Here is a 55492-nt window from a genome sequence, read left to right as displayed (position 1 = left end):
GCGCGTGATCCTCATCACCAACCTTCACAACCCCACCGGCAACCTTGCCGATGAAGCGACGCTGCGCGCGATCGGCGACCTTGCCGCGCGTGTCGGCGCGCATGTGGTGGTGGACGAAGTCTATCTCGACGCCGCCGTCCCGCCGCAGCGGACCTCCGCGTTGCTCGGCGAGCGGTTCGTCGTCACCTCCAGCCTGACCAAATGCTATGGCCTGAGCGGCATCCGCTGCGGCTGGATCCTGGCCGAACCGGCGCTCGCCGAGCGCATCTGGCGCCTCAACGAGCTGTTCGGCGTTGCCCAGTCCCACGCGGCCGAGCGGTTGGCGCTGGTCGCGTTCGAGCATCTGGGCGAGATCGCCGCGGCCAATGCCGCGTTGCTCCAGCGCAATCGCGCGCTCGCCAATGCCTTCGTCGAAAGCCGCGACGATCTGGATTGCGTACCGATGACCGGCGGCATCACCGCCTTTCCGCGGCTGCTCCACGGCGATGTCGATGCGCTGAACCGGCTGCTTCGCGAGCGGTACGACACCTCGATCGTGCCCGGCCGCTTCTTCGGCGCGGCGGACCGGTTCCGCATGGGCGTCGGCGGCCCGACCGACATCGTCGAGGGCGGTCTCGAACGCCTCGGCGCCGCGCTCGATACCATCAAATGAAGAAGGCGGACGTGTTCGAGTTCTTCCGCCGCCTGGCGGAGGATAATCCGTCGCCGGAGACAGAGCTCGAATCGGTCAACACCTACACGCTGCTGGTCGCGGTCGTCCTCTCGGCCCAGGCCACCGACGCCGGCGTCAACAAGGCGACCCGGCGGCTGTTCGAGAAAGTCACCACGCCCGAGCAGATGGTCGCGCTCGGCGAGGCGGCGCTGAAGGAGCACATCAAGACGATCGGCCTGTTCAACACCAAGGCGAAGAACGTGATCGCCTTGAGCCAGGCGCTGATCGACGATCATGGCGGCCAGGTTCCCGCCGACCGCGAAGCGCTGGAGAAACTGCCGGGCGTCGGCCGCAAGACCGCGAACGTGGTGATGAACACCGCGTTCGGCGCCGAGACCTTCGCGGTCGACACCCACATCTTCCGCGTCTGCAACCGCACGCGCCTGGCGGCCGGCAAGTCGGTGCTCGCGGTCGAACTCGGGCTGGAGAAAGTGGTGCCGCAGCCGTTCCGGCTCGGGGCGCATCACTGGCTGATCCTGCATGGCCGCTACACCTGCAAGGCGCGGCGGCCCGAATGCTGGCGCTGCATCGTCGCGGACCTTTGCCCGTTCCAGCCGAAGACGCCGCCCCCCGCTTGACGGCACCCGGATAGAGGCAGAGCGTTTGTCCCGCACAATGGGAGGACGTCCGATGCGCGCAATCCTTGCCCTTGCCTCCGTCGCAGCCCTTTCGGCCTGCATGATGTCGAGTAACCAGGAAGCCCGAACCGAACGCAACGAGGCGGCGGCAATGCTCTCCGCCGACGGCCAGACCTATGGCGACGGCGCCCGTGTGACCGGCCCCGCGCAAAGTTGCGTGCCGCTCACCGCGATCCGCAACAGCCGCGTGCTCAGCGATCGGGTGATCGATTTCGGCAACGGCAATCGCACCACCTATCGCGTCGTGCTCCCGCAGGACTGCCCGAGTCTGGGCTTCGAGCAGCGCTTCACCTATTCGACCTCGCTCAGCCAATTGTGCGCGACCGACATCATCACGGTGCTGCAGAGCCCGGGCGTCACCCGCGGCGCGAGCTGCGGCCTCGCGCCGTTCCAGCCGATCGAGCTGCCGCCGCGAAGATAGCGAAAGGCTTGGACAGCGCGGATGAGCCTGCTAAGCGCGCGCTCACGCACCCATAGCTCAGCTGGATAGAGCGCTGCCCTCCGAAGGCAGAGGTCAGAGGTTCGAATCCTCTTGGGTGCGCCACTCCCCGATCCTTAATTCCCGTCCCGGTCGGCAGGGTCCAGCAGCCCACGAACCAGCAAGCCGCGCTGGGCGAGTGCGGTGCGGTCCAGCGGCAGGCGGTAGAGCGCGCGCAGGAAATTCTCGTCGAGCGTGGTGAGGTCGCGCGATCCGCCGTTCTCGAACAGGCTCAGGATCGAGTTGCGGGGCGGCGCTTCGGACGGCTGAATCTCGGCCAGCGAGACCATGGCCGCGAAGGCGGCGACGCTGTCGAGCGGCATGCCGGTCGCGCGGTTCACGTCGATAACCACGGTCCCCGCCTTCAGCACCCGCACCATCCGGGTGCTGGCGATGCTGGAGTTGTACTGGAAATGGACCTCGCCGGCCATCATCACGCCGCCGGCCCGGCCAAGCGCGAACGGCGGCGACTCGTTGCCGGTCGTGCCCATGCCGTCGCGCGTCCGCATCTCGGTCGCGTGCCACCATCGCACCGGCGCGTCGCCGTCGAGCAGCGCGGCACGGTCGTCGGCTGCGACCTCGACCAGGCGGCCGGGCGCCTTGGCAGCGAGCGCGCGGACTATGGCGCCGCCATCGCCTGCAAAGCTGATCGCGATGTTGGTCCGGCAGGGCGCCCGCGCGACTGCGATGCCGGCACCGCGCGCCACCTCGCGCACCTTGTCGGCCACGCGCCTGCCGATCTCGGCCGACACGCCCAGCACGCGCGGGCAGACCGGCTCCGCCCAGCGCGCGACTGGCCGTCCGTCATCGGCCACCCCCGTCGCGCGCACGAACGCCTGCGCCTGCTTGCGGACCTGCTCCGGCGTCCTGCCGGTCACGTCGATCGTGTCGGAGGAGGTTTGCGCGTGCGCCGCGGTCGCCAGCAGCGCTGCGATCAATAACGGGGGCCATGCCAGCCGCATATGCGTCTCCCTGTTCCGGCCAGGGGAGTGTCGCATGCCGGCGCGCAGGGTCAAGTTCGGCGAAGCAGACGGCGGCCGGCAGCGACGATCGCTACCACCGTCAGCAAAGCGGCGGGCGAAAAGGCGTTGGCGCCTTCGCTCCACCCGATCAGCAGCAAACCGAATCCCGCAGCCGGCAGCGCGAGCTCCAGCGCGAAGGCGATGCTTTGGCGGCGCGTCAGATCGGGATGGAGCATCGCCGGGCGTGCCATCGCATAGAGCCAGAGCAACGTGTGCACGATGCCCATCGCGACGATCAGGGCGGCATAGATCGGCAGTGTCTGGCGCGGGCCATGCTCCGCCATCAGCCGCGCGACCGCCGGGGAGGCGGCGACAAGGCAGAGCAGCACCAGCGAAAGCGCGATCGCTCCGCCATCCGCCCGGACCAGCCGTGCGAACACGCGGCGATGGACGGCCCAGAAGGCACTGACGATCATGAAGCCGATCAGATAGCCCGCCCAGGCATTGGACGCTTTGGCGAACAGCTCAGCAAAGCCGCCGCGCCAGCCGGCCGGCGGCCGCAGCTCCAGCGCGAGCAGGGTGATCGCGATCGCGAACACACCGTCGGAGAGCATCAGCAGCCGGTCATAGCCGTGGCGCTCGACCCTGCGGTCGAGCGGCTCGTCGGTGCTCAACGATTCAGGCTCGCCGGCCATTCGAAGTCGCGAGCCGGTCCGGCGCCGTCAGCACCTATTCGATCCAGTCCCGCATGTCGGGCGCGTCGATCACCTTGTAGGGGATCCCGCGCCGGCCGAGGAACAGCTTCTCCATTTCCTTGCGGGTGAAGGGGCGCGAGCCGAGGCGGCCGAAGATCGCGATCTGGCCCCCTTGCTCATCGACGGCGCGGTCGCGGTCGAGCCCCTTGGACAAGGCGACGGCGGGGGAGGGCGTTTTCGCCCAGGCGATCAGCTCCGGCATCGGCGCCGGACTGAAGCCGTAGAAATTCGGCTGGCTCGCCGGACTCGTCAGCTGGACCACCTTCAGCCCGTTCCGTCCGTCGGCGACATAGGCGAAGAGCGAGGCATTGGTGGAGCCGACGATCACATCCTCGGCATCGTTCAGCTGCCCGCCGAACGTCTCCTTGCGGTAGATGGACGGCGCCGCCGGCCGCGTCACGTTCGCGATCACCAGGCCGTCCGCCTTGCCGGCGATGTAGAGATAGGTGCGCGCGACATACATCTTGCGCGCGTCGGCAAGCGGGATCGTGCCGGAGGGGACCGGCACCGGCGCCAGCATGTCGGTGACGTCGAACAGCTTCACGCCATCCCTGTTGCTGACCCAGAGGTAGCGGAACTGGATCGCGGACGCGCGCGCGTCCTGCAGCGGCACTTCTGCGGCGAGCCTGGGGTGCAGCGGATCGTCCAGGTCGATCACGGCGAGGCCGCGCGCGGTCGTCACATAGGCGATGTGGCCGGCGAGCGTGACGTGCCGCGCGCCGTTCAGCACGCCGTTCGGATTCCAGGTGACGGCGCGCTTCAGGAAATTGTTGCGGAACTCGCCGTCGGCCATCGTCGTGACGTTGACCAGGATCAGCCCTTCCGTCGCGTCCGTCACCACCGCGTAGCTGTAGATCGGGTGGAACGGCTGTTCCTGGTTGATCTTGCGCATCTCGGGCGTGTTCTTCAGCGGATTGATCGGCTGGTTGGTCGGCAGCGCCACGCAGGTCGCGTCCGCGCTGCTCACATGCGTGTCGTGGCCCAGGCCGGAGAAGGGTGCGTTGATGATCGGCTGGGAGATGCCCTTGTTGCCGATCGACGCGACGTCATAGACGCGGAAGCCGCCCTTGCCTTCGGCGACATACATATACTCGCCGCGCAGCTGCAGGCAGCCGACCCGGTCGACGGTCGACTTGACGACGTTGCGGAACAACTCGGGCGCGTGGGTTTCGCCGGAAAGGCCCTTGTCCAGCCGGTCGCCGCGCACCCAATCCTTCAGCTCGCGGCGGTTCCGCTCGACGTGGAGCCTGTAGAAGTCGGGATAGGCGTAGCGGTGGAGATAGGAGCCGATCACCGCCTGCGGCTCGTCCCATTCGGTCACGCGCACCGCCTCGAAGCCGCCGTCGAGCCCGGTCCAGGCGTTCATGCCGACGAAGTTCACGAAGTTGGTGCCGAGCAGCAGCAGCTGCGACATGGTCGCATTGTTGTCGTCGTTTGCCGACAGGTGGCAATCGGAGCAGGTTTTTGTTTCGGTGGTACGGACCGTGTGCGGGAAGTGCGGTGCGAAAGCCTGGCTCGAAAAGCCGATCGCAGAGATCGGCGGCTGCTGCACATAGATGCGTTCGCGGTTCAGGTTGGTCGAGGACAGGATCAGCGCCGAGGACGAGCGGACCGGCGTGATCTCATGCCCCTTGGTGGTCATGTGGATGCCCAGCTGGAACATCTGGTCGCGCGCGACCTGCGGGTTGTAGGTCGCGAAGTTGCGCGTCTCCTCGCCTTCATATTTGTGGCTGTTGCTCTTCCAATTGGCCTCGATCGGCAGGTGGCAGCCGCCGCACGACGTCGTCCAGGACAAGTGGCAGGTGAAGCATGCCATCTTGTCGTCGCCATGCGCGCGCTCGGCCTTTGGCACGCCGGAGCCGAACACGAATTGGCCGGTATCGGCGCCGCGGATCGACATCAGCTTGGCCCGCGCCGCCTTGGCGTTGAAATGCGGGCTCGAGCGGTCGACCGTGTCCTTGACCAGGCTGACGCGCCATTCGAGCTTCGGATCGATCACGGAGCGCTGGATCAGCACCCGCTCGCCATGCTCGTCGGTCGTCCATTCGAACCGGCGCTGGCCGTCGCTGTTGCGCAGCAGAGCAAGGTTGTTGCCGGCGGGGGGCGCGGCGGGGCCGGAGGTGAGCAGCGTCGGATAGCCGTCAACGGTGCCGTGGCAATCCTTGCAGCCGATCTCGATCGCGTTCGCGACTTCGCCATAGATCAGGCCGTTGCCGTGCGAATCCTGCGAGAAGTGGCAGTCGGCGCACTGCATGCCCTTTTCGGCATGGATGTCCATCATGTGGACGGTCTTGCCGGGATTGGTGCCGGGCTCGACGAATTTGCCTTCGCCCGCCTTGCGCCATTTCTCGGGATCGTCGGGCGAGACCTTGTTGCCGTCTTTGTCGAGCAGATTGCCTTCGCGGTCGCGCTTCAGCACCGCGCGGAAGTTCCAGCCATGGCCGTGATAGTCGGCGAACTGCGTGTCCTTGAGCAGCGGGTTCAGGTCATAGACGTTGCGCAGGAATTCGAGATCGCCCCACAGCCCGCGCGCGGCGGCCGCTTCCGGATTGCGCTCGTTGATCTCGCGCACCGTGTCCGCGGTCGGGTAGTGCTGGCGCTTGAAGATGCGCTGGTAATCCGCGTCCGACATGCCGGCGGGCTTGGGCGTCGTGTTCTCCGGCCCCGGCCACATGAACGGCGCGTCCGCCTCGTAATCCCACATCGTGTAGCCGAGATAGGAGTTCAGGAAGATGTTCGGCTGGTGCATATGGCAGTTCATGCACTGGGCGGTCGGGATCGCGCGCGTGAAGCTGTGGTGGATCGGGTGGCCTTTCTCCTTCCCGGGCCCCGCCGCGCCATAGGCCTTGATGCCGGCATGCGTCGGCTGGAGCTTGTTCGCGATCGTGGGATCGACGGTCGCGGTCTGGCCGTCGCGCCCGTATTTCGCATAGGTCAGGCTGTGCCGCGGCTCGCGGTCATTGGCATAAACGACGTGGCAGCCCGCGCAGCCGGAATTGCGATAGTCGCCCGGCTGATCGTTGGTGCCCATGAACCACATGAACGGGTCGTTGAGGCGCGTCTTGTGGACGTTGAGCGCCGGGATGGCGACGCGCAGGCCGGTGCCCGGGCCGCGGTTCGACTGCTTCAGGTCGGGGCGGCCAGGCTCGTCCAGCCGCTGGATCGATCCGGACGGGTTCGGCAGTCCGATCTCGGCAAAGCCGGAGCTGATCACGCGGCCGCCGCGCTCAAACACGCGGAAGATGTCGGCCGGCGGGATCACGTTCCAGGTCGGCAGCGGGTAGAGGACGGGCAGGGCGCCGCGCGCCTTCTGTGCCTCGGTGACGGTGCCCGGCGGATTGCCAGGCGACATGATCTTCGCCGGTTCGCCGGTGCGGGTATAGGCCTCGCCCAGGATGTAATTCTTGAACGGCAGAACGCCATTATTATAGGCGGCGCCGCCGAGGAACATCGAGCCCGACGCCATGATCGAGCGCTCGCCCGCCTCGATGATCTGCATGTGGCAGGCGCCGCACGCTTCCCGCGCGACGCGATAGTCGGACGGGTTCACGAAGCGGATATATTCCGGGCTCTCCCGGTTCAGCAGCGTGTAGCTGTGCTCCGGATTGGCGGATGACGGCCAGTGCCAGCTCTCCGGATAGCGCGGCAGCACATGGGCCTTGTCGCGGATCGCGACGTAGCGGGGATCGGTCGGCGCCCAGCTCGGATCCACCGCATCGGCGACCGGCGTGCCGCCATGGCAGTCGACGCAGGACAGCGCGACCGCCGGCGTCACGTGCATCGTCGGCGCGTCGGACGCGGTGTGGCAGTTGGTGCAGCCGGCGTTCATTCGCGTCATGTCTTCCGGCGTGCGGTCGCGCGGCGCGGGTGCGAAGACGGGGTAGCTGCGCGCGACCGGCTTTTCCGCCGACGAGGCGCCCAGCTGCGGGCCGATCACGGCCGCTGCCAGCAGGCCCAAAGTTGCAAGGAGGGCGTGGATCGCGCGCATCAGTAGGTCAGGATCGCGTTCAGGAGGACGGAATAGAAGCGGTGGTCGCGCGGCGAGCTGGCGAACAGGTCCTTGAATCCGTCGCCTGGCTGCAGCAGCGCGCCGGACAGGCGGAACACCAGATTCTGGTTCGCCTTGGGCCGCCATGTAGCAGCCGCGGACAGATCATAGCCGATCGCCTTCGGGATGCTGCCCTCGACGCGCAGCGCCTGCAGCGTCGCCGTGTTCGCGAACCACAGGTGGTTGGCGTTGAGCGTCAGGCGCGTCGTCGGCGTGATGTCGAAATCCGCTCCGGCGCCCAGCAGCACCGTGCCGGGGTTGTTGAAGTTGGACTGGCCCTGCTCCTTCGACGAGCGAAGGTCGGCGAGCACGCCGTTGCGGCCGTTGATCGCGACCGCGCGGCCGCCGCCCGCGAACGGGATCGTCTGCCGGATCCAGTAGCTGGTGTCGGCGCCGGCGAAGATCGGGTTCTCGAAGATCGCGTCGAACCCGCCTTCGACATTGTTGTAAGGTTTCCGGTCGCCGCTCGCGTAGAGACCGGACAGGCGCACGCGGATCCAGTCGAAATCGATGCTGGGCTCGGCCGCGAAGAAGAAGGCGCGGATATCGGCCTTGCGCGATGTGAAGAAGCTGTTCCGGTCCTGGCCGAAAGCGCCATAGGCGGAGACGGTCAGGTTCAGCCGCCCGAAATGGCCGTCGCCATTATAGCCGACATAGACGACGTCGTACTCGCGGCCGCGCAGGTCGCCGAGCAGGGCGGGACGGACCGGGAAGCCGTTGTCGTCGACCTCGATCCGGTCCTGCTCCCGGTTCATGTTGTAGATGACGGTCGCCTGGCTGGTGAAGCTCGGCACCGGCATGTCCTGAAGATAGGCGTTCGCGACAAAGATCAGGTCGTTGCGCGGCCGCTGCACGACTGAATTCAGCCCCGAATTGGTGTCCTTCTCCAAGCGCCAGAACACGGCCAGGTTGTACTGGAACCGGTTGTTGTCGCGATTGCCGAACAGGCGGATGCCGAGCTGCTGGTCGTTGAACAGGAAGCCGCGGAAATCGGACTGGAACGGCTGGATGCCGATGCGCAGCGAGTCGAAATCATAGCGGTCGGACGTGTTGCGCAGATGCTTGTCGATGAAGAGTTCCTGGACGCCCAGGAACGAATCGAGCCGATGCGGCGGCTTGGACGGCTTGACCGACAGCACCCGCCGCTCCGGCACGCGCACATAGTTGATGTTATAGGCCAGGCTGACCCGGTACTCGACCTCGGGCGGCTTGAACGCGGTGTAGCCCTTGGTCAGCGAAAAGCCGCCGATGAAGGTCTGCGACAGGACAAGACTGTAGGGGCGGCCGAAGACATTGTTGCTGTCGGGGCGCTGCGTCGTCTGCACGCCGACCGGAATCGGGAAGCTGCGCGGCTCCACGACGGTGTCCGACGCCGCGTTGATGCTGAAGAACCAGTCCTCATGGTCCAGCCCAAGGAATTTGGGAGTCCGGCACTTGGGCAGCCCGGCCTGCTCGCGCCGCTCCTGTTCCTCGGCCGTCGGCAGACACAGCGGGCGATCGCCCTTGTAGGTGCTCTGATGATAGGGATCGAGCACGTCCTGCTTGACCAGGCCCAGCGTCTCGATCAGCCGCCAGCGGTCCGGCACCGGGAACTGGTTGGCGGGAAATGCCTCGGGCGGCGGCGCGCGGACGGCGCCCGGATTGTCGGCGGTCACTTTGTCCGGCAGCACCCGCTGCGTGACGCCGGGGCGGCGACGGCCCTCGATCAGGCCGGTATCGGGCTCTTCCAGCGTTTCAGGCGGCGGCGGTGCCTCGGCCGCCGTATCGGGCATTTTCTCCGGCGGAGGAGGCGGCGCGCTCGTGTCCGTCTGCTGCCCCTGGGCGGCCAGCATCAGGGCAATGGGAAGGAGCGAAGCGCCCGTCATATCCCCTGGCACACATTCTGGGCTGGCGTGTCGAGGAACGGGGCGAACGGGCAGTTGACGTACCGCAGGCGCACCTCGCGCCCGTCTTGCAGCTTCACGACGATGCGGTCCGCCCGCATCTCGGGCGCGGCATGGCCGATCGTGCCGACCCGCTTGCCGCCATTGGCCAGCCCCAGGAAGCTGATCATGTCGTCCTGGTCGATGCCGTCGCCGGAGATGCCGATGCCGCCGACCAGTTGCGTGCCGCGATAGATCGACACGGAGCCGGGGAAGATCTGGATGCCGTTCGACAGCCGGTTATGTTGGGGCGTGACGTCGGGCAGCTTGGTGCAGCGCTGCGGGGTGTCCGCATTGCTGTTCAGCGTCAGATAGGCGAGGTGCTCGTCGACATTCGGCTTGATCAGCGCCGATTGCAGCCCGGTGGAGAAGGGATTGAACTGCGCGATCGGGCGCGACAGCGGTCCGTTCGGCCGGCCGACTTCGCCGTCGGGGAAGTAGGGCCGGGACAGGTTGCCGCCGGCACGGTCGGAGAAAGCGAAACCGCCGGTCAGCGCCGTCGGATCGCCCAGGAAATCGCGCAGGCGCTGCACGAATTGGGCGACTTCCGGCTGCGTCGCGGCCATCAATTGCTGGGCCGCGACCGGATTGGAGAAGAAGGTCGCCGTTCGCGCCTTTTGCAGCGACACGTCGATGCCGAACACCGGCGCATCCGGCGCACGCACGATGCCCAGCACGTTGCCATAGGTGTCGACCATCGAAATGGTGACTTGCGCCCGGCTGTCGAGCGGCCGCCGGATCTGGCCGCGGGCGCGGCTCATGATCTTGAACGCTTCTTCCAGCACGGCCCGCACTTCGGCCGCGGTGAGCGGCTGGCCGACCGCGCCGCCGTCGGTGCCGCCGCGGATCGGGTAGCGGTCATTCCCTGATCCATCGGTCAGGATAAAGGCATCGGGATTGTCGAACTCGGCCGGGGTCGCCTTGCGGATGCCCGACGCTTCGGTGCCGTAGGGCGCGCCCGGGATGATCTGCAGCGTCGCATAGTCGCGCACCGGCGCCAGCGAACCGGCGATGCCGGCGATGGTCGGATAGCCGGGCGCCGAGGCCGGTGCGGTCCGCAGGCCCGACGGCACCGCGTCGCTGTAGCGCAACTGCGTTCCGTCGACGCTGATCTGGTTGGCCCGGATCGCTTCCGGCGCTTCGAAACCGAAAGTGCCGGCGAGGGCGATATATTCCTCGTCGTTGGTCTCGATATCGGTGATGTCGGGATCGAAATCATAGACGCCGTCGGCCATCACGCCGACGCCGCCGACCAGCACCCCGTTCTTGTAGAGCGGGAAGCCGCCTGCATCGGCGCTGAGGCCGAGCGGCGAGCGCTTCGGCCCGATCAGGGCGGCGGGGCCGCCGGTGGCGATGAAGCGCGTGTTGAGGTCGGAACAGGGAAGCGAGCTGAACTGCACGCCGAACAGCGGCCCGCTCTCAAGACCCACCGCGTTCGGCGCGGGCGGGAAATGCTGCTGCACGATCTGGCTGGCGGTGCGGGTCGAAAAGGCGTTGCCGCCGGACGACAGATAGGCGCCGGTGATCGCCTTGGCGATCGCCCCGCCTTCGGCCGGGACGACAAGTCCCTGCAGGTCGATATCCTGCCCGTTCGGCGCGTCCGCGATCTTCAGGTTCTGCGGCGATCCGTTCATGCGGAAAATCGCAAGCACGTTGCCGACCCGGTCGACGACCGCGATGACGGCCGGGCGATTGCGCGCCTTCGCCTCGGCGACGGCCTGGGCGATGATCTGCTGGACATCCGACACTGACAGCGATTCCAGCGCGGGCGGCGTATAGACGGAGCTGGGCGTCGGGCTCGGCGGCGGGGTGGCGGCGGGCGAGGGCGACTTGCCGCCGCCGCCGCACGAGGTGAGCAGCAGCGCGACCGCGGCCAGTGCGGCCGTGGAGCGGTGCGCGGCGACGCCGCAGCTTGAGAACAGAACGCCTTTACGCATCAACGCAGTGTCCGGATGGTCCGTACCGCGCCGCCCAGGGCGCGGCGGAATTCGAGCGGGCGGTAGTCGTTGGGGTCCTTGACCGCGGCATAGGCGCGGTTGATCTCGGCGCGGGTCGCGGCGACGGCGCCGCCGCTCACCCCGCGCTCGTTGATGAGGGCGTTCAGCAGCGTGTCGATCGCCATCACCGCCTGGACGCTGCCTTCATAGTCGGTGAAGCGCGGGCTGATCGCGTCGCTGGCGATCGAATCGACGATCGCGAACGTCTCCGCCCTGCCGAACGAGCGCCGCGCGAAGGCGTCGGCCAGCGCGCCCGCCGTCTCGCGCAGCCGCGCCGCGGCCGCGACCGCGCTCGGCCGGTCCTGGGCGAGCGCGGCGTGGAACGCCCTGGCGTCGGCATCGAAGCGACGGCCCAGCTCCGGTGCCACCACGCGCGCGGCGGCGGAGAGCATGATCATGTTCTCGTCATTATAGGCCGGCATGCCTTGCGGGATCGGTCGCCCGGGATTGGCGATGCTGGTCGGGCGCGCCGACGGCTCGTCGGAGATGCGGCGGTGGCAGGTATGGCAATCGAAGAAATAGAATTCGGGGAAAACGCCTTCGGTGCCGCGCCCCGGGTTCGAATAGAGCGTCAGCGACCGCTCCAGCGCCATTGCCTGCCCGGTCGCCCATAGCCGCACGTCATCGGTGCGGCCCTTGCGGCGGACATAGTCGGCGTCTTCGTTGTGATGCTGCTGCAGGGTCGAGAACAGGTCCAGCTCGAACACGATCCGCGGATGGCCGGCGGCCATGATCCGGTGGTTGACGAATTGGCCGGCATCGGCGCTGCCGAAATGACAGTCGAGGCAGACGCCGGCGCGAACCTTCGCATTCTCCAGCGGGATCATGCCCTGCGCGACATTGCGGGCATGGCTGGCGCCGACCGTGTAGTGCGTCTGGATCCAGTTCTGCGCGCCGCCATGGCAAGCCTCGCAGCCGACGCCATCGCTTTTCTGGAACAGCGGGCCGCGCCGGGCTGCCGGGTCGACGTGGCAGCCGAGGCACATCGCGGCATTGGCCGGATCGCCGATGCCGAGCCGCGCGGCGATCGCCTGGCCGCGCGGGCCGGAGATCAGCCGGAGCGAGCGCGAATGCGTCCCGCCGGCGGAGGATTCTTCCTGCCACAGCTTGATTTCGTCCTGCCGAACGACCTTGCCGTCGCCTTCCTGGCGCCCGTGGCAGGTCGATCCGGCGCAGCTGGCGACGCCCAGATGCGTCGCCGAGTCGCCGGCCGCGGCCTTGGCCGTGGAAGAGGGCGTGCCGAACGCGATCGCGAGGGCGACGAGCGACAGCCCAAGGCACAGGCAGAAGGCCAGGCCGGCCGCTGCACGGGAGCGCAGGCTGGCAATTCCCCCATTCATGCTTCGCGCTGGCTCCCCCATTGACCGGTTTATGGCGTCGCGACCCGCCATTTTTGTTTCCGCCGTGTATGCGAGCAAGCGGCGCCGGTGGCAAGCGGCTCCGAAACGGTCCCGCCGCATATTGTCAGTCGAATCGGCCTTGGCGCATAAGGCGGACTGGCGCAGGAGGGGCTATGGACGTCGACGGCGGATGGGAACTGGCCTGGGCGACCGGCCACCTGCAATATCTGCTGCTGGTCGTGGCGATGCTGCCGGCGCGGCTGACGCGCGTGCGCATCGGCGTATCGGCGGCGGCGGTGATGGGCATTCTCGCCAGCGGCGTGTTCTCGTTCCAGCCGGCTGCGCTGTTCTGGAACGTGCTGCTGCTGCTCGTGAACGCGGTGCTGCTGCTGCAGTTCGTGCGCAGCAATGCCGCGGTGCGCTTCGGTCCCGACGAGGAGCCGATGCTGACGACGCTGCTGAAGGGGCTGCCGCGCGCCCGTGCCCGTCATTTCCTGGATCAAGGCTTCTGGCTGACGGGCCAGGCCGGCGAGGCGCTGATCCGGGAAGGCGAGCCGGTCACGCACCTTTTCTATCTGGCGAGCGGCGACGCCAGGGTGACGAATGGCGGCAAGCAGGTCGGGCGGCTCGGGACCGGCGACCTGATCGGCGAAGTGACTGTGCTTTCGGGCGAGACCGCCAGCGCGACGGTCACGCTCGACACGGCGGCGCGGATGTGGTGCGCGCCCGCCCAGTCGCTGCGCCTCTACCTCGACGCGCACCATGACGTCCGCCACGCGGTCGAGCAGAGCTTCGCCGCGGCGCTCCGCCACAAGCTCCAGGAAATGAACCGCGCCGTGGCGGAAGCGGGCGGGCTGCGTTAGCGCGGCCGCCGCTGGTTCAGGACCTCATAGGCCATCACCGCGGTGGCGATCGCGGCATTCAGGCTGTCCGCCTTGCCGCGCATCGGCATCTTCACCAGTAGGTCGCATTGGTTTTCATAGGGCGCCGGCAGCCCCTGCGCCTCGTTGCCGACCAGGATGAAGGTCGGCGCCTGGTAGCGCGTTGCCTGATAGTCGGTGTCGGTCCTGAGGCTCGTGCCGACCAGCTGCGCGGGCCCCTGCCGGAGCCAGGCGACGAACTCCTCCCAGCGCGCGGCGGCGATCGTCTGGGTGAACAGTGCCCCCATGCTCGCGCGCACCGCCTCGACAGAGAACGGATCGACGCAGTCGTCGACCAGGATCAGCCCGCCACCGCCGACCGCGTCGCTGGTCCTGAGGATCGTGCCGAGATTGCCCGGATCGCGGAGCGCCTGGGCGACGATCCATATTCCGGAGCGCGTGCGGTCGATCGCGGCCAGCGGCGTCAGCCGGTCGCGATAGACGCCGACCAGCGTCTGCGGATTCTCCTTGCCCGACAGCTTGGAGAGAATGTCGGCATTGGTCTCGATCACGTCGCCGCCGGCCGCTTCGGTTTCCGCGATCAGGCCGCGCGCGAGCGGATGACCAGCCCCTTCCGGCGCGAAGAACAGGATTTCGGGAAGCGCTCCGGCCGCACGCGCCTCGGTCAGGATGCGCAGCCCTTCGGCCAGGAACAGGCCTTCGCGCCTGCGGTGCTTCTTATCGCGCAGGCTGCGGACGCGCTTGACCGTTTCGTTCGAGAAGCCGGTGATCTGGCGCACTAGTCTTCGCCGAATTTATTCTCGACCAGCCCGGCCAGCTGCGCGACGGCGTCCTCGGCGCCGTCCCCGCTCGCGCTGATCTCGATCTGGTCGCCCATCGCGGCACCCAGCATCATCAGCCCCATGATCGACGTGCCGGTCACGCTCGCCCCGTCCTTGCGGACCTCCACCCGGGCCGGCAGGCCGCTGGCGAGCGTGACGAATTTGGCGCTGGCGCGGGCGTGGAGGCCCCGTTTGTTGGCGATGAAGACGGTCCGGCTGACCTCGGTCATGCGGCCTCGCCGAGCACTTCCGACGCGACCGAGATGTATTTGCGCCCGGCCTCGCGCGCGGCGGCGACCGCATCCTTGACGCTCATCGTCCGGCGCGCGCCTTCCAGGCGGATCAGCATCGGCAGATTGATGCCCGCGATCACTTCCACCTTGCCGGGTTGCATCAGCGAGATGGCGAGGTTGGAGGGCGTGCCTCCGAACAGGTCCGTCAGCACGATCACGCCACGGCCGGCCTCGACCTTGCGGATCGCCGTCGCGATGTCGCCGCGACGCATCTCCATGTCGTCGTCAGGGCCGATGCAGATCGCCTCGACGGCGGATTGGGGCCCGACGACATGCTCCATCGCGACCACGAATTCTGCGGCGAGCCGTCCGTGGGTCACCAGCACAAGTCCGATCATTGCAATCTCAAAATCCTTCAGCGAGCCCGGGTATGAGCCCGGATCTCTTCGACCGCGTCGCGTGGCGCGGTGGCGAGGTCGCGATGCGTAACCGTGGGCGAAAATCCCGCCTCGCGCAACCGGCGAGCGACCCGTTCGGCGACATGGACGGAGCGGTGTCTCCCTCCGGTACAGCCGAACGCCACAGTCACATAGGCCTTCCCCTCGCTGGCATAGCGGGGCAGGAGAGTGAGCAGCAACTCCTCGATCTGCGCCACTGCCGCCTCATAGGCGGGGTCCTCGGCAATATAGTCGCCCACCGCCGAATCGAGGCCGGTCATCGGCTTCAGCTCGCGGTCCCAGTGCGGGTTGCGCAGGAATCGCATGTCGAACACCAGGTCGGCATTGCGCGGCAGTCCGCGCGCGAAGCCGAACGACGTGACGGTCAGCACCGTCTCCGGCCCGGTCTCCTCGCCGAAGCGGGTCCGCAGGTCGTTCTGCAACTCGGCACGGCTGAGTTGGGTGGTATCGACCAGATAGTCGGCCGCCTGCCGCAAGGGCGCGAGCAATTCGCGCTCCCGCATGATGCCGTCGCTTGCGGGGCGATCGAGCGCAAGCGGATGCGGTCGACGCGTCTCGTCGTAGCGGCGCTCCAGCTCCGCGCCCGAGCAGTCGAGGAATAGCGTCGCCACGTCATAATGCGCGCGCTGGCGGAGCTTCGCGATCCGGCGCGCGACGCCGGCGGCCTCGAACCCGCGCGTGCGGCTGTCGATCCCGATCGCAAGCGGCCGCTTGTCGGCGCCTTCGACCGGAGGCGTGTCGAGCAGCCGGTCGAGCAGCTTCAGCGGCAGGTTGTCGACGACTTCCCAGCCCAGGTCCTCGAGCGTGTTGAGCGCCGTCGACTTGCCCGCGCCCGACATGCCGGTCACCAGCAGGATGCGCTCGGGATCGAGCCGCTCGCTCACGGCTCCAGGCCCCATTGGCGCAGCGCCAGCTCGGCCTTGATCGGCGCGGACGGCTCGAAGGGATCGAGCGCGACCACCGGCACGGCGATTCCGCAAAGCGTCCGGGCGCGCGGCTCGGGCATGCGTTCGGCGGGGGCGCCGAGTTGGATCAGCAGGGACACGGGCATGGCAGTGCGATGCGGCATAGCCATGATTCCCAGGCCGCGCACCTCGATTTGACCGGCGATGGTCGCCGGTGCCGACGCGATCAGCTGTCCGTCTTCGGCGCTCAGCACCACCTGGTCGTCGCTGACCAGCGCCGCGCCGCGATCGATCAACCGGAGGGCGAGGTCCGACTTGCCGGCGCCCGAGTCCCCGGCGATCAGCACCGCGCGGCCGCCGACCGCGACACAGCTGGCGTGGAACAACATGCTCACCGCTCCCCGGCCGCGGGCAGCCGCAGGATGAAGGCGGCACCGGCGGGCCGCTCGTCCCGGGTCTCCACCTCCAGCGTGCCGCCATGCCCGTCGGCGATCGCGCGCGCGATGGCCAGACCTAGGCCCGAATGGCTGGCATCCTCATCGGATCGCACGCTGGTGAACCGGCGGAAGATCGATTCGCGGAGCTCGGCAGGAACCCCCGGCCCCTCGTCCTCTACGCGGACGATCACTTCGGGGCCGGAGCGGGTCGCGGTGATCTGGACCAGCCCGCCCGGCGGCGAGAAGGATATGGCATTGTCGAGCAGGTTCTCGACGATGCGGGCCAGGCGGAATTCGTCGCCGCGCACGACCGCCGTGTCCACCCGCGGCCGCGCGAAGGCGACCTGGACGCCGCGCGGATTGGGACCGCGCATTTCCCGCGCGCGCACGATCGTCTCGATCACCCGTCCCAGGTCGATCCCTTCGAACCGCGCGCGCGACAGTTCGGCGTCGAGGCGGGACGCCTCGGCGATATCGGTGATCAGCCGGTCGAGCCGGCGGACATCGTCCTGGATGATCGCCATCAGCTGCGCACGCTGCTCGGGATCGGATACACGCTGCAGCGCGTCGGCGGCCGACCGGAGCGAGGCGAGCGGGTTCTTCAGCTCGTGCGTCACGTCGGCGGCGAAGGCGTCGGTCGCGTCGATCCGGTGCCTGAGCGCCTGCGTCATGTCGCTCAGCGCCTGGGCGAGCGAGCCGATCTCGTCGCGTCGGCGGGGCAGGCGCGGAACGGTGACTTCGCGGTCGCGGCCCAGGCGGACGCGCACCGCCGCGCGCGCCAGCCGGCGGAGCGGCCGCACGATCGTCCGCGCGAGGAAGAAGGAAAGCGCGACCGACAGGGCCGCCACGACCAGCAGCAGCAGTCCGACCCGGAACCGCTCGGCGCGGACGATCCGGGTGACGTCGCGCGCGTTGGTCGTCATCAGCAGCGCGCCGTTCCCGGCCGGCGCCGCGGCGGTGATCATGAAGGTGCGGTCCGGCGCGAAGCTCTCGGCGCCGACCGGCCTGCCGGCGCGCAGGGCCTCGCGCAGCTCCGGCCATGCGGCGGCGCGATCCGGCTCCGGCTCGACATAATCGTGCGGCGTGCGAGCACGGGCGACGAAATCGATGGCGCGGTCGAGGAAGCGGGCCGCGTGGCGCTGCCAGGCTTCCTCCGCCGGGTCGCGAAGCGTGTAGTTCGCCCCGGAAATGCGCCAGCTGTCGACCCGCAGCGCGCCGTCGGGCCCATAGAGCCGCAGCCGCGTGCCGGTCTTGCGCGCCATCCGCGACAGCATCGCCGGCACCTCGGCCGGCGGCGCAATCGCAAGCGCCTCGTCGACAAGGCTCAGTTCCCGGACCGCGCGGGCGATGCGGAAGTCGATCAGCCGCGCGCGATAGGTTTCCAGGTAGAAGAAGCCGCCGGCCAGCACCGCCAGCGCGAACACGTTGACCGCCAGGATGCGCGTGGTCAGCGAGACGCGGCCCGACCAGCGGATCGGCGGTTCAACCCTCGGCGAATCGGTATCCGGCGCCATACAGCGTCTCGATGCCATCGAATTGCGGGTCGACCTGGCGGAATTTGCGCCGCAGCCGCTTGATGTGGCTGTCGATGGTCCGGTCGTCGACATAGACGTCGTCATGATAGGCGGCGTCCATCAGCTGGTTGCGCGACTTGACCACCCCGGGCCGCTGGGCGAGCGATTCGAGGATCAGGAATTCGGTGACGGTCAGCGTCACGTCCTTGCCCATCCAGGTGACGCGGTGGCGTGCCGGGTCCATTTCCAGATGGCCACGCACCAACGGCTCGCCGACAGTCGCGTCGTTTGCCGCCTGCGGCTTGCTGAGCTCGACCCGGCGCAGGATCGCGCGGATGCGGGCGATCAGCAGCCGCTGCGAAAAGGGCTTCGAGATATAGTCGTCGGCACCCAGCGCGAGGCCGAGCGCTTCGTCCAGCTCGTCGTCCTTCGAGGTCAGGAAGATCACCGGCAGCGCGCTTTTCTCGCGCAGCCGCCGCAGCAGCTCCAACCCGTCCATCCGCGGCATCTTGATGTCGCACACCGCGATGTCGGGGGGATTGTCGAGCAGCGCCTTCAGCGCCGCCTCCCCGTCCGAATAGAGACGCGTGACGAAGCCTTCGGACTGCAGCGCGATCGAAAGCGAGGTCAGGATGTTGCGGTCGTCGTCGACCAGCGCGATCGTGGCGGCCATCCGCGCTAGGTAGAGAATGCCGGGCGAAGCGGCAATGTCATGTCTTTGGCAGCCGCTCCAGATAGGCGGCTGCCGGCGCGTAGCCGTTCTTCGCCAGCTTCCGGAGAATCGAATATCCCTTGCGCGGCGACGGCTTGGCCGCGCGCCCTTCGATGTGCATCAGCGCCCGCCGGTAGGCGGCTTCGGGCAGCCCTGGAACATCAGGGCCCATGCGCATCGGTATCGTTCGTCCCGGCGATTTTCCGACACCCGGCGTATAGATGTAGATGGTCCCGAACTTTGTGGCGGCCGCAGAGACGTACAGGTCCTCCGCCCGCTCGACATCCCTGGCGATACCGTCGCCACTTTCCAGCCGCTTGGCCAGCTCCAGCAGCATCGGCTTGTCCCCGCGCGCGGCCCAGCAGGCGACGTCCTCGGTGCTCAGCCGCTCCTTGATGCGGGCGACGATCAGCGCGACATCGCCGCTCGCATCGGCCACCAGCACTGCGATCTGGCGCGCCCGGGGGTCGGGGCAGGCGGACCGCTTCGCAACGGCGGGGCTCGCGCCCGCCAGCAGCAGGATCAGCGCAAGCAGGCGCCCGGTCACTCGATCGCCTTGACCGGCCGCACCACCAGGGCGCCGTCCTCCTGGCCGACCACGCGCATGCAGGCCCCGGCCGGGGCATCGGGGCCGCGCACGTTCCACTCGCTGTCGCCGACGCGTGCGCGGCCGTGGCCGTTGACGATCGCGCGGGTCAGCTCGACCGTCTCGCCGACCAGCCGCGCCGCGCGGTCGTTGAGCAGCGGGTCGGCGGACGGGATAGGGTTCGCCGAGTACCATCGCCGGCCGCCCAAAGTCGCCGCCACCGCCGTCACCGCAAAGATCGCGAGCTGCGCGGCGAAAGGCGGGTCCGCGGCGAAAGTGATCAAGCCGGTGATCGCGGCGGCCATCGCCACCCAGATCAGGAACACGCCGGGCAGCAGCAGCTCGGCCGTGCCCAGGATCACGGCAAGGATCAGCCAGAACCAATAGGCGTCGAAGTCCAGCGGCATCAGGCTTGCCCCTCGAACGGTCCCTTGCGCGGTCGCTCGATCGCCGGCGCGGCGGTGGGCGGCGGCACCGCCTCGCGGCCAAGCGCCTCGCGCGCGATCTCGCCGATGCCGCCCAACGTGCCGATCAGCTGCGTCGCCTCGACCGGGAACAGGATGGTCTTGGCGTTCGACGAGTCCGCGAACCTCCCGACCGCCTCCACATATTTCTGCGCGACGAAATAGTTGATCGCCTGCGCGCTGCCGGTCTCGATCGCGTCGCTGACCATCTTGGTGGCCTTGGCTTCGGCCTCGGCCGCGCGCTCGCGGCCTTCGGCGTCGCGGAATGCGGCTTCGCGCCGCCCTTCGGCCTGCAGGATCTGCGACTGCTTCTCGCCCTCGGCGCGCAGGATCTCGGACGCGCGCAGCCCTTCGGCCTCGAGAATGGCCGCGCGCTTTTCGCGCTCCGCCTTCATCTGCCGCGCCATCGCGTTCGAGATGTCGGCGGGCGGGCGGATATCCTTGATTTCGACGCGCGTGATCTTGACGCCCCAGGGACTGGTCGCATGATCGACCACGGACAGCAGCCGCGCATTGATCTCGTCGCGCTTCGACAGCAGCTCGTCCAGGTCCATCGATCCCATGACGGTGCGCAGGTTGGTCGTCGTCAGCTGCATGATCGCGGTATAGAGGTCGGAGACTTCGTAGGCCGCCTTGGCCGGGTCGAGCACCTGGAAGAACACGACGCCGTCGACCGCCACCATCGCATTGTCCTTGGTGATGATCTCCTGGCCCGGAATATCGAGCACCTGCTCCATCATGTTCACCCGGCGGCCGACCCGGTAGAAGAACGCCGGGTAGAAATTGAATCCCGGCTTTGCGACGGTCACGAAGCGGCCGAAATGTTCGATCGTATATTCATAGCCCTGGCGGACGACCTTCACGCTGGTTGCGAGGTAGAACAGCACCAGGACGAGAACGAAGAAAGCGGCGGTAACGGCCATATTTTCCTCCCCAAGGCGGCGATGATGCGACGCATTCAGAGCAGGTTCCAGCGGAATCGTGCGTCGCCGCCCTAGCCGAAGGGCCCACGCGCGGTTACATGGCCCGCCAACCTTCGACTCGGGAGCCTTGGCACGCATGGACATCGAACTCGGTCTCACCTTCGACGATGTCCTGCTGAAACCCGCCGAATCCGAAGTTCTGCCCAGCGCCGCCGACACGCGGACCAGGCTGACCCGCGACATTTCGCTGAACATTCCGATCCTGTCCTCCGCGATGGACACGGTGACCGAGGCCGAAATGGCGATCGTGATGGCGCAGCTGGGCGGCATCGGCGTGCTTCACCGCAACCTCTCGGTCGAGGAGCAGGCGGCAGCGGTCCGGCAGGTCAAGCGCTTCGAATCCGGCATGGTCGTCAACCCGATCACGATCGCCCCAGCCGCCACGCTTGCTGAGGCGCAGGCGCTGATGGCGGAGAACCGCATTTCCGGCATTCCGGTGGTTGAGGCATCCGGCAAGCTGGTCGGCATCCTCACCAACCGCGACGTCCGTTTCGCGGAGAACCCGAAGCAGCCGGTTTCCGAGCTGATGACGCGCGACAACCTTGCGACCGTCACTGCCGATTTCAGCCAGGACGAGGCGCGGCGCATTCTCCATCAGCGGCGCATCGAGAAATTGCTGGTCGTCGACGACGCCTATCGCTGCGTTGGCCTGATCACCGTCAAGGATATTGAGAAGGCGGTGCTGCACCCCAACGCGACCAAGGATGCGAGCGGCAGGCTGCGCGTCGCCGGCGCGACCACGGTCGGCGATGCGGGCTTCGAGCGCACCGAGGCGCTGCTCGATGCCGGCTGCGACCTGATCGTGATCGACACGGCGCACGGCCATTCCAAGATGGTGGCCCAATCGGTCTCGCGAGTCCGCAAGCTTTCGAACGCGGTGCAGATCGTCGCCGGCAATGTCGCGACCGCGGAAGCGACGCGGGCGCTGATCGACGCCGGCGCGGACGCGGTGAAGGTGGGCATCGGCCCCGGATCGATCTGCACGACCCGCGTCGTCGCGGGGGTCGGCGTGCCGCAGCTCTCCGCAATCATGGATTCGGCGAAGGAAGCCGCGAAGTCGGGCGTGCCGGTCATCGCCGACGGGGGACTCCGCACGTCGGGCGACATCGCCAAGGCGCTGGCGGCGGGCGCGTCCAGCGTGATGGTCGGATCGCTGCTCGCCGGCACCGCCGAGGCGCCCGGCGAGACGTTCCTGTACCAGGGCCGCACCTACAAGGCCTATCGCGGCATGGGCTCGGTCGGCGCGATGGCGCGCGGCTCGGCGGACCGCTATTTCCAGCAGGACATCAAGGACCAGCTGAAGCTCGTGCCCGAAGGGATCGAGGGGCAGGTGCCTTACAAAGGCCCCGTCAAGGACGTGATCCACCAGCTGGTCGGCGGGGTGAAGGCGGCGATGGGCTATACCGGCTCGCGCACGATCGCGGACCTGCAGACACGCGCCCGCTTCGTGCGCATCACCAATGCCGGCCTTCGCGAAAGCCATGTCCATGACGTCAGCATCACCCGCGAGGCGCCCAATTACCCGACGCAGTGATGGCCTGACGTGACCCCGGCTGCCCGCCTGCAATCGGCGATCGAGCTGCTCGACGCGATCATCGCCGCCGCGTGCGATGCCGGGCCCGCCGCGGACACCGTCATCGCGGGCTATTTCAAGGCGCGCCGCTATGCCGGCTCGGGTGACCGGCGCGCGATCCGGGAGCTCGTCTATCGCGCGATCCGGCGTGCCGGCGAGCGGCCCGAGAGCGGTCGCGCGGCGCTGTTCGGCCTCGCCGGCGAGGATGCTTCCGTCCGCCCGTTGTTCGACGGTTCCCCGCACGGGCCGGCGCCAATCGTTCCGGGCGAACCGGCGACCCCGCCTTCGCTTGCGCCCGCCTGGCTGGCGCCGAAGCTGGGCCATGTCAACGTCGCGGCGCTGCTGGAACGGGCGCCGCTCGACCTGCGCGTCAACACGCTGAAGGCCAGCCGCGACGACGTGCTGGACGAATTGCCCGGTGCGATGCCGACCCGGTTCGCGCCTCATGGCGCGCGCCTGGCCGAGCCGTTGCCGATCGAGCAGCACCCGCTTTGGCGGGACGGCGCGGTCGAGGTCCAGGACGAAGGCAGTCAGCTGATCGCGCTCGCCTGCCGCGCCGCTGCCGGCCAGACCATCGTCGACCTCTGTGCGGGGGCGGGCGGCAAGACACTGGCGCTGGCCGCCGCCATGGGCGGGGAAGGGCGGCTGGTCGCCTGCGATACCGATCGCGCGCGCCTGTCCCGGCTGCCGCCGCGCGCCGAGCGGGCCGGCGCGACGAACATTGAAACGCGCCTGCTCGACCCCGGGCGCGAGGCGGAGGCGCTGGGCGACCTCGCCGGGGCCGCCGATTGCGTGCTGGTCGACGCGCCCTGTTCCGGCACCGGTACCTGGCGGCGCAACCCGGAAGCGCGCTGGCGGCTGACGCCCGACCGGCTGGCGCGGCTGACGGCGCTGCAGGCCCGGCTGGTCGCGCTCGCGGCAACGCTTGTCCGCCCGGGCGGTCGCCTTATCTACGCCGTCTGCTCATTGCTCGACGAGGAAGGCGCGGACCGGATGGCGGCGTTTCTCGATGCGCATCCGGATTGGCGCGCCGGCCGGCGGTTCCCCGGGCCGGGGACGGATCGCGGCGCCGGTGTGCTGCTGTCGCCGGGCGCGGACGGCACCGATGGCTTTTTCGTCGCGAGCGTGGAAAGCCCGTGCTAGAAGGCGCACAAGGATTGTTGGAGAGGTTCTGATGCGTTTCGTGCCCGTCGCTCTTGCCGCCGCTCTTGGCATCGCCGCCGTATCCACGGTCGTGGTCGCGCAAAAGCCCGACGCGCAGATCGATCCGCGCTCGACGATGATCGTCGAGCAGGCGCGTGCGGCGCAGCGGGCCGGCAATCTGGAACAGGCCAACGACCTGCTGGAAAGCGCGCTGGCGGTCGACCCGAAGAACCGCGCGGCCTTTACCGCGCTGGCCGAGATCGCGAAGGCGCAGGGCCTGCTGGGCAAGGCGATCCGCTTCTATCGCGAGGCGCTGGAGCTTGACCCTAACGACGTGGCGGCGCTGGCCGGCCAGGGCGACGCGCTCGTCCAGAAGGGCGCGGTCACCAAGGCGCGCGAGAATCTCGCCAAGCTGAAGCGGCTCTGCACCGGTGCCTGCCCCGAGGAAGCGCGGCTCGCCGCCGTGATCGAGAGGGGGCCGCCGCAGGCGGTCCTGTCGGCGCAGGCCAAGGTGCCGGCGCCGGGCGAGGAGCAGAAGACGCGCAAGCCCGAATAATCGGCCTGATCGGTCGAGATGGCGACCCGCGCCCATCCCCCCTTGTTGAGTGACGGCGCGCATGCGCCGGAGTCGTCGCCTGGGCTGCTCGCCGCGGTGGCGGTGGCGGCGCTGCTGTCGGGCGCACTGATCTTCCTGCTGCTGGGCAGCGCGGCGCTGGCGATCGGCTTCGGCTGCGGCGCCGCGGCGGTGGGCGGCCTGTTCCTCTTCTCGCGGGCGAATGCCGCGGTCGCGCCGGCGGAGCGGTCGGTCCAGGACTGGGCGCTGACGCGCGCAGCCATCGAAAGCGAGTCGGTTGCGGTTGCCGTGACCGATCGGGAAGGGCGGCTGGTCTGCGCGAACCATCTTTACGGCAGCTGGTTTCAGGGTTTCCGCGCGCCGGGCGAGCTGTGGCTGCCCAACAGCGCGACCGCGCCGCTGCTCGGGGCCGAGCAGGCGGCGTGGCGCGACGGCTCGGCTGCGATCGACCGGCTGCAGCGCGAGGCCGGACAGCTTCGGGTCGAGGTGGAGCGGGCAGGCACCGGCGAAGCCTATCTGGTCTGGCGATTCCGCCCCGTTTCCAGCGTCGACCTTGTCAACGAGGCGCGGCGGCTGATCGGCTCGGCGGCCGGCGAGCGGCTCGGCGAGGCCGGCATCATGGGCGTGCTGATCGGTTCCGATGCCCGCATCCGCGCCGGCAACCGTGCCTTCGCGCTTCGTGCCACCGGCTCCGCTGATGCGGCGATCGAGGGCCGCGACCTCGCCACCATGCTGACGATCGACAAGCATGGGTTGATCCGCTTCGAGCGCGAAGGGCCGACCGGGGGGCCGGTGCGGCTGCTGCAGGTGCCGCTCGATCCGGACGAGCGGGGTGGCTCGACGCTGGTCTTCCTGATCGACGACGACGGCGCGCCTCGGCTCGGCGAAGGTAGCGCCTCCAGCCATATCCAGACCTTGCTTTCGATGCTGCCGCTGGGTTTCGCGCTCGCGGACCGCGACGGCCGGCTGCTGTTCCTGAACGACGCCTTCGCGCGCGCGGCGGGGCTCGAGGCCGGCGCGCATCCGGTCTATCCGGGCGACCTGGTGGTGCGGGAGGACAAGGCCGCGGTCGCCGATACCGTGCGCCGTTTCGCCTCCGGCCCGCCGATGTCCGGCGACATCGCGGTGCGGCTGCAGGCGCGTCCCGACGAGCCGATCGCGCTGTCGATCGCCGGCGCGCGCGGGCTGGGCGAAGCGGCGGTGCTGCTGTCGCTGAAGGACAATGCCGAGGAATCGAAGCTGAAGCGCCAGGTCGCGCAGGCGACCAAGATGCAGGCGGTCGGCCAGCTCGCCGGCGGCGTCGCCCATGACTTCAACAACATCCTGACCGCGATCATCGGCCATTGCGACCTGATGCTGATGCGCCACACGCCAGGCGACAGCGATTATGACGACATCCAGCAGATCCGCGCCAACTCGAACCGCGCCGCGAGCCTGACCCGCCAGCTGCTGGCTTTCTCGCGCCAGCAGACGCTGCGCCCGCAATTGCTGCAGCTGCCCGACGTCGTCTCGGAAGTGTTCAACCTGCTGAAGCGGTTGCTGGGCGAGACGGTGACGCTGAACGTCAAGCATGGCCGCAATCTGGGTCCGGTCCGCGCCGATCCGGGGCAGCTCGAGCAGGTTATCGTCAATCTCGCGGTCAACGCCCGCGACGCGATGCCCGAGGGCGGCACGCTGACGCTCCAGACCTTCGCCGTCTCCGCGGCCGAAGTGCGGCGGATGAAAAGCGACATAATGCCGAGCATCGACTATACCGCGCTCAGCATCACCGACACCGGCACCGGCATCCCGACCGAGCTGCTGCCGAAGATCTTCGAGCCCTTCTTCACGACCAAGGAAGTCGGCAAGGGCACCGGCCTCGGCCTTTCCACCGTGTACGGCATCGTCAAGCAGTCGAACGGCTTCATCTTCGCCGATTCGGTGGTGGGCGAGGGGACCAGCTTCGTCATCTACCTGCCGGTATACAAGGCGGAGACCAGGCCGGAGGCCGCGCCCGTCCAGCCGAAGGAGCGACCGGCCGAGCTGTGGGGCAGCGGCACCATCCTGCTGGTCGAGGACGAAGCGATGGTCCGCGCCGTCGCCGAGCGCGCGCTGACTCGCCAGGGCTACAAGGTCGTGACCGCCGGCAATGGCGAGGAAGCGCTCGAATGCCTTGAGGCGGGTGAGAGCTTCGACCTGCTGATCTCCGACGTCGTGATGCCGACGATGGACGGGCCGACGCTGGTCCGTCATGCCCGAGTCAAATATCCGGAGCTGCCGATCCTGTTCATGTCCGGCTATGCCGAGGAGCAGCTACGCAAGTCGATCGACATCGAGCGGGTCGCGTTCCTGCCCAAGCCCTTTTCGGTCCAGCAGCTGGCGGAGGCCGCGCGGGCTGCGCTGGCGGCGAAATGATTTTTCTTTGCGTTGAACTGTTTGCCGCGATATCGGCGGCGCCATGAGCGTGGGGCCCTCGATCCTCGTCGTCGAAGACGAACCGCTGATCTCGATGATGCTGGAGGATTTCCTCGATGCGCTCGGCTACCGGCTGGCCGGCGCCGTCGACGGTGTGTCCGAAGCGATGCGGCATGTCGAAGCCGGCGGCTTCGACGCGGCCCTGCTCGACGTGAACCTGCGGGACGGCGAGACGTCATGGCCGATCGCCGACGCGCTCAGCCAGCGTGGCCACCCCTTCGTTCTGGCGACGGGCGGCGGCAACGATGCGGTGCCCGAGCGGCACGCCGGCGTTCCGGTGCTCAGCAAGCCCTACACGCTGGACGGCGTCCGCGAGGCCTTCGAATCGCTGCTGAACGGCTGAGCCGCCGGGCGCGATGAGCGGCATCGCGGACCAGCTGCTGAATGAACTGAAAGCCGCCGCCGATCCGTCCCGCGCGCCGGCGATGCAGGCCTATATGAAATCGCCAATGCCCTATCTGGGTGTGTCCGCCGTGCCGTTGCGGGCTGTATGCAGGCGCGTGTTCGGCGGCCTCCGCTATCGGTCAGCCGAAGACTGGCGTGCGGACGTGATGGCGATGTGGCACGGCGCGCGCTTTCGCGAGCAGCGTTACGCCGCGATCGAGCTCACCGGCATCGCCGCCGCTCGCCCGTTCCAGCGCATCGGCTCGCTGGCGCTGTATGAGGATATGGTGCTGACCGGCGCCTGGTGGGACTATGTCGACCCGATCGCGACGCAGCGGCTCTGGGCCATTCTCCGGAACGATCCGGCGCCAATGAAACAGGCCATGCTCGACTGGGCGCGAAGCCCCGACCTGTGGAAACGGCGCAGCGCCATTCTCTGCCAGCTCCACGCGAAGGCCGCGACCGATCTGGAGCTCCTCCACGCCTGCATCGGACCGTCGCTCGATTCGCGTGAGTTCTTTCTGCGCAAGGCGATCGGCTGGGCCTTGCGCCAATACGCCCGCACCGATCCGCGCGAGGTTCGCCGCTATGTTGCGGCGCATGGCGATCGCCTCAGCACTCTCAGCCGGCGCGAGGCGCTGAAGCGTATCGGGGCGGCCGATGCCGCCTAGAAGTTCCGCTCTTGTTCTTGCGGAACAAATGGGATACGAAGCTCTCCGTTGAACGCGTTCGGCGTTCCGCTTAGGGAGGCTTTGCATGGCGGCGCAGCTCAAGATCGTCGATTCCGACAAGACGGGGAATATGGACAGGCAAAAGGCTCTCGAAGCGGCTTTGGCGCAGATCGATCGCGCGTTCGGCAAGGGCTCGGCGATGAAGCTGGGCAGCCGCGAGACGATGCAGGTGGAGGCGATTTCGACCGGGTCGCTGGGGCTCGACATCGCATTGGGCGTCGGCGGTCTGCCGCGCGGCCGCGTGATCGAAGTTTATGGCCCGGAATCGTCGGGCAAGACCACGCTCGCGCTGCACGTGATCGCGGAAGCGCAGCGCAATGGCGGCACGGCGGCGTTCGTCGATGCCGAGCACGCACTCGATCCGGTTTACGCTAAGAAGCTGGGCGTCGACATCGACGAGCTGATCGTGTCGCAGCCCGATACCGGCGAGCAGGCGCTGGAGATCACCGACACGCTGGTGCGCTCGAATGCGATCGACGTGCTGGTGGTCGATTCGGTCGCGGCGCTGGTGCCGCGGGCCGAGATCGAGGGTGAGATGGGCGACAGCCATGTCGGCCTTCAGGCTCGGCTGATGTCGCAGTCGCTGCGCAAGCTGACCGGCTCGATCAGCCGCTCGCGCTGCATGGTCATCTTCATCAACCAGCTGCGCATGAAGATCGGCGTGATGTACGGCAATCCGGAGACGACGACCGGCGGCAACGCGCTCAAATTCTACGCGTCCGTCCGCCTCGACATCCGCCGCACCGGCCAGATCAAGGACCGCGACGACATCGTCGGCAACACCACGCGCGTGAAGGTCGTCAAGAACAAGGTCGCGCCGCCGTTCAAGCAGGTCGAATTCGACATCATGTACGGCGAGGGCATCTCGAAGATCGGCGAGATTCTCGACCTCGGCGTCAAGGCCGGGCTGGTCGAGAAATCGGGTGCCTGGTTCAGCTATGATTCTATCCGTATCGGCCAGGGCCGCGAAAACGCGAAGCAGTATCTCCGCGACAATCCGGAACTGGCCGACCGCCTCGAAAAAGCGATCCGCGGCAAGACCGACGACGTCGCCGAAGCGCTGATGGTCAATCCGGGCGCGGACGATTCCGACGACATGTGACCAGGGGGGAGGCGCGCGTTGCGCGCCTCTATTTGGCTCACACGGAGACACGAGGAGCACGAAGGACGGGCTCGATCCTCTGTGTGTTTTCGTGTGAGCCAATTCATCATTCCCGCTCGCGCGGAAGTCGGATTAGAGTGGCGCGAAAAGGGAGCGCCATGCCGATCATCGTCCACCATCTCGAGAACAGCCGGTCGCAGCGAATCCTCTGGATGCTGGAGGAGCTGGAGCTTCCCTACGAGGTGAAGCGCTACGAGCGGAACCCGAGGACGATGCTGGCGCCGCCCGAGCTCAAGCAGGTGCACCCGCTCGGCAAGTCGCCTGTGATCCAGGACGGCGACACGGTCGTCGCGGAAACGGGGGCGATCGTCGAGTATCTGGTCGAGAAGGCCGACGGCCGGCTCGGCCCGCCGCCGCACCGGGACGCGATCCTGCGCTACCGCTTCTACCTTCATTACGCCGAGGGCTCGCTGATGCCGCCGCTGCTGGTCAAGTTGGTGCTGGGCCGCGTGCCGGTGTTCGGCAAGGCGGCGCAGAAGCGCATCCAGCCGATGATCGACAATCACCTGGGCTTCGTCGAGCGCGAGCTCGCCGGCCGCGACTGGTTCGTCGGCGACGGCTTGACCGCCGCCGACATCATGATGAGCTTCCCGCTCGAGGCCGCCCGGCAGCGCGCCGGCCTCGACGCATCGCGGCCGAACACCATCGCCTGGCTCGACCGCATCCACGCGCGGCCCGCTTATGCCCGCGCGCTCGAACGCGGCGGTCCCTACGCCTATGCCTGAAGCGGGGGCCGACCCCGCGCTCGTCGCCGCCTGGCTGGCGGCTCGCTCGATCAGCCGGGGGCTTCCCCTGCCGGTGCCCGACCATGGCGGCCTGCGCGTGGAGACGCGGAGCGACACGGAATCGCGCCGCCACGTGTTCGCGCGGCCGGCGCCCGGCCTTGCCGATCTCGGCCGCGCGATCGACGATCCGCTCGCCGTCCTGAAGCTCTGCGCGCCGCCGGAGCTTATGGCGCACCTGCTCCCGTCGCGCTGGTCCGTCGAGCGAACCGGCAGCCTGATGACGTGCGACAGCCTCATGCCGCTGCGGCCGGTGCCAGCCGGTTACCGCCTGGACCTGCGCCCCGATTCAGGCGCCGTGCGCGGACTCATCCGGGCGGCGGATAACATGGTCGCCGCTTCGGGCCATGCGGTCGAGCGAGACGGCGTGTTCGCCTTCGACCGCATCGTCACCGAAGGGCCGCACCGCCGCCGCGGGTTGGGCGCGGCCCTGATGGTCGGCCTGGCCGGGGCACGCGCCGATCCGGCAAGCCGCTTCGTGCTCGTCGCCACCGCGGAAGGCCGCGCGCTGTACGAATCGCTGGGCTGGCAGGTCCTGACGCCTTATTCGACGGCGCGGCTGGGCTAGCGCCGCTCCGCGAGCGCGAGCTGCACCGCCAGGCCGCCGAGCAATGTCGCCGCGGCCCAGCGTGCCGCCCGCGCGAACCAGCGGATTCGGCCGAGCCTTGCTGCCGCTCCGGCCGCGCCGACGCCGATCAACGCGTTCACCAGCGTGCCGATAAGGTTGAACCATAAGCCCAGGCAGAGGATCTGCAGCGCCGGCACCCGCGCGGCCGGGTCGACGAATTGCGGCAGGAAGGCGAGGAAGAACAGCGCCACTTTAGGGTTCGTGAGATTGACCAGCACCGCGGACCGGAACAGCCGGTGCGCGGGCACCGGCGCCGCGCCCGCGTCCCGGCCGCCTCGCACCAGCGAGACCGCTACGTAGAGCAGATAGGCGGCACCGATCAGCTTCAGCGCGTCGAACAGCGTCTCCGACGCCATTAGCAGCGCCGACAGGCCCAGCACGGCGGCAAGGATATGCGCGAACGTGCCGACGCCGATCCCCAAGGCGGCGATCACGCCCGCCCGCCGACCGCCGCGCGCACCCGCCGTGATCACGAACGTCATGTCGGCGCCGGGGACGATGTTCAGCGCGAGGCCAGCGAGCGCGAAGGCGGCGAAGCGCGGCCAGTCCGGCAGCAGCTCGTAACCGCCGATGTCGAGCATCTCAGCCCCAATTCTCCGCCGGCGGCGTGTCGGTGCGGCCGGACGGGGCGGGCGCCGGCTCGATCTCCGGCGGCGCCTCCGGATCGAGCTCGCCTTCCCAGCGCGCCACGACCACGCTCGCCACCGCGTTGCCGACCACGTTGGTGGCCGATCGCCCCATGTCGAGGAAATGGTCGATTGCCAGGATCAGCAGCAGCCCGGCTTCGGGCAGGTTGAACTGCGCCAGCGTCGCCGCGATTACGACAAGGCTCGCGCGCGGCACGCCGGCAATGCCCTTGGACGTGATCATCAGCGTCAGCAGCATCGCGATCTGCGTGCCGAGGTCGAGGTGGATGCCGTAGGCTTGAGCAATGAACAGTGACGCGAACGTCATGTACATCATCGATCCGTCCAGGTTGAACGAATAGCCGAGCGGCAGCACGAAGCTGGAGATGCGCGGCGGCGCGCCGAACCGGTCGAGCGCCTCCAGCGTGCGCGGAAAGGCGGCTTCCGACGACGCGGTCGAGAAAGCGACCAGGATCGGCTCGCGGATGTAGCGGAACAGCCGGCCCGCGCGCCGCCCGATCACCAGGAAGGCGAGCAGCCCCAGGAATACCCAGAGCAGGGCCAGGCCCAGATAGACGCTGCCCATGAAATAGGCGAGCTTGCCGATCACGCCGGGCCCTTCCTCGGCCAGCGTCGCCGCCACCGCCGCGAACACGGCGTAGGGCGCGAAGCGCATCACATAGTCGGTCACGCGCAGCATCACCGCGACCAGTCCTTCGGCCGCCTTCACCAGCGGCGCCGCGCGCTCGCCGACGGACGTGATCGCGACGCCGAAGAAGACGGCGAAAACGACGATCTGCAGGATCTCGTTGGTCGCCATCGCGTCGATGATCGAGGTCGGGAAGATATGGGTGATGATCTTCGCGACGTCGAAGGCGCTCCGGTCGATGCCGCTGCTCTCGGTCGCGGGCGGCAGCGGCAGGTTCAGCGCGGCGCCCGGCTGCAGGATGTGCGACAGGATCAGGCCCAGGGTCAGCGACATCAGGCTGGCGCTCAGGAACCAGCCGACCGACTTGAGGCCGACGCGACCCAGCGCCGCGGTGTCGCCCATATGCGCGATGCCGACGACGAGCGTGCCGAACACCAGGGGCGCGATGATCATCTTGATCATGTGCAGGAACACGGTGGTGACGATCGAAAGATAGCCGGCGATCGCCTTCAGCTGCGCCTGGTCCGCGATCGACGCGTTCAGCACCCAGCCGACGACGATGCCGAGCACCAGGCCGGCGAGAATCATGTAGGTCAGTCGTTTGGCCACGCAGCGGTTCCCCTCTTTCGCGCCCGTGTGAAGGCGATCCGCGCGCGCCGGTCAAGCGCTGCCGTTGACAGCCGTGCATTCGGGCCCGACGAAAGGACCATGAACCGCCGCCAGCTCCTCCAGACCGCCGGCCTGCTTGGCCTTTCCACCCTGCTGCCGTCGATGGCCTTCGCCGCCGAGATCGACACGTCCGACCTGAAGAACATGACCGGCGACATCGTCCCGATCGGCCGCGAGGAGCGGTCGGCCAGGCTGGCGCGCGCGCAGGAGCTGATGCGGCGGAACGGGCTTTCGGCGGTGGTGATCGAGCCGGGCTCGTCACTGATCTACTTCACCGGCGTGCGCTGGTGGCGCAGCGAACGGCTGACGGCGGCCGTGCTCCCGGTCTCGGGCGAACCGCTGATCGTCACGCCTTTCTTCGAGCGGCCCTCGGTGCAGGAAACGCTCGGCATCCCGGCCGAAATCCGGGTCTGGCAGGAGGATGAAAGCCCGACCGCGGTGATCGCGAAATGGCTGAAGGAACGCCGCCTCGATCGCGGCCCGATCGGGATCGAGGAGACGGTGCGCTTCTTCGCCAGCGACGGGCTCGGCGCGCTGCTGTCGGGGGTCCGGCTGGTTTCCGCCAATCCGGTCGTGCGCGGTTGCCGGATGCACAAGACGGCGGCCGAGATCGCGCTGATGCAGAAGGCGAACGACATAACCATCGCCGCGATCCGCTGGACGGCGCCGCGGATCAGGGAAGGCATGACTCGCGACCAGGTGGCGGCGATGATCGTCGCCGCCACCCAGGCGCTGGGCGGCAGTGCCGACGGCGCGCTGGTGCTGCTCGGCGAAGCGGCCGCCTATCCACACGGCTCCGGCAAGCCGCAATTCGTCCGCGAAGGGGAGGTCGTGTTGATCGACTGCGGCTGCACCGTCGACGGCTACGCGTCCGACATCAGCCGCACCTTGGTCTTCGGCAAGGTGCCGGCGGACGTGCGCCGCGTGTTCGACACCGTGGCCGAAGGGCAGCGCGTGGCGATGCGGGCCGCCCGGCTCGGCACGCCCGCCGGCAAGGTCGACGATGCCGTCCGCGCCTTTTACGAGCGCGAAGGCTATGGCCCCGGCTACAAGCTCCCGGGCCTGTCGCACCGCACCGGCCACGGCATCGGCATGGACGGGCACGAGCCGGTCAACCTGGTCCATGGCGAGACCACGCCGCTGGCGGTCGGCATGTGCTTCTCGAACGAGCCGGGCCTCTACCTGCCGGGCAAATTCGGCGTGCGGCTGGAGGATTGCTTCCACATGACGCCGGCGGGCCCGAAATTCTTCAGCGAGCCGCCGTCGAGCATCGACCAGCCGGTGTGAGATGCTTGCCCTGGTGCTGACCGGCCTGCTCGCGGCGGCGCCCGCCGGGGATGCGGACCATGCCTATCGCCTCGGCCGAGCCTATAAGACCGGCGCCGGCGTGCCGCTCGACCCGGCCAAGGCCGAGCGCTGGTTCGAAAAGGCCGTCCAGCTCGGCTCGGCCAAGGGCGAGGCCGAATATGGCCTGGTCCTCTACCAGAACGGCAAGCAGCGCGAGGCCGTGCCCTGGCTGCGCAAGGGCGCCGTGCGCGGCGACCGGCGCGCGCAATATGTGCTGGGCACGATCCTGCTGAACGGCGTCTATGCGCCGAAGGACGAGGATCAGGGACGGCAATTGATCGCACACGCGGCGAAGGCCGGCCTGCCCGCCGCCGCGGAGGCGCTCGCCGTGATCGGAGCGCCGCTGCCGTCGCCGCGTTCCTCGGCGCGGCCCGCCGCTGCCGGCTGGCGCGTGCAGGTCGGCGCCTTTTCGAGCCGCGCGAATGCGGAGCGGCTCTGGGCACGGCTGAAGCCGGCGCCGCCGCTCGTCCCGTCCTTCCGCTTCGATGGCCGCCTCACTCACCTGCAGATCGGCCCGTTCGACAGCCCCGCCGCGGCCGATGCCTTCTGCCGGCACGTCCGCGACCTCAGCCCGGACTGCTTCCGCATGGCGCCGGGGCCGTCCTGATGCGGAACCGCCGGATTTTCTTGCGATGGAACAAAACGAGGAAATAATCGTTGAGTCGAGACTTGATGAATTCGCTGGAATACTTGCGGATCGATTTTATGGAGACGAAATTGACTTCCCTTTTCATGGCCGCCTCGGACCGGAAATTCTGGACCGACTGGCAAGACAAGCTGCTGGACGAGGCGCTGGAGGAGACGTTTCCGGCCAGCGATCCGATCAGCCCGATGTGCCCGGCGTCGTTCAAGGAGCCGCAGGTCGACGCACCTCACCCCGCCTGAGCCACGGCGAGGATTCTCGCCCAGGCAAAAGGCCGCCGGAGATGTCTCCGGCGGCCTTTTTCGTTGGATCCTCATTGCGAAGGCCCCGGGTTGATCCGGGGGACGAAGCGATCCAGCCGCTAAGGCTGGATCGCTTCGCTGCGCTCGCAATGACCGATCAAGCTGATCCATCCGGCTTTAGAAGAGCGGGTGGATCACCGCCGCCAGCATCGCGCCGGTCAGCGCGATCAAGGCCGCCGCCGGCACGAGCAGCGCCCTGTCCATCTCGGGAAAATCACGGCCGAGCGCGGCACGTCCGCGCGAAAGGGCGAGAACGGCAGCCGCCGCCCGGCGCTGGCGCATTCGAATAGTCGTCAATGTCATTACTCCATCTTGATCAGGGTCGAACCGCGCCGCGGCGGTGCCGGCGACGCGGGTTGAAGGCTGCGCCGCGTCACGCGGCGAGCCGCATGGCATCGGCCATCACAGAGCGCGTGATCGCCCAAAAGGCGTCGCCCCAGGCCGCAATCGCCTCGGGGCTCGCCTCGGCTGGGATGACATCACGGAGGATCGGCGCCAGCCCGTCGCCGAAGGCGGAATAGTGATCGCCCTCGATCGCCATCCGTTGATGGCGCTGCCCGTGATGCGGGATGATCGCGATTCCGCCATCCTCGGCGATGCCGCCGGCGTGGTCGAGCAGCATGTCGATGATCGAGGCCGCCGTGACCTGATAGCGGTGCTTGGCCGGATCGAAGGGGCCGCGCCGGGCCATGTGACCGGCCATGGCGGCTTCGAACTGCTGACGCCTCGCGAGGATGGAGGGCAGGGTTGCGGCTACGATCGTGGCCTGCTGTTTGCTGATGCTGGTTCTCACCTGTCGCTCCTCTGCTAGGCCCCGCCTGCCGCGCTCATCACCCACCACAGGATGGCTCCGGCCAGTGCCGCGGTTGAGAAAAGGGCCGCCAGCAGCCAGGTGCGCGGCGCGACCAGCATGTGCCCATGATCGCGGTGGAAGGATTCCAGCTTTTCCGCGAGCCTGTTGTCGGCCAGCATCAGGCTCAGGTCGACGGGCGGAAGATAGGGAAAGCTCCCGACCAGGAATGCGAGTTCCTTCTCGCTGATGTCGGGATAGCGGGTCAGCAATTGCTCGACCTTCAGCGTGCGCTCCGAAGGCGGGCGCGGTTGCGAGAAAAGGGGCTGGTGGACCAGCGTTGCCATGATGTGCTCCTCTGCTGCGGCGAGGCCGCCGCGCGTCGCGGGCAGCACTCGCCGATGACGAATAAATCCGCCTGGCATCGGAAGCATTTGGGGAGAGCCGGCGGGAACAGCCGCTCAAGATGTTCGGATGCCTCGCACACCGGACGTGACCGCTGGCGAAGCGCACGTCCGGCTATTGGCCGATGATCCGCAGAGGCTCCGGATTGGGGATGAACGAACAGGTCTTCATGATTGCGATATGGGCCTTAATACTTCGGCTTCAAGTCCGGCATCGCAGTTCAACTGAGCATCCACCAGAGAAAGCCGATCGTCAACATCACCGGCAGCGCCAGGTACAGGAGCACGAACAGCAGCGACTTGGCCGCCGACGGCTCCAGCCGGTCGGCATGGTCCTGCCGGAACCGCTCCATTTTCGGGGCCAGATCGGCGTCGCTCGACATCAGCCCGACGTCAAGGATCGGCAGGCGCGGGAAGATCGCGATCAACCGCTCGAGCTCCCGATCGCCGAGCGAGGGGTAGCGATCGAGCAGCGCCTCGGCTTCCGAGGCGGCTGGGGACAGGGGGTGCGTGCGTGGCGCAAGCCGGGTGGCCATTTTCTTTTCCTTTCCGGGGGCGAGGCGCCGCGGGTGCGGTGCCTCGCAGGTGAGGGGCATGGTCGCCGGGCGTGGTCCGGATTGTTGGACCGAACGCCGTGTGCCGGACGCGGACGCTGGCGCAGCGCGCGTCCGGCTAACCGCCGATTTTCAGGCGCTGCGGCTCACAGGAAGAAGGAAAAGCGATGTTCATGCAGGCAATATGGCCGGGTGGAAAAGAAAAACAACCCGGCTGGGCTTTGCAGTTCAGGCTAATCGGACCGCCCCCGAATGTAAAACCCGAAAAGGCGAAGTAAAACGGAGTGATGCAATCCGGTGCGGCATCCGCGATGCCGGAGACCCGATACGCCCTCCCGCTTTCCAATCCCCCGAAACGGCCGCGCGCCGACATTGCCGGGTCGGGCCTCATGGAGTATGGATTGGGGCACCTGATCCAGTGGATGAGGAGAGCATCGATGGCCATCGCTCAACCTGCCGGCCAAGTCGCCGCGCCCGGTTACGACGTTCGCAAGATCAGCGGCGCGGAAATCCGCGAATCGCTTTCCCAGGGATGGGACGATTTCCTGAGCAAGCGCGGGGACCTGATCTTTGTCGGGATTCTCTATCCGTTGATCGGCCTGTTCGCGGCGGTCGTCGCGTTCCAGGGGCCCTGGTTGCCGCTGTTCGTCCCCGTGGCGGCGGGCGTGAGCCTGCTCGGCCCGGTCGCCGCCATCGGCTTCTACGAGCTTGCCCGGCGGCGGGAATCGGGACTCGAATCCGACTGGTCGCATTTCTTCGACGTGAGCAAGCGCCCTGCCTGGGAGTCCATTCTCGGCATCGCGGCGCTGCTGGTGATCGTCTTCGCGCTTTGGGTGGCGGCGGCGGGCGCGCTTTACACGGCGCTGATCGGCCCCGCCCCGGAATCGGTGCGCGGGTTCCTGCGGACGGTGTTCACGACGCGCGAAGGCTGGACGCTGATCCTTGTCGGCAATCTCGTCGGGCTCTGCTTCGCCGCGCTCGTCCTCACGATCAGCGTGGTGTCGATGCCGATGCTCGTCGACAAGGACGTGGACGCGCGGACGGCGATCGACACGTCGGTCAAGGCAGTGATGGCCAACAAGGGCGCGATGATCGGCTGGGGCCTGATCGTGGCGGCCCTGCTGGTGATCGGCTCGATCCCAGCCTTTATCGGCCTGGCGGTGGTGCTGCCGGTGCTCGGCTACGCGACCTGGCACCTCTACACGCACCTCGTGGTGCGCTGAGGGCCCGCTTCAGGGCGTCGCAGCGGCGATCTTCGGCTGCGGCGGGGAAGCCGTTGGCTGCGGCGGCGGGAAGGGTTGCCGGCCCGCGCCGATCGTCGCGAGATAGGCAAGCACGTGCGCCCGTTCGCGCGGGTTGCGGATGCCGGTGAAGGTCATCTTCGTCCCCGGCACCGCGCGGTTCGGGCCGGCCAGGAAATGGTCGAGCTGCTGGTACGTCCATTGCCCGCCAAGCCCCTTCAGCGCCGGCGAATAGCCGAATCCGGCATGGCTCGCGACCGATCGGCCGACCACGCCCCATAGATTGGGGCCGATCCGGTTCGGGCCGTTCTGGGTGAAGTCGTGGCAGGCCATGCAGGCTTGCGCCGTCCGCCGCCCCTTTTCGGCATCGGCCGAAGCGAGCAGCGTGCCCAGGTCGACCGGTACTTCGGCCGGCCCGGCATCCGTATCGGCGGGAACGAAGACGGCCACCTTTTCGATATGGCCGATATAGCCCTTCAGTTGCTCGCGCTCCTCCCTGTTGCCGGCGACGGGCCATTCGCGCTGCATGGCGGCGAGGTCGACGGGCGGCACGCCGGCCGGCGCGTAGCTCCGCTGCTGCGGATAGACCGGCGAGACCAGCACGGTGCCCAGCCACAGGCCGGTCGCCATGACCCCGCAGGCGAGGCCGATGCCGGCGCCGATCTTGGTCTTTTCCCACCGGTCCATGGTCAGCCGCCCCCACCCAGGAAGAGGACGCGCGTCCAGAAGGTGTAGCCGGACTCGATCGACATCAGCAGGACCAGCGTGCCGAGCGCGAGCGGCGGCACCAGGATCGCATAGACGAGCGCCAGCCGCTCCCATGCCATATGCATGAAGATCGAGACGATCAGGCCCGCCTTCAGCAGCATGAACAGGATGATCAGCGTCCAGCGCAGCGTGCCCTGGAGGTGAAAATAGTCGACCAGGTACGACATGGTGCTGAGCACGAACAGATAGCCCCAGACGACCAGGTAAACCCGGATCGGGTGCTGCTCGCCGGCTTCGTGCGCGGCGGGGGGAGGGCCGTCTTCGACAATGGGCACGGGTGCGTGGTTCATAGCCGCCTCACCACAGGTAGAAGAATGCGAAGATGAAGACCCAGACCAGGTCGACGAAGTGCCAGTACAGGCCGGCGATCTCGACCGCGCTATAGTCGCCGCGCCGGTCGTAGTGTCCGCGCAGCACTTTCGACGCGACGATCAGCAGCATGATCACGCCGATCGAGACGTGCAGGCCGTGAAAGCCGGTGATCATGAAGAAGGATGCGCCGAACTGCGCGGCGCCCATCGGGTTGTACCAGGGTCGCACGCCTTCGGTGAAGATCAGCTTGGTCCACTCGAACGCCTGCATGCTGACGAAAGTCGCGCCGAGCAGCGCGGTCGCGACCATCAGCGCCGCGGTCGCCTTGCGGTTGCGCCGGTATCCGAAGTTCACCGCCATCGCCATCGTGCCGGACGAGCTGATCAGCACGAAGGTCATGATCGCGATCAGCAGCAGCGGCACCGACACGCCGCCGACATCGAGCCCGAACACTTCCGCCGTGTTCGGCCAGGGCGCGGTGACCGACGAGCGCATCGTCATGTACGAGACGAGGAAGCTCGAGAAGATGAAGGTGTCGGACAAAAGGAAGATCCACATCATGGCCTTCCCCCAATGGACGTGGCGGAAGACCTCCTGGTCCGCGCCCCAGTCGCCCGCCAGCTCGCGCAGGCTCTGCGGGACGCCGCCCGGCTCCGCCTCTGCCTCTACGATCGTCGTGCGTTGGTCCATTTGGGTCCCTCAAGCCTTCAGGTCGACACGAACAGCCCCATCATCAGTGCCCAGACGAGCAGCAGGAAATGCCAGTAGCGCGCGCATAGCTGGACCATTCGCGCCGTCGCCGCGCCCGGCGCTTCGGCGAAGACGTGGCGCGCGGTCAGCGCCCAGGCGACCAGACCACCGGCAATGTGCAGGCCGTGCAGCACCGAAATCAGGTAGAAGAAGGCGAGCGCCGGATTGCCGAGGATCGTCTGCGGGAAGGGGAAGGTGAACAGCGGGTCGCCGACCTTGCACAGCCCCGCGCTGAACAGCAGCACATAGCCCCAGTCGCTGAGCTTCTGCCAAAGCAGGAATTGGCCGCCCAGGAACGCGAAGCCGAGCAGCCCGCCCGCGATCATGCCGCTCCGCGTGGCGGTGCCGTCGCCGTGCCGGGCGCTCCGCTCGGCCAGCAGGAAGGCCAGGCTGCTGGCGGCCAGGATGCCGGTGTTGATCCACAGCAGCGGCGGCTCGCGCAGCGTGCGCCAGTCGCTGCCCTGCGAGCCGGCCGGCACGCCATGCCCCATCCGCATCAGATAGGCCATGGTGACCAGCGCAAAGATCATCGTCACGACGACCAGGAACAGGCCGACGCCGATGCCGCGGTCCCACGGCGCCTCGGCCCGTTGGGGCGCGTCGCCAGCGACGCCGGGCGTCAGCCAGGGTTTTTCGGCGAGGGCGTGAAGCAGGCTCATGCCGGCGCCCGGCTGCCGGCGGCGCCCGGCGGTTCGCTCTGCGGGATGAAATCCTGCGGCGCGCCCGGCACGCTATAGTCATAGGCCCAGCGATAGACGGTCGGCAGCTTCGCGCCCCAATTGCCGTGTGTCGGCGGCGTGTCCGGCGTCTGCCATTCCAGGCTGGCGCCGCCCCAGGGATTGGGGTCGGCCTTCGGGCCGCGGAAATAGCTCCAGATCATGTTGGTGAAGAACAGGAACTGCGCCGCGAACACCAGGCCGGCGGCGATGGTGATGCCCATGTTCGCATAATGGACGGAAGGCGGGATGAACGCGGTCTCGCCCAACGCATAATAGCGGCGGGGGACGCCCAGAATGCCGATATAGTGCATCGGCAGGAAGATCGCGTAGGCGCCGAGGAACGTGATCCAGAAATGCGCGCGCGCCAGCGTCTCGTTCCACATCCGGCCCGTGATCTTCGGATACCAGTGGTAGATGGCGCCGAAGATCACCAGGATCGGCGACACGCCCATCACCATGTGGAAATGGCCGACGACGAAGAAGGTATCGGACAGCGGCACGTCGACGCTGACATTGCCGAGGAACAGACCCGACAGCCCGCCATGGATGAAGGTGAACAGGAACGCGATCGCGAACAGCATCGGCACCCGCAGGTGGATGTCGCCGCGCCACAGCGTCAGCAGCCAGTTATAGACCTTGATCGCCGTCGGGATCGCGATGATCAGCGTCGAGGTCGCGAAGAAGAACCCGAAATAGGGGTTCATGCCGGACACGTACATGTGATGCGCCCAGACGAAGAAGCTCAGCGCGCCGATGATGATGATCGCCCAGGCCATCATCCGATAGCCGAAGATATTCTTGCGCGCGTGGACGGAGATCAGGTCCGACACGATCCCGAACGCCGGCAGGGCAACGATATAGACCTCGGGGTGGCCGAAGAACCAGAACAAATGCTGGTAGAGGATCGGCGATCCGCCGACATGCTCGGTCGGCTTTCCCATCGACACGATCTGCGGCACGAAGAAGCTGGTGCCGGCGACCGCATCCAGGATCGTCATCACCGCCGCCACGAACAGCGCCGGGAAGGCGAGCAGCCCCATGATCGAGGCGACGAAGATGCCCCAGACAGAGCAGGGCATGCGCATCAAGGTCATGCCCTTGGTGCGCGCCTGCAGGACCGTCGTCACATAATTGAGCCCGCCCATCGTGAAGGCGACGATGAAGATGGCGAGCGACACCATCATCAGGATGATGCCCCAGTTGGAGCCCGGCGTGCCGCCGGTGATCGTCTGCGGCGGGTAGAGCGTCCAGCCGCCGCCGGTCGGCCCGCCGGGCACGAAGATGCTCGACAGCAACACGATCACGGAGAGCAGGTAGAACCAGTAGCTCAGCATGTTGACGAACGGGAACACCATGTCCCTCGCGCCGACCATCAGCGGGATTAGGTAATTGCCGAACCCGCCCAGCAGCAGCGCCGTCAGCAGGTACACGACCATGATCATCCCGTGCAGCGTGACGAACTGCAGGTAATTCTCCGGCTGGATGAAATGGAAGCGGCCGGGAAAGCCCAGCTGCAGCCGCATCATGAACGACAGCACCAGCGCGACCAGGCCGACGCCGATCGCCGTGCTCGCATATTGGAGCGCGATGACCTTATGGTCCTGGCTCCAGACATATTTGCCGATCCACGTCTTCGGATGATGAAGCGGTCTCAGATCGTCTGCGATCGTCGCCATCAGCGTCCTACCCCCTTGCTCGGGTCGGCGTCCGCGCGGGCGAGCCGCGTCCCGCCGCCACCGCGGGATTCCGCCGCCATCTGGCCGAACGTCATCTGCTCGGAGAGCCATTTGCGGTAGCTCGCCTCGTCCTCGACGACGACGGTGCCGCGCATCTGGTGATGGCCGGCGCCGCAAAGCTCGGCGCACAGGATGTCGTATGTGCCCGTCTGCGTCGGCGTCAGCCACAAATAGGTGACGATCCCGGGCACCAGGTCCATCTTCGCGCGAAATTCGGGCACGTAGAAATCGTGCAGCACGTCCTTCGATCGCAGCACCATCTTGACCGGCCGGTTGACCGGCAGGTGCAGCTCGGCGGTATCGACGATCAGGTCGTCGCGGCCGTAAGGGTCCTTCGGGTTGAGGCCGAAAGCATTATCGGACGTGATGCGCGCGGGCTCCGCGGTCCCCAGCACGCCGTCGCGGCCCGGCAGCCGAAAGCTCCAGCGCCATTGCTCGCCGTTCGCTTCCACCACGGCCGCGTCGGCGGGCACGGTCACATACTGGTTCCAGGCGATCAGCCCCGGCGCGAGCATCCCGGCGATGCCGATCGCGGTCCAGAAGGTCAGCCGCCTCTCGAGGCGCGAATTCTCAGGCTCGTAATGCGCCCGGTTGCCCGGCCGGTGCCGATAGCGCCAGATCAGCCATGCCATGAACAGGTTCAGCGCGATGAAGGCGACCGCGCAGATCCACATGGTGATGATCAGCGCATTGTCGATCGAGCCCCAGTTCGACGCGAGCGGCGTCATCCACCACGGGCTCAGCCAGTGGAACAGCAGCGAGCCCAGCACCAACGCCGCGATGACCAAGGCCACGACCATGCTCTTCGCCCCCTGCAAGAGACGCAGACCGGAAGAGCCTGAGCTGGTTCGACCGATCTACACGGGAACCAAAGCAATACGTTGGCAACATATCGTCGATTGAGGACGGAGGGAAGCGCGGGAGTGGAGGCCCGAGCCGGAATCGAACCGGCGTGCAAGGATTTGCAGTCCTCTGCGTAACCACTCCGCCATCGGGCCGGAGCGCGGCATTTCGGGAGGTTTGCCCGAATGGTCAAGCCCGAAAAGTGGCACTCCGCGAACTTGCTCGATCTGCCCCCCAACCCGCTCGCTCGTCCCGGGCGCAGCGCCCCTCCACTTCGCGCTGCGCGCGGCGCTCGGGACGAGCGAGCGAGGCAGTCAGTTCGCAAACGACTCTACACCAGCTCGCGCACCGTGTCGGACGCGAGGGTCAGGGCGATCTTGCCGCGGTTTGGTGTGCCCTTCGCCAGCGCTTCGGCCATGTGCAGCGCCTGCTTGGCCTCCACCTTCGGCGGCATCGGCGGCTCGTTGGGATCGACCACCGCTTCGATCAGGCAGGCGCCGGGGGTTGCGAGCGCCTCGCGCAGCTGCTCGCCGCATCTGGCCGGGTCCTCGATCCGGATGGCGCGGATGCCGCAGCCTTCGGCCACGCGTACGAAATCGACCGGCTCCAGCTCGCAGCCATATTCGGGGTTGCCCAGGAACACCATCTGCTCCCATTTGATCTGGCCCAGCGTGTTGTTCTTGATGACGATGATCTTCACGTCGAGGCCGTATTTCCGAAGCGTGACCAGGTCGCCCATCAGCATCGCCATCGCCCCGTCGCCGATCACCGCGACCACCTGCCGGCCCGGATAGGCGACCGCGCCTGCGATCGCATAGGGAAGTCCACATGCCATGCTGGCAAGCGTGCCGGAGCAGCTGAACTTCATGTCGCCGCGCATCTCGACATGGCGCGCGGTCCAGGCGGTGATGGTGCCGCTGTCGGTGATCAGAATCGCGTCGTCGTCGATCAGCTTGTTGAGCTCGTGGGTGACGACCTGCGGCTTCATCGGGCTGTCGGTGCGGGTGCCGCGATCGTCCATCAACTCGCGCCACTTGCCCATCGCCTTCTGCGCCGTCTCGAGGAAGTCGGCGCTGTCATTGCCCTTCAGCATCGGCAGCAGCTCGGCCAGCACGCGCCTGCTGTCGCCGACCAGCCCGGCTTCGACGGGATAGCGCAAGCCGATCCGCTTCGGATCGATCTCGATCTGCACCGCGCGCGCCTTGCCGGGCTTGGGGTAGAATTCGATGTAGGGGAAGGACGAGCCGACGATCAGCAGCGTGTCGCAGCTTTCCAGCGCGTCCTGGCTGGCACGCGTGCCAAGCAGGCCGACGCCGCCGGTGGCGTAGGGGCTGCGATCCGGGATCGCGCCCTTGCCGAGCAACGGCATGCCGACCGGCGCCTTCAGCCGCTCGGCGACCGCTTCCAGTTCCGCTCGCGCGCCGACCGCGCCGCGCCCGGCGAGAATGAACGGCTTCTTCGCCTGGTTCAGGATCGCCGCCGCGTCCTCCAGCTGGCCGCGATCGGGCAGCTGGCCGCCGCGCGCCATCATGTTGGAGGCGTGGTGCTTGACGTTGCGCTCGGACCGCTTGGCCTTGTCCACCGGCATCGACTGGATGTCGACCGGGATCATCACATGGGCCGGCTGGCGATAGGCGAGCGCGGTGCGGCACGCCATCTCGACGATGTTCTCGACATGGGCGGGGCCCATGATCCGAGCGCTATAGGCGGTCGCGTCCATGAAAAGCTTGTCGAGGTCGATATCCTGCTGCGTCCAGGTGTCGAGCAGGTCGTGGTGCTGCGCGCCGGTGATCGCCAGCACCGGCTGGCCGTCCAGCTTGGCGTCGTAAACGCCGTTCAGCAGATGCACGCCGCCGGGGCCGGAGGTGGCGAGGCACACGCCCAGCTTTCCCGTCCATTTCGCATAGGCGCACGCAGCGAAGGCGGCGACTTCCTCGTGGCGGGTCTGGATGAAGCGGATCTGGTCCTGCCGGTTCCGGAGCGCTTCGAACACGCCGTTGATGCCGTCCCCGGGAATGCCGAAGATCGTGTCCACGCCCCAGTCGATCAGGGTTTCGACGAGCACGTCGCCGCCGGTCATGGCCATATCTGCTGCTCCTATCCGTCAAGATGGGTAATGTATGCTTCCGCCGCGGGTTCCTGCGCGGACCGGCTCGGCGCGCCGAGGATCAGGTCGGGCGGCACCTTGGCGGCATCTGTGAGGCCGGTCAGCGCCATCGCCACGTCCATCTCGTCGCGGATCAGCTCGAGCGCCCGGGTCACGCCGTCCTCGCCGGCGGCGCCGAGCCCGTAGAGATAGGCGCGGCCGATCATGCAGGCGCTGGCGCCCAGCGCGAGGAACTTCAGCACGTCCTGCCCGGAGCGGATGCCGCTGTCCGCCCACAGCTCGGCTGCGGCGCCGCCGATCGCGTCGCGGATCGCCGGCAGCTGCGAGGCGGTCGAGGCGGCGCCGTCCAGCTGCCGCCCGCCATGGTTGGAGACCAGCACCGCGTCCGCGCCGGCTTTGACCGCCAACTTGGCATCGTCGGCGTCGAGGATTCCCTTGACGATCAGCTTGCCGCCCCAGCGTTCGCGCACCCAGTCGATCGTGCGCCAGTCGAAGCTCGGGTCGAACTGGCTCTTCACCCACTGCGCCAGCTCGCCCAGGTCGCCGGCGTTCTTCACCTCGCTTTTCAGGTTGCCGAACGTCCATTCGCTGGCCCTGAGCATCGGCAGAGCCCAGCCGGGGTGGCTGACGATGCTCCATATGTTGGCGGGCGTCAGCTTGGGGGGGATGCCCAGGCCGTTCTTCACGTCGCGGTTGCGCTGGCCTTCGACGTGCAGGTCCATCGTCAATACCAAGGCCGAGCAGCGCGCCGCCTTGGCGCGGTCGATCAGCGATTCGCTGATGCTGCGATCCTTCATCAAATAGAGCTGGAACCAGAAAGGCCGCTCGACCTTGGCGGCGACGTCCTCGATCGAGGCAACCGACATGGTCGACAGGCAGAAGGGCACGCCGAACCGCTGCGCAGCGCGGGCGGCCTTGATCTCCCCATCCGCGCACATCGATCCGCACAGGCCAGTGGGGGCGAGCGCCAGCGGGATCGTCACCGGCTCGCCCAGCATCGTGCCGCCGTGCCTGCGTTCGGAGACGTTCAGCATCACGCGCTGGCGGAAGCGGATCGCGTCGAGGTCGCGCCGGTTCGCGCGCAGGGTCAGCTCGTCATAGGACCCGTTCTCGACATATTCGAAGAACGGCTTCGGCACCTTTCTCGCCGCGGCGAGGCGCAGGTCCTCGATGTTGGTGTAGATCGTCATCGGCCGAGCTCACCGCGCTTTGCCATCGCCGCGATCCGGTCGCCGATCCGGCAGGCGAGCGCCTGGATGGTCAGCGACGGATTGACGCCGCCTGACGTGGGGAACAGCGACCCGTCGCAGACCCACAGGTTCGGGATCGTCCAGGTCCGCCCGTCGGCATTGGTGACGCTGTCCTCGGGATCGTCGCCCATCCGGCAGCTGCCGAGCAGGTGGGAGCTGTCCCGGTCCGACCACAGGTTCCTCGCTCCCGCCGCCTCCAGCACGGCGCGCATCGATCCGATCGAATGCTCCATCAGCCGCCGGTCATTGTCTGAGAAGGAGAAAGTCACGCGCGGGATGCGCAGTCCATATTGGTCGGTCTCGTCGGCCAGCTCGACGCGGTTGTGCGGCTTCGGCTCGGTCTCGCCGACGATGCGCAGCCCCGCCATGCGGTTGAAGCGCGTCATTTCCTGGCGCAGCGCCATGCCCCATAATCCGCGCGCGCCGATCAGGGTATGCGCCCAGCCGCCGGGCAGCGGTCCGCCGCTCATGAACGCATAGCCGCCGTGGAAGTCCTTGCCCTCGTCGTGGTAGTTCCAATGCTCGGTCACGGCGAGGCTCGGCGGCGCCTTGTAGCTCCTTATCTCCTCGTCCATCTCGCCCCAGACGCCGGGCCCCGAATGGATCATCAGGTGGGTGCCGACCAGGCCGTTGTCGTTGGCAAGGCCGTTCGGGAATTGCGCGCAGGCGGAGTTCAGCAGCAGCCGCGGCGTCTCGATCGAATAGCCGGCGACGACGACATGCCGCGCCTTCTGCCGGTGCCACACGCCACAGCGATGATAGAGCAGGCCGGTCGCGCGGCCGTTCTTCCCCATCTCGATCCGGCCGACCATCGCCTGGTCGCGGATCTCGGCCCCGGCCCGGATCGCGCGCGGGATGAAGGTCACCAGCACGCTCTGCTTGGCATTGGTCGAGCAGCCATAGATGCAGAAGCCGCGATACACGCACGGATGCGCCATGCCGCGCGGCGCCGACAGTGTGGCGAGCGGCACCGGCGACCAGGGAATGCCGATCCGCTCGGCCCCGCGCGCGAGCACCAGCGCGGACGCGTTCATCGGATGGGCCCGGCGGGGATAGCGCCGCCGCCGCCGGCCCCAGGGGTAATGGACGGGCCCTGAAATCTTCAGCGATTCCTCGGCTTCCTCGTAATAGGGCTCGAGTTCGTCGAAGCTCAGTGGCCAGTCGCGCGCATAGCCGAGCTTGGAGCGCGCCTTGAACCATTCGGGCCGGAAGCGCAGCGCGACCATCGCGTAATGGACGGTGCTGCCGCCGACGCCTTTGCCCGAATTGTTGCTGCCCAGCTGGATCGGGTCGGCGCCGCCGGTGATCCGCTCGTCGGTCCAGTAGAGGTCGCCCTGCGCGTTCTCGTCGGACGCGAAATCCTCGAGCGGGCGCCAGAACGGCCCGGCGTCGAACGCGACGACGGAAAACCCCGCCTCGGCCAGCTTCGCCGCCAGCGTGCCGCCGCCGGCGCCGGTGCCGACAATCGCGAAATCCACTTCCTCCTCGTCGGCATGGCAGCGCATCGGCATCCAGGCGCCCGGCCGGAACACGTCGGGCGCTCGCCCGTCCCGCGCGCGGGGCTCGGTGATCCGCTCAAACATCGGGGACGCCGGCCTCCCACGGATCCCGCTCGTCGAATCCCAGCCGGACATAGCCCCGCGGCGACGCCGGCCCGCCGAAGCCGATCTCGTTCCAGGCCGCCGGATGCGCATAGTAGATGGCGACGATCTGCTTCAGCAGCAGCTCGCTGAAGAAGCGCGCGGCGGGCAGGTCGCCCCAGTGTCGGCCGTCGGTCTCGCCGCGCTGGATCGCCCCCAGCAAGGCGTCCTGCACCTCCGCCGGAAGCTCGCCGAAGTTCCGTCCGTGCCGCTCGCGCGCTTCGCCGGCGATGCCGGCCAGTCCCTGCCGCCATGCCTCCCGCATCGGCGGCATGTCGGCATAGCGATAGCCCGGCCCGCGGTTGGCGGCCAGCGTATCGTCGATCCATGGCACGATCGGCACCGGGTCGGCGCGGTCCGGCTGCGGCATCACCCGGGCCGCGACCGCTTCGAGCAGCTGCCATTCCTGCTCGGTGAGGAAGCGCCGCTCCGGCACTTGATCGAGCCGCCGCCGCACCACCGCCCGCGTCTGCGGGTTCCATGACGGCGTGTCCCATTTCTCGAGCACGTCATAGTCGGGATATGGCGTCTTGAAGCCGTTCACCGTGTGCGCTCCAGCGCTGGCAATGCGCCCAGCGCGGCTAGCGCGATGCCCAGGAAGGCGGGCGGGGCGGGCAGGGGCGGACCCTGCAGGATCATCTGGCTCCAGTTGCGCCAGCCCCCCATGTTCCGGTGGATGCCGTAGGCGTGAAGGATCGGCCCGGCGATGCCCAGCAGCGCCGTCCCCAGCAGCAGCGGCCGCGCTGCCTTCGCCACCAGCGGGCTGATCCCGCTTGCCGCCGTTGCCGCGGCCGCGATGGGCGGCAGCGTCACCGGGGCGAACATGAACGGGTTCTGGAACGCACCGCGAAAGTGCAGCAGCCCCGCTTCCGCCGCCGTCCCCAGCAGCGCCAGCGCGGCGACCGGCGCGACCCGCTCCGGCTTCGCCACGTCCGGATGCTCGGCCGCCAGCCCGAACAGCCCCGCCAAGCTCAGCGCGGCGGGGGCGCCCAGCGGGGCGGCGTAGAACAGGTTCAGCATGTCGAACCCGCCCGCGCGCTTGCCGATATTGTAGCTGTGGAACGCCACGCCCGCGGCCCCGACCGCGAGCGCCGCGCCGAACACGTACGGCGCCGCCCGGTCCTCGACCGCGGTCATGCCCAGCGTCGCCAGCGCCAGCGTCGGCGCGATCACCATCGCCGGGTTCTCGAACGAGCCGCGATAATGCTCGATGCCACTGTCCAGCAGCACCGCCAGCGACAGCACCGCCGCGCCTGCGCGCAGCCCGCGGGTCGGGGAGATCTCCGCCCGCTCCGATCGGTGCCACCACCGCCAGGCCAGCGCGCCCGCCACGCCTGCGACCGTCGCGGCGCCCAGGCCGACCGCGAGCAGCGGCCGCCGTGAAGGCTCCGGAATACGGGCAGGCATAAGCGATCAACGCGGCCGCCGCGCGCGCGGTTTCGTCGTGTCGAATTTAATCTGGATTACAGCTTTTCCGGCACGCGCTCTGGCAGCCGGCGGGCCAGCAGCGCCAGCGCGAAGCCGCCGATCGCAGCCCAGCTCGCGAGCACCAGCAGTGCGGTCGGAAGCGCCGGCAGGCCGGTCGGCGGCAGCAGCATCCAGGCCGCTTCCACCGGCCGCATCCCCAGCGTCACGGCGGCGATCGCCAGCATCGCCGCCCCGCTGCGGCGCACGGCCGGGCTCAGCAGCGCGAGGAACGGCAGCACGAACTGCAGTACGACGATCGCCCAGGTCGCGAACGCCCATCCCGCATCGGTGCGGCGGAGGTACCAATGCGCCTCGGCCGGAATATCTCCCGACCAGATCACGATATATTGCATCGCGTGCACATAGGCCCAGAACAGCAGCGCCGTGACGTACACGCCCGCCGCCGCGAACGGTGCTTGCCGCCGCTCCGGCAGCGCGATCAGCAGCGCCAGCGCGATGCCGCCGATCCAGGTGCCGGCGAGGAAGATCAGGCCGTATTCGGACGAATGAAAGCCGGGCTCGATCGATTCCAGCCAGTCGACGCCGGCGAACGAGCCCAGCAGGGCGAACAGGATCAGCCCGCCCGCGGCGACGCCGCTCCGCGCCTCCGCCGGTGCGCGCCGCATCGCCTGCTCCAGGCCGATGAAGATCGCGAAATAGAGGATCGTGCGCGCCATCCAGAAGCCCGGCGACAGCCATGCCCCCTTGAACGCGGGCAGGGTGGCGGCGACGTGCGGCTCGGCCCAGGGATAGACCCAGGGCGCGCCCACCACCACCGGCACGAACGTCAGCGCAGTCAGCGGCAGCAGCGCCGCGCCCGCCGCAAAGGCGTCGCGGAACAGCGGTCGCCAGCTTCCGCCCACCAGCTGCACCATCATCAGCAGCGCCAGGCAGCCGAGTGGCGCTTCCGCCCAGCCGATCGCCGCCGCCGTCCACGCGGTCAGCGCGATGCGAGGAGCGATCGCCAGCCCCGCGACGATCCCGGCAAGCCCGGCAAAGCCGACCACCGCGGCGTTCCGCTCCGCCGTCACAGCGTCCGGTTCCGCTGCAAGGCCCGGATATAGGCGGTGATCGCCCAGCGGTCCCGGGGCGGCACCCGGTCGGCATAGCTGTACATCGCGCCGTGCCCGCTGGTGATGACGTCGTAGAAATAGCGGTCCGGCGCGTTAACCAGCCGCGGCGCGGCGTAATCGGGCGGGTGCGGAAAACCGCGCTGGACGACGATGCCGTTGCCGTCGCCGGCTCGGCCGTGACAGGGTGTGCAGAAAATCTGGAACCGCTGTTTCCCGCGCTCGACCAGCGCCAGGCTCATCGGCGGCCGCTGCGCGAGCGGGTCCGGCGAGCCCGCAGTGCGCGCGACGGTGCCGGCCGGCGGCGCCTGGACGACGCGGTCGTTGCGGAACAGCCGCGCGCGTTCCCATTCGGCATATTTCTGCTGGTCGGTCATCCGCAGATTCTGCCCGCACCCGGCGAGCAGCAGGGCCAGGATCAGGGCGCCTCTCACGCCCGTACCGCCTCGATCGTCCAGGCGCCGAGCGCGCCGAGGAAGCCGCGCGTGTCCTCCGCATCGAACTTCGCGTCGTCCGCCGCGATGTAGAGGAAGAACCGGTCGTCCGACGCCAGGCTGAAGCGCGGCGTGCCGAACAGCGGGTGGTGCAGCCGCGGCAGCCGGTTCATCCACAGCATGCCGATAATCGCGAACGTCACCGCGAACAGGATCATGATCTCGAAATCGACGACGAAGAAAGCGGGAAGGGCGATCAGCGGCCGCCCGCCCGCATCGAGCGGATAGTCCCGGTTGACGAAGTCCTGCAGCAGCAGCGTCGCCGCGATGCCCGTCGCGCCGCCGATCACCGCCAGCCAGCCGATCCGCTGGTCGCCGATCGCCAGCGTCTCGGCCATGCCCTCGACAGGGTAGGGGCTGAACGCGTCGAGCTTCTCATATCCCTCCGCCCGCGCGCGCTTCGCGGCATCGAGCAGTGCGTCGGCCGTGCCGAACTCGCCCAGCAGCCCCAGGACCGGCGCGTCAGCCACGGCCGGCCTCTCGCTTCTCGCGCGCCAGCACTTCCTTGTCCTCGAAGATCGAGATCGAGGGGATGTAGCGGATGAACAGCAGGAACGGCACGAAGAACAGCCCGATCGTGCCGAGATAGGTGCCCCAGTCCCAGAAGGTCGTGTGGTATTCGCCGAACGAGGAGACGAGGAAGTCTTTGTAGAGGCTCGTGACCAGGATCATGTAGCGCTCCAGCCACATGCCGATCACGACCGAGGTGCCGATCATGAACAGCAGCACCGGGCTGCGCCGGACTTTCCGGAACCACAGCCCCTGCAGCGGCACGAAGTTGAACAGGATCGCGCCCCAATAGCTCCACGCATAGAGTCCGAAGAAGCGGTCGTAAGTGGTTGCGATCTCACGTCCATCGCCGGAATAAAAGGCGTCGAACACTTCAAAGACATAGCCATAGGCGGTCATCAGCCCGCTCGCGAGCAGCACCTTGGCCAGCACGTCCATGTGCCGGTCGGTGACGATCTCCTTCAGGCCGAAGAAATGGCGGACGACGAGCGCGATCATCGCGACCATCGCGAAGCCGGAAAAGGCCGCGCCCAGCACGAAATAGGGCGGGAAGATCGTCGAATGCCAGCCGGGTATCTGGCCCGACGCGAACAGCAGCGACACCTCGCTGTGGACCGACACGACCAAAGGCACGGCGATCGCGGCGGTCGTCCGATACGCCTTCTGCCAGCGTGCCCAGTGATGCGCGGAGCCGCGCCAGCCGAGCGCGAAGATGCCGAAGAAGACCTGCCAGCCGCGCTTCCGCGCGCGGTCGCGCACCGTGGCCAGGTCCGGGATCAGGCCGATATACCAGAACAGCAGCGACACGGCCAGGTAGGTCAGGACCGCCCAGATGTCCCATTCCAAGGGGCTGCGGAACTGCGGCCACACGCCCATCGTCGCGGGGTAGGGGAACATCCAGTAGAAGAACCAGGGCCGGCCGAGATGGATGATCGGGTAGATGCCGGCGCAGACCACCGCGCACAAAGTCATCGCCTCGGCAAAACGATTGAGCGAGTTGCGCCAGTCCTGCCCCATCAGCAGCAGCATCGCGGAGATCAAGGTGCCGGCATGGCCCAGCCCCAGCCACCAGACGTAAAGATGGATCGCGAACGCCCAGTTGACCGGAATGTTGAGGCCCCATACGCCGACGCCCCAGGTCAGCAGCCATGTGACCGAGACGACGAACAGCAGCAGCAGCCCCAGGCTGAACAGGAACGCGATCAGCCACGGCACGCGTGCCGGGAAGCGCAGCGGCACGCGGCCGATCTCGACGCTGACGTCGTGCAGCGACTGGTCGAGCGGCAGGATCGGCGGCGAGGTGCTTGCCATCACGCCTCCTCGTCCGCGATCCGCGCGAGATAGGTCGTGCGCGGCCGCGTATCGAGCTCGCCCAGCAGCGCGTAATTGCGGGGGGAGGCGCGGCCTTTCGCAACCGCGCTTTCCGCGTCCTTCAAATTGCCGAACACGATCGCCTGGCTCGGGCACGCCTGCTGGCAGGCGGTCCGGACCTCGCCGTCACGGACCGGCCGTCCTTCGATATCGGCCCGTACCACGGCGCCGCGGATGCGCTGCACGCAATAGGTGCATTTCTCCATCACGCCGCGCCCGCGCACGGTCACGTCCGGGTTGCGCTGCGCCTGAATCGAATCCGGCGCCTTGCTGGTATAGTCGAACCAGTTGAACCGCCGGACCTTGTACGGGCAGTAGCTGGAGCAGGTCCGGGTGCCGATGCAGCGGTTATAGACCATCTCGTTCAGCCCGTCCGGCCCGTGCACGGTCGCGTGGACCGGGCAGCCCATCTCGCACGGCGCCTGCTCGCAATGCATGCAGGGCACCGGCTGGAAATAGGTCCGGGGCTGCTCCGGCGGCCCCTCATAATAGCGGTCGATCCGCAGCCAGTGCATCTCCCGTCCGCGTGCGACCTGCTCCTTGCCGACGACCGGCACGTTGTTCTCGGCCTGGCAGGCGATCGTGCAGGCGTTGCAGCCGGTGCACAGGTCGAGGTCGATCGTCATCGCCCAGGCCGCGTCCTCCTCTTTCCAGCGCGGGTAGAAGCTCGCCTGGTCGCGCCCCTCGGGCCTGGCGGCTTCGGGCTTGGCGGCGGAGACGGTGCGCACCAGGTCCTGCCCTTCCAGCGCGTGGTGCAGCTGCGTCGTCGCGAGCGCGTGCTGGCCGCCGGCCTTCTCGACCCTGCCGAACGTGCTCCAGGGCGCGTCCGAGGTCCGTAGCGCATAGGCGTCATAGCCGATGCCGCTGCCGACGCGCCCGGCGCGGCTGCGACCATAGCCCAGGAACAGGGTCACGCTCCGCTCCGGCTGGCCCGGCATCACCCAGGCAGGGCCGGTGATGCTCCGCCCGCCGCTCGACACCCGCACCAGGTCGCCATTGCCGACGCCCAGCCGATCCGCCAGCGCCACGCTCAGCGCGACGACATTGTCCCACGTCACTTTCATCAACGGTTTGCCGAGCTCCTGCAGCCAGCCGTTGTTCGCGAACCGCCCGTCCCGGATCGTCGGGTCGGGCCGGAACAGGATCTCGACCTCTCCTCCTTCCGGAGCAGGCGAAGGCGGGGCAGGGGGCGCACTCGCCGCCACGGGCGCCGCCGCGCTGTCCGGCACGATCCCGGCGCGCACCGCGTCGCGCCACGCCTGTTCGTCCATCGGCCAGGTCGCCCGCACCAGCGCGCGCGACGGGACCGGATCGCCGGTCAGCCCGGCGACGATGCCATGGACCGATCGTGTGTCGTACAGGGGCTCGACCAGAGGCTGGATGATCGTCGCGCTGCCGTCGACCGCGCGCGCGTCGCTCCAGTCCTCCAGCGGATGCGGCAGCGGCAGATGCCAGTCGCTCAGGATCGCGGTCTCGTCGACATGCATGCCGGCGTGGATGCGCAGCGCCGCGCGCCGACAGACCCGCGCGAAGCCGGTATCGGCGGGCGCGGCATAGGCCGGGTTCGCGTCAAGCACGACCAGCGCGCCGACCCGGCCTGCCTCCAGGTCGCGCAGGAGCTCGTCGAACGGCGCCCCGGCGAAGCGCACGGGCGCGATAGAGCGCACCGCCTTGCTCCCGATCGCCTCGTTGATCCGGAAGGCAAGCGCGTGGACCGCGGCCGGGCAGTGCGCGCCGGCCGTCATCAGCCCGGCGTCGCGCTTCAGTGCGGCCGCCGACTGCTCCACCCATTGCGCCTCGGGCCGCGTCAGTCCGGCCTGAGCCGGCCCGAGCCCCAGCGCCGCCGCGACCGCGTCCGCCAGCAGCGGCATGCGCGAGGGCGCTACGCCCAGCCTGGCAAAGGCGACGCTGCCGGTCTGCGTCGGCGTCGTCTCCGCCATGAACAGCCGCAGCCGCTCGCTTGGCCTGACGTTCGCGCCGCGCCGCGCGGCCCAGGCGGCGACGTTCGGCACTTGCGCCGGCCCCGGTCCAAGCAGGTCGTCGTCCAGGCTCACCACCGTCCGCGCCGCCGCCAGGTCCGGCAGCGTCTCGAAAGGCGCTTCCCCGGCAAGCGGGTCGAACACATGCACGCGCGCCCTTGGCATCGCCGCCGTCAGCTCGCCCAGCTGCCGGGTCAAAGTGGGTGAGCTGGTCGGCCCGATCAGCAGCCGCAGCCCTTCGCCGCCGTTCGCGGTCCAGCCGCGGCGCATCCGCGCGATCATCGCGTCATAATCGCCCCAGCTCGCCGGGTTGCCGCGCAATAGGGGCGCCTGGCTGCGGTCGGGGTTGTACAGGTCCAGGATCGCCGCCTGGGTGAACAGGCTCGACGCGCCGCGGCTCATCGGGTGGTCGGGATTGCCGTCCAGCTTGATCGGCCGCCCGGCGACGCTGGTCGCGATCACCGGCTGCGCATAGCCCTCGAACGGGATCGCGGTCGCATAATGCGCGACCTGGTCTTCGATCATGTCCTCGGGCCGATTCACGAACGGCACCGCGTCCTCTGAGCGGCTGGGGCTGCATCCGGCCAGCCCGATCAGGCCCAGCGACGCGCCCATCACCTGCAGCAATGCGCGCCGGTCGGTCGCGAACAGGTCGGCGACGGCCGGGAACTCCGCCTCGATCGCGGCGCGGAACGCCTCCGTCCCGGCCAGCTCCTCCAGCCCGCGCCAGAGCCGCTGCCCGCTCACCGGTGGCACACTGCGCAATGGGTGAGCTCGTCCGGCCCCTTGATCCGGTAGAGCCTCATCAGCCGCTCGCCCAGCGCGCGCCGGTCGGCGGGCGGCGTCCAGTCCGCCTCCAGCACCGCCGCCTGCGGCCGCAGATGCGGCGCCGGGTCGCGGTGGCAGTCGAGGCACCAGCGCATCTCGAACGCCTTGGCCCGGAACATCAGCGGCATCCGGTCGACGCGACCGTG

General features: G+C 68.2%; 57 protein-coding genes and 2 tRNA genes (2 of these 59 only partly in view). 18 read left to right on the top strand and 41 right to left on the bottom strand.

The genetic code is table 11. From position 1 onward, the window contains the following. The 4 genes from GON01_RS10655 to GON01_RS10640 form a co-directional block, all read left to right on the top strand. A protein-coding gene (locus GON01_RS10655; RefSeq protein WP_181600043.1) for a pyridoxal phosphate-dependent aminotransferase crosses the window boundary here: on the top strand, positions 1–652 show its 3' portion. Its footprint begins 410 nt before the window's first position; 652 of the gene's 1062 nt are visible here — the last part of the coding sequence; its start codon lies beyond the left edge, outside the window; it ends in the stop codon at positions 650–652. Beyond that, positions 649–1290: an endonuclease III gene (gene nth / locus GON01_RS10650; protein WP_157027344.1), complete on the top strand. Its 642-nt coding sequence runs from the start codon at positions 649–651 to the stop codon at positions 1288–1290. The genes GON01_RS10655 and nth overlap by 4 nt, the downstream gene beginning before the upstream one ends. A 100-nt stretch (positions 1291–1390) precedes the next feature. Then, entirely contained in the window at positions 1391–1771 is a 381-nt protein-coding gene (locus GON01_RS10645) for a hypothetical protein (protein ID WP_157027343.1), read from the top strand. A 46-nt stretch (positions 1772–1817) separates the two neighbouring features. Then, positions 1818–1894, top strand: a tRNA-Arg gene (locus GON01_RS10640). A gap of 11 nt (positions 1895–1905) precedes the next feature. On the opposite strand, the gene GON01_RS10635 is transcribed toward GON01_RS10640, so the two are convergent. From GON01_RS10635 to GON01_RS10610, 6 genes are all read right to left on the bottom strand, one after another. Further along, positions 1906–2766, bottom strand: coding sequence for a hypothetical protein (locus GON01_RS10635; RefSeq protein ID WP_198159835.1), 861 nt, complete (start codon positions 2764–2766; stop codon positions 1906–1908). A 74-nt stretch (positions 2767–2840) separates the two neighbouring features. Further along, positions 2841–3464, bottom strand: coding sequence for a TMEM175 family protein (locus GON01_RS10630; protein WP_198159834.1), 624 nt, complete (start codon positions 3462–3464; stop codon positions 2841–2843). A 55-nt stretch (positions 3465–3519) separates the two neighbouring features. Further along, on the bottom strand, positions 3520–7533 hold the full coding sequence (locus GON01_RS10625) for a hypothetical protein (RefSeq protein WP_157027340.1): 4014 nt from the start codon (positions 7531–7533) through the stop codon (positions 3520–3522). Further along, complete coding sequence (locus tag GON01_RS10620) at positions 7533–9365, bottom strand: hypothetical protein (RefSeq protein ID WP_408640922.1); 1833 nt, start codon at positions 9363–9365, stop codon at positions 7533–7535. The genes GON01_RS10625 and GON01_RS10620 overlap by 1 nt, the downstream gene beginning before the upstream one ends. A gap of 89 nt (positions 9366–9454) precedes the next feature. Then, positions 9455–11452 (bottom strand): heme-binding protein, encoded by a 1998-nt coding sequence (locus GON01_RS10615; RefSeq protein WP_157027338.1) that lies wholly within the window; start codon positions 11450–11452, stop codon positions 9455–9457. Beyond that, positions 11452–12852 (bottom strand): multiheme c-type cytochrome, encoded by a 1401-nt coding sequence (locus GON01_RS10610; protein WP_157027337.1) that lies wholly within the window; start codon positions 12850–12852, stop codon positions 11452–11454. The genes GON01_RS10615 and GON01_RS10610 overlap by 1 nt, the downstream gene beginning before the upstream one ends. Before the next feature lie 173 nt (positions 12853–13025). Here GON01_RS10610 and GON01_RS10605 point away from each other — a divergent pair, with 173 nt between their 5' ends. Further along, positions 13026–13715 carry a Crp/Fnr family transcriptional regulator gene (locus GON01_RS10605; RefSeq protein WP_181600042.1) on the top strand — a complete coding sequence of 230 codons (690 nt, stop codon included), beginning with the start codon at positions 13026–13028 and terminating at the stop codon, positions 13713–13715. Here GON01_RS10605 and GON01_RS10600 read toward each other — a convergent pair. From GON01_RS10600 to GON01_RS10555, 10 genes are read right to left on the bottom strand one after another with little or no spacing between them, the layout of a single operon-like run. Continuing rightward, complete coding sequence (locus GON01_RS10600) at positions 13712–14512, bottom strand: TrmH family RNA methyltransferase (RefSeq protein WP_309503465.1); 801 nt, start codon at positions 14510–14512, stop codon at positions 13712–13714. The genes GON01_RS10605 and GON01_RS10600 overlap by 4 nt on opposite strands. Next, a complete protein-coding gene (locus GON01_RS10595; RefSeq protein ID WP_157027335.1) occupies positions 14512–14784 on the bottom strand; it encodes an HPr family phosphocarrier protein in 273 nt (90 codons plus the stop codon). Before GON01_RS10595 ends, GON01_RS10600 begins: the two co-directional genes overlap by 1 nt. Continuing rightward, positions 14781–15185, bottom strand: a complete 405-nt coding sequence (locus tag GON01_RS10590; protein WP_157027334.1) for a PTS sugar transporter subunit IIA — start codon at positions 15183–15185, stop codon at positions 14781–14783. The genes GON01_RS10595 and GON01_RS10590 overlap by 4 nt, the downstream gene beginning before the upstream one ends. Before the next feature lie 17 nt (positions 15186–15202). After that, entirely contained in the window at positions 15203–16144 is a 942-nt protein-coding gene (rapZ, locus tag GON01_RS10585) for an RNase adapter RapZ (RefSeq protein ID WP_157027333.1), read from the bottom strand. After that, entirely contained in the window at positions 16126–16539 is a 414-nt protein-coding gene (locus tag GON01_RS10580) for an HPr kinase/phosphorylase (RefSeq protein ID WP_157027332.1), read from the bottom strand. Before GON01_RS10580 ends, rapZ begins: the two co-directional genes overlap by 19 nt. 2 nt (positions 16540–16541) lie before the next feature. Beyond that, entirely contained in the window at positions 16542–18101 is a 1560-nt protein-coding gene (locus tag GON01_RS10575; RefSeq protein ID WP_157027331.1) for a sensor histidine kinase, read from the bottom strand. After that, on the bottom strand, positions 18070–18774 hold the full coding sequence (locus GON01_RS10570; protein WP_157027330.1) for a response regulator transcription factor: 705 nt from the start codon (positions 18772–18774) through the stop codon (positions 18070–18072). Before GON01_RS10570 ends, GON01_RS10575 begins: the two co-directional genes overlap by 32 nt. A gap of 37 nt (positions 18775–18811) precedes the next feature. Further along, positions 18812–19360 (bottom strand): SEL1-like repeat protein, encoded by a 549-nt coding sequence (locus GON01_RS10565; protein WP_157027329.1) that lies wholly within the window; start codon positions 19358–19360, stop codon positions 18812–18814. Beyond that, the gene (locus GON01_RS10560) at positions 19357–19806 is read right to left on the bottom strand and encodes an NfeD family protein (RefSeq protein ID WP_157027328.1); all 450 of its coding nucleotides are present in this window, start codon (positions 19804–19806) and stop codon (positions 19357–19359) included. The genes GON01_RS10565 and GON01_RS10560 overlap by 4 nt, the downstream gene beginning before the upstream one ends. After that, positions 19806–20786: an SPFH domain-containing protein gene (locus tag GON01_RS10555; RefSeq protein WP_157027327.1), complete on the bottom strand. Its 981-nt coding sequence runs from the start codon at positions 20784–20786 to the stop codon at positions 19806–19808. The genes GON01_RS10560 and GON01_RS10555 overlap by 1 nt, the downstream gene beginning before the upstream one ends. A 136-nt stretch (positions 20787–20922) precedes the next feature. Between GON01_RS10555 and guaB the strand changes: the two genes are divergently transcribed. The 9 genes from guaB (at position 20923) to GON01_RS10510 (ending at position 30217) form a co-directional block, all read left to right on the top strand. Beyond that, complete coding sequence (gene guaB, locus GON01_RS10550) at positions 20923–22380, top strand: IMP dehydrogenase (RefSeq protein ID WP_157027326.1); 1458 nt, start codon at positions 20923–20925, stop codon at positions 22378–22380. Positions 22381–22389: 9 nt separating this feature from the next. Then, on the top strand, positions 22390–23562 hold the full coding sequence (locus GON01_RS10545) for an RsmB/NOP family class I SAM-dependent RNA methyltransferase (RefSeq protein ID WP_181600041.1): 1173 nt from the start codon (positions 22390–22392) through the stop codon (positions 23560–23562). A 31-nt stretch (positions 23563–23593) separates the two neighbouring features. Continuing rightward, positions 23594–24118, top strand: a complete 525-nt coding sequence (locus GON01_RS10540) for a tetratricopeptide repeat protein (protein WP_157027325.1) — start codon at positions 23594–23596, stop codon at positions 24116–24118. Between the two features lie 18 nt (positions 24119–24136). Next, positions 24137–26530 carry a hybrid sensor histidine kinase/response regulator gene (locus tag GON01_RS10535; RefSeq protein ID WP_157027324.1) on the top strand — a complete coding sequence of 798 codons (2394 nt, stop codon included), beginning with the start codon at positions 24137–24139 and terminating at the stop codon, positions 26528–26530. Between the two features lie 43 nt (positions 26531–26573). Then, a complete protein-coding gene (locus tag GON01_RS10530) occupies positions 26574–26933 on the top strand; it encodes a response regulator (protein ID WP_157027323.1) in 360 nt (119 codons plus the stop codon). 13 nt (positions 26934–26946) lie between these two features. Continuing rightward, positions 26947–27645, top strand: a complete 699-nt coding sequence (locus GON01_RS10525; RefSeq protein ID WP_157027322.1) for a DNA alkylation repair protein — start codon at positions 26947–26949, stop codon at positions 27643–27645. Between the two features lie 85 nt (positions 27646–27730). Then, positions 27731–28807, top strand: coding sequence for a recombinase RecA (recA, locus tag GON01_RS10520; RefSeq protein WP_157027321.1), 1077 nt, complete (start codon positions 27731–27733; stop codon positions 28805–28807). Between the two features lie 158 nt (positions 28808–28965). Then, complete coding sequence (locus GON01_RS10515; protein ID WP_157027320.1) at positions 28966–29592, top strand: glutathione S-transferase family protein; 627 nt, start codon at positions 28966–28968, stop codon at positions 29590–29592. Beyond that, complete coding sequence (locus GON01_RS10510) at positions 29585–30217, top strand: GNAT family N-acetyltransferase (RefSeq protein WP_157027319.1); 633 nt, start codon at positions 29585–29587, stop codon at positions 30215–30217. The genes GON01_RS10515 and GON01_RS10510 overlap by 8 nt, the downstream gene beginning before the upstream one ends. On the opposite strand, the gene GON01_RS10505 is transcribed toward GON01_RS10510, so the two are convergent. Together GON01_RS10505 and GON01_RS10500 are read right to left on the bottom strand one after the other, a co-directional pair. After that, positions 30214–30858, bottom strand: coding sequence for a LysE family translocator (locus GON01_RS10505; protein WP_157027318.1), 645 nt, complete (start codon positions 30856–30858; stop codon positions 30214–30216). The genes GON01_RS10510 and GON01_RS10505 overlap by 4 nt on opposite strands. Position 30859: 1 nt before the next feature. After that, the gene (locus tag GON01_RS10500; RefSeq protein WP_181600040.1) at positions 30860–32161 is read right to left on the bottom strand and encodes a dicarboxylate/amino acid:cation symporter; all 1302 of its coding nucleotides are present in this window, start codon (positions 32159–32161) and stop codon (positions 30860–30862) included. A 99-nt stretch (positions 32162–32260) separates the two neighbouring features. Between GON01_RS10500 and GON01_RS10495 the strand changes: the two genes are divergently transcribed. The 3 genes from GON01_RS10495 (at position 32261) to GON01_RS10485 (ending at position 34453) form a co-directional block, all read left to right on the top strand. After that, positions 32261–33508: a M24 family metallopeptidase gene (locus GON01_RS10495; protein ID WP_157027317.1), complete on the top strand. Its 1248-nt coding sequence runs from the start codon at positions 32261–32263 to the stop codon at positions 33506–33508. A 1-nt stretch (position 33509) separates the two neighbouring features. Further along, positions 33510–34175, top strand: a complete 666-nt coding sequence (locus GON01_RS10490) for an SPOR domain-containing protein (RefSeq protein WP_157027316.1) — start codon at positions 33510–33512, stop codon at positions 34173–34175. 65 nt (positions 34176–34240) lie between these two features. Next, entirely contained in the window at positions 34241–34453 is a 213-nt protein-coding gene (locus GON01_RS10485; RefSeq protein ID WP_198159833.1) for a hypothetical protein, read from the top strand. A gap of 177 nt (positions 34454–34630) precedes the next feature. Here the strand turns inward: GON01_RS10485 and GON01_RS10480 are convergent, their stop codons facing one another. The 5 genes from GON01_RS10480 to GON01_RS10460 all read right to left on the bottom strand — a co-directional run bounded on the left by GON01_RS10480 (position 34631) and on the right by GON01_RS10460 (position 36652). Further along, positions 34631–34810 carry a hypothetical protein gene (locus tag GON01_RS10480; RefSeq protein ID WP_157027315.1) on the bottom strand — a complete coding sequence of 60 codons (180 nt, stop codon included), beginning with the start codon at positions 34808–34810 and terminating at the stop codon, positions 34631–34633. A 76-nt stretch (positions 34811–34886) separates the two neighbouring features. Continuing rightward, complete coding sequence (locus tag GON01_RS10475) at positions 34887–35306, bottom strand: globin domain-containing protein (protein WP_157027314.1); 420 nt, start codon at positions 35304–35306, stop codon at positions 34887–34889. 14 nt (positions 35307–35320) lie between these two features. Further along, the gene (locus GON01_RS10470; protein ID WP_157027313.1) at positions 35321–35650 is read right to left on the bottom strand and encodes a hypothetical protein; all 330 of its coding nucleotides are present in this window, start codon (positions 35648–35650) and stop codon (positions 35321–35323) included. A gap of 278 nt (positions 35651–35928) precedes the next feature. Further along, entirely contained in the window at positions 35929–36243 is a 315-nt protein-coding gene (locus tag GON01_RS10465) for a hypothetical protein (RefSeq protein WP_157027312.1), read from the bottom strand. Positions 36244–36379: 136 nt separating this feature from the next. Further along, on the bottom strand, positions 36380–36652 hold the full coding sequence (locus GON01_RS10460) for a hypothetical protein (protein WP_198159832.1): 273 nt from the start codon (positions 36650–36652) through the stop codon (positions 36380–36382). Between the two features lie 46 nt (positions 36653–36698). On the opposite strand from GON01_RS10460, the gene GON01_RS10455 reads away from it, so the two are divergent. Further along, positions 36699–37484: a DUF2189 domain-containing protein gene (locus tag GON01_RS10455; protein WP_157027310.1), complete on the top strand. Its 786-nt coding sequence runs from the start codon at positions 36699–36701 to the stop codon at positions 37482–37484. 9 nt (positions 37485–37493) lie between these two features. Here GON01_RS10455 and GON01_RS10450 read toward each other — a convergent pair whose 3' ends face one another. From GON01_RS10450 to GON01_RS10365, 18 genes are all read right to left on the bottom strand, one after another. Further along, entirely contained in the window at positions 37494–38189 is a 696-nt protein-coding gene (locus GON01_RS10450) for a c-type cytochrome (protein ID WP_198159831.1), read from the bottom strand. A gap of 2 nt (positions 38190–38191) precedes the next feature. Beyond that, the gene (locus tag GON01_RS10445) at positions 38192–38545 is read right to left on the bottom strand and encodes a cytochrome C oxidase subunit IV family protein (RefSeq protein ID WP_332308483.1); all 354 of its coding nucleotides are present in this window, start codon (positions 38543–38545) and stop codon (positions 38192–38194) included. A gap of 22 nt (positions 38546–38567) precedes the next feature. Beyond that, the gene (locus GON01_RS10440; RefSeq protein WP_157027308.1) at positions 38568–39272 is read right to left on the bottom strand and encodes a heme-copper oxidase subunit III family protein; all 705 of its coding nucleotides are present in this window, start codon (positions 39270–39272) and stop codon (positions 38568–38570) included. A gap of 17 nt (positions 39273–39289) precedes the next feature. Then, the gene (locus tag GON01_RS10435) at positions 39290–39991 is read right to left on the bottom strand and encodes a cytochrome c oxidase subunit 3 (protein ID WP_157027307.1); all 702 of its coding nucleotides are present in this window, start codon (positions 39989–39991) and stop codon (positions 39290–39292) included. Beyond that, positions 39988–41727 (bottom strand): cytochrome c oxidase subunit I, encoded by a 1740-nt coding sequence (locus GON01_RS10430; protein WP_181600039.1) that lies wholly within the window; start codon positions 41725–41727, stop codon positions 39988–39990. The genes GON01_RS10435 and GON01_RS10430 overlap by 4 nt, the downstream gene beginning before the upstream one ends. Then, positions 41727–42587, bottom strand: coding sequence for a cytochrome c oxidase subunit II (locus tag GON01_RS10425; protein WP_157027306.1), 861 nt, complete (start codon positions 42585–42587; stop codon positions 41727–41729). The genes GON01_RS10430 and GON01_RS10425 overlap by 1 nt, the downstream gene beginning before the upstream one ends. Positions 42588–42711: 124 nt before the next feature. After that, positions 42712–42785, bottom strand: a tRNA-Cys gene (locus GON01_RS10420). Positions 42786–42961: 176 nt separating this feature from the next. Continuing rightward, positions 42962–44716, bottom strand: coding sequence for a thiamine pyrophosphate-dependent enzyme (locus GON01_RS10415; RefSeq protein ID WP_157027305.1), 1755 nt, complete (start codon positions 44714–44716; stop codon positions 42962–42964). Between the two features lie 11 nt (positions 44717–44727). Beyond that, positions 44728–45927: an alpha-hydroxy acid oxidase gene (locus GON01_RS10410; protein ID WP_157027304.1), complete on the bottom strand. Its 1200-nt coding sequence runs from the start codon at positions 45925–45927 to the stop codon at positions 44728–44730. Beyond that, complete coding sequence (locus GON01_RS10405) at positions 45924–47570, bottom strand: GMC family oxidoreductase (protein ID WP_157027303.1); 1647 nt, start codon at positions 47568–47570, stop codon at positions 45924–45926. The genes GON01_RS10410 and GON01_RS10405 overlap by 4 nt, the downstream gene beginning before the upstream one ends. Further along, the gene (locus GON01_RS17205; protein ID WP_181600038.1) at positions 47563–48171 is read right to left on the bottom strand and encodes a gluconate 2-dehydrogenase subunit 3 family protein; all 609 of its coding nucleotides are present in this window, start codon (positions 48169–48171) and stop codon (positions 47563–47565) included. Before GON01_RS17205 ends, GON01_RS10405 begins: the two co-directional genes overlap by 8 nt. Next, positions 48168–49034 carry a hypothetical protein gene (locus GON01_RS10395; RefSeq protein WP_232328776.1) on the bottom strand — a complete coding sequence of 289 codons (867 nt, stop codon included), beginning with the start codon at positions 49032–49034 and terminating at the stop codon, positions 48168–48170. The genes GON01_RS17205 and GON01_RS10395 overlap by 4 nt, the downstream gene beginning before the upstream one ends. Positions 49035–49090: 56 nt before the next feature. Continuing rightward, on the bottom strand, positions 49091–50125 hold the full coding sequence (locus tag GON01_RS10390) for a hypothetical protein (protein WP_157027302.1): 1035 nt from the start codon (positions 50123–50125) through the stop codon (positions 49091–49093). After that, positions 50122–50598, bottom strand: coding sequence for a c-type cytochrome (locus tag GON01_RS17350; protein ID WP_198159829.1), 477 nt, complete (start codon positions 50596–50598; stop codon positions 50122–50124). Before GON01_RS17350 ends, GON01_RS10390 begins: the two co-directional genes overlap by 4 nt. Beyond that, a complete protein-coding gene (locus GON01_RS10380) occupies positions 50595–51128 on the bottom strand; it encodes a DUF3341 domain-containing protein (RefSeq protein WP_157027301.1) in 534 nt (177 codons plus the stop codon). Before GON01_RS10380 ends, GON01_RS17350 begins: the two co-directional genes overlap by 4 nt. Then, on the bottom strand, positions 51121–52479 hold the full coding sequence (gene nrfD, locus GON01_RS10375; protein WP_157027300.1) for an NrfD/PsrC family molybdoenzyme membrane anchor subunit: 1359 nt from the start codon (positions 52477–52479) through the stop codon (positions 51121–51123). The genes GON01_RS10380 and nrfD overlap by 8 nt, the downstream gene beginning before the upstream one ends. Further along, positions 52479–55265, bottom strand: coding sequence for a TAT-variant-translocated molybdopterin oxidoreductase (locus GON01_RS10370; protein WP_309503458.1), 2787 nt, complete (start codon positions 55263–55265; stop codon positions 52479–52481). Before GON01_RS10370 ends, nrfD begins: the two co-directional genes overlap by 1 nt. Next, on the bottom strand, positions 55262–55492 hold the 3' end of the coding sequence (locus tag GON01_RS10365; RefSeq protein WP_181600037.1) for a cytochrome c3 family protein. Its footprint extends 429 nt past the window's final position; only the last 231 of its 660 coding nucleotides appear in the window; its start codon lies beyond the right edge, outside the window; its stop codon occupies positions 55262–55264. The genes GON01_RS10370 and GON01_RS10365 overlap by 4 nt, the downstream gene beginning before the upstream one ends.

Origin of the sequence: Sphingomonas horti (genome assembly GCF_009753715.1) — a bacterium.
GTDB classification, from domain to species: domain Bacteria; phylum Pseudomonadota; class Alphaproteobacteria; order Sphingomonadales; family Sphingomonadaceae; genus Sphingomonas_B; species Sphingomonas_B horti.
The sequence above is the reverse complement of the archived record's forward strand: the minus strand, read 5'-3'. Positions and strand labels throughout refer to the sequence as shown.

What these genes read in the sequence shown, in the direction of transcription:
- nth (WP_157027344.1), top strand. Translation starts at nt 649, where the DNA reads ATGAAGAAGGCGGACGTGTTCGAGTTCTTCCGCCGCCTGGCGGAGGAT.
- GON01_RS10645 (WP_157027343.1), top strand. Translation starts at nt 1,391, where the DNA reads ATGATGTCGAGTAACCAGGAAGCCCGAACCGAACGCAACGAGGCGGCG.
- GON01_RS10625 (WP_157027340.1), bottom strand. Translation starts at nt 7,533, where the DNA reads ATGCGCGCGATCCACGCCCTCCTTGCAACTTTGGGCCTGCTGGCAGCG.
- GON01_RS10620 (WP_408640922.1), bottom strand. Translation starts at nt 9,365, where the DNA reads ATGCCCGATACGGCGGCCGAGGCACCGCCGCCGCCTGAAACGCTGGAA.
- GON01_RS10615 (WP_157027338.1), bottom strand. Translation starts at nt 11,452, where the DNA reads ATGCGTAAAGGCGTTCTGTTCTCAAGCTGCGGCGTCGCCGCGCACCGC.
- GON01_RS10610 (WP_157027337.1), bottom strand. Translation starts at nt 12,852, where the DNA reads ATGAATGGGGGAATTGCCAGCCTGCGCTCCCGTGCAGCGGCCGGCCTG.
- GON01_RS10605 (WP_181600042.1), top strand. Translation starts at nt 13,026, where the DNA reads ATGGACGTCGACGGCGGATGGGAACTGGCCTGGGCGACCGGCCACCTG.
- GON01_RS10595 (WP_157027335.1), bottom strand. Translation starts at nt 14,784, where the DNA reads ATGACCGAGGTCAGCCGGACCGTCTTCATCGCCAACAAACGGGGCCTC.
- GON01_RS10590 (WP_157027334.1), bottom strand. Translation starts at nt 15,185, where the DNA reads ATGATCGGACTTGTGCTGGTGACCCACGGACGGCTCGCCGCAGAATTC.
- rapZ (WP_157027333.1), bottom strand. Translation starts at nt 16,144, where the DNA reads ATGGGGCCTGGAGCCGTGAGCGAGCGGCTCGATCCCGAGCGCATCCTG.
- GON01_RS10580 (WP_157027332.1), bottom strand. Translation starts at nt 16,539, where the DNA reads ATGTTGTTCCACGCCAGCTGTGTCGCGGTCGGCGGCCGCGCGGTGCTG.
- GON01_RS10575 (WP_157027331.1), bottom strand. Translation starts at nt 18,101, where the DNA reads ATGGCGCCGGATACCGATTCGCCGAGGGTTGAACCGCCGATCCGCTGG.
- GON01_RS10570 (WP_157027330.1), bottom strand. Translation starts at nt 18,774, where the DNA reads ATGGCCGCCACGATCGCGCTGGTCGACGACGACCGCAACATCCTGACC.
- GON01_RS10560 (WP_157027328.1), bottom strand. Translation starts at nt 19,806, where the DNA reads ATGCCGCTGGACTTCGACGCCTATTGGTTCTGGCTGATCCTTGCCGTG.
- GON01_RS10555 (WP_157027327.1), bottom strand. Translation starts at nt 20,786, where the DNA reads ATGGCCGTTACCGCCGCTTTCTTCGTTCTCGTCCTGGTGCTGTTCTAC.
- guaB (WP_157027326.1), top strand. Translation starts at nt 20,923, where the DNA reads ATGGACATCGAACTCGGTCTCACCTTCGACGATGTCCTGCTGAAACCC.
- GON01_RS10540 (WP_157027325.1), top strand. Translation starts at nt 23,594, where the DNA reads ATGCGTTTCGTGCCCGTCGCTCTTGCCGCCGCTCTTGGCATCGCCGCC.
- GON01_RS10535 (WP_157027324.1), top strand. Translation starts at nt 24,137, where the DNA reads ATGGCGACCCGCGCCCATCCCCCCTTGTTGAGTGACGGCGCGCATGCG.
- GON01_RS10530 (WP_157027323.1), top strand. Translation starts at nt 26,574, where the DNA reads ATGAGCGTGGGGCCCTCGATCCTCGTCGTCGAAGACGAACCGCTGATC.
- GON01_RS10525 (WP_157027322.1), top strand. Translation starts at nt 26,947, where the DNA reads ATGAGCGGCATCGCGGACCAGCTGCTGAATGAACTGAAAGCCGCCGCC.
- recA (WP_157027321.1), top strand. Translation starts at nt 27,731, where the DNA reads ATGGCGGCGCAGCTCAAGATCGTCGATTCCGACAAGACGGGGAATATG.
- GON01_RS10515 (WP_157027320.1), top strand. Translation starts at nt 28,966, where the DNA reads ATGCCGATCATCGTCCACCATCTCGAGAACAGCCGGTCGCAGCGAATC.
- GON01_RS10510 (WP_157027319.1), top strand. Translation starts at nt 29,585, where the DNA reads ATGCCTGAAGCGGGGGCCGACCCCGCGCTCGTCGCCGCCTGGCTGGCG.
- GON01_RS10505 (WP_157027318.1), bottom strand. Translation starts at nt 30,858, where the DNA reads ATGCTCGACATCGGCGGTTACGAGCTGCTGCCGGACTGGCCGCGCTTC.
- GON01_RS10495 (WP_157027317.1), top strand. Translation starts at nt 32,261, where the DNA reads ATGAACCGCCGCCAGCTCCTCCAGACCGCCGGCCTGCTTGGCCTTTCC.
- GON01_RS10490 (WP_157027316.1), top strand. Translation starts at nt 33,510, where the DNA reads ATGCTTGCCCTGGTGCTGACCGGCCTGCTCGCGGCGGCGCCCGCCGGG.
- GON01_RS10485 (WP_198159833.1), top strand. Translation starts at nt 34,241, where the DNA reads ATGAATTCGCTGGAATACTTGCGGATCGATTTTATGGAGACGAAATTG.
- GON01_RS10470 (WP_157027313.1), bottom strand. Translation starts at nt 35,650, where the DNA reads ATGGCAACGCTGGTCCACCAGCCCCTTTTCTCGCAACCGCGCCCGCCT.
- GON01_RS10465 (WP_157027312.1), bottom strand. Translation starts at nt 36,243, where the DNA reads ATGGCCACCCGGCTTGCGCCACGCACGCACCCCCTGTCCCCAGCCGCC.
- GON01_RS10460 (WP_198159832.1), bottom strand. Translation starts at nt 36,652, where the DNA reads ATGAGGCCCGACCCGGCAATGTCGGCGCGCGGCCGTTTCGGGGGATTG.
- GON01_RS10455 (WP_157027310.1), top strand. Translation starts at nt 36,699, where the DNA reads ATGGCCATCGCTCAACCTGCCGGCCAAGTCGCCGCGCCCGGTTACGAC.
- GON01_RS10450 (WP_198159831.1), bottom strand. Translation starts at nt 38,189, where the DNA reads ATGGACCGGTGGGAAAAGACCAAGATCGGCGCCGGCATCGGCCTCGCC.
- GON01_RS10440 (WP_157027308.1), bottom strand. Translation starts at nt 39,272, where the DNA reads ATGGACCAACGCACGACGATCGTAGAGGCAGAGGCGGAGCCGGGCGGC.
- GON01_RS10435 (WP_157027307.1), bottom strand. Translation starts at nt 39,991, where the DNA reads ATGAGCCTGCTTCACGCCCTCGCCGAAAAACCCTGGCTGACGCCCGGC.
- GON01_RS10430 (WP_181600039.1), bottom strand. Translation starts at nt 41,727, where the DNA reads ATGGCGACGATCGCAGACGATCTGAGACCGCTTCATCATCCGAAGACG.
- GON01_RS10425 (WP_157027306.1), bottom strand. Translation starts at nt 42,587, where the DNA reads ATGGTCGTGGCCTTGGTCATCGCGGCGTTGGTGCTGGGCTCGCTGCTG.
- GON01_RS10415 (WP_157027305.1), bottom strand. Translation starts at nt 44,716, where the DNA reads ATGGCCATGACCGGCGGCGACGTGCTCGTCGAAACCCTGATCGACTGG.
- GON01_RS10410 (WP_157027304.1), bottom strand. Translation starts at nt 45,927, where the DNA reads ATGACGATCTACACCAACATCGAGGACCTGCGCCTCGCCGCGGCGAGA.
- GON01_RS10405 (WP_157027303.1), bottom strand. Translation starts at nt 47,570, where the DNA reads ATGTTTGAGCGGATCACCGAGCCCCGCGCGCGGGACGGGCGAGCGCCC.
- GON01_RS10395 (WP_232328776.1), bottom strand. Translation starts at nt 49,034, where the DNA reads ATGCCTGCCCGTATTCCGGAGCCTTCACGGCGGCCGCTGCTCGCGGTC.
- nrfD (WP_157027300.1), bottom strand. Translation starts at nt 52,479, where the DNA reads ATGGCAAGCACCTCGCCGCCGATCCTGCCGCTCGACCAGTCGCTGCAC.